Origin of the sequence: Salinimonas profundi (genome assembly GCF_014750655.1) — a bacterium.
GTDB classification, from domain to species: Bacteria; Pseudomonadota; Gammaproteobacteria; order Enterobacterales; family Alteromonadaceae; genus Alteromonas; species Alteromonas profundi_A.
The window spans coordinates 57,672-115,342 of the sequence record NZ_JABBXD010000007.1 but is presented as its reverse complement, the minus strand read 5'-3'; the positions used below and the strand labels follow the sequence as shown (position 1 = coordinate 115,342).

The window sequence follows — 57,671 nt, the reverse complement described above, 5'->3', positions numbered from 1 at the left end:
TGACGGAAACTGTCCAAATCCGGACCATCTCCACACAGCAGATAGCCAATATCCGAAAACTGATGTTCGTGAACGAGCTTTGCGATGACCTCAAGGGCAAAATCTATCCCTTTATACTTGTTTGCACGGGCTGCAGTCACAATAATTTTGTTGGTATTCCCGGAAAACAAACGGTTAAGTCTGCCATCTGTGGCGGGCGCGCAATCAAAGGGTAAAATCCCATTTTGCACGGTAAAACAGCGCTTTTCACTGAAACAGGCGGTTTCCGTCAGCCGTCGCGTAACAAAGCTGGTTGCGCCAAATGCTGCATCTGCACGCAGTAGCGGGAAGTTGGCTTTGACCGTTTTAAGGTGTTTCTTCAGGCCAGATGCCTTTGTTCGCAGGCCGGGAGTGTGATCGTGCACAATAATTTTATCGACGCCGGCAGCGCGATACATGGCGTAAGCCAGAGAGGACACACCGTAGTCAGATAAGTACAATACCCGGATATTATATTTTTTAATAATCGCAATATTGTGACGGATATCACTGAATGTTTCCGGTCGAAAAGTATGCTGGAAATACCGAATTTCGCTCTCTTCGATGTGCTGGGGAATGGCGTTTATCTCTGGATAAGCGAGAAATGTGATATGTGAATCGCTAAACATTTCACTGATTTTTACCCAGTAACTTTCCATCAGCCACCAGGCGTAGCCCACATCAGACTTCCAGTTTGCTACACACAGGATCCCTGGCTGTTGCTGCTTACTCACTGACAAAAGACTCCCCGTCTACACGCTTCCGGGAAAATCCGTCGAAACGGTAACCGAAATTATTGATATCTCTGGCGTATAGCAAGGCGACTTTTTGTCTGGCTTCTTCGCTGTAAACCTCTTTATATCCTTTGCGTTTTGACGCATTGGTATGCTGCAGTGATTCTTTGCAATCTATTTGTTTCGCGATGCGCTCAAAATCGTCGCCAATGGTTTCGAAATAGGCCAGATAATCAATCATCGCCCGGTTTTTGCCATCGCAAATAAAATCACTTTGTGGCCAGAAATGGATATAAGCATACAATCTTTCCGGCGTAAGCCAGTTGATGACAAAATCATTGAAATCATCAATACCAGCGAGGTTTTCTTCAGCCCAACGCTTGTCGTTATCGTCCCAGCCGCCGCCTTTCAGAAATGAAAAGGCAGAATATAAGCGGTCCCAGGGATTGCGAACAAACGCAAATTTAAAATAATCGTTGAAGTCCTTTTTACCGAAAATAACCCGGTATTCCCATGCCCTGTAATGGTAAGGCAATGCGCCGAACAGCGTCAGTGCGACAGAGGTCCCCGCCGTTTTGGTGATGTGAACGAAAATGGCTTTTTTCTGGTCATATGGCGCCAGTGAAAAGTCGCCTTTTGGAGAAGGGTTGACCCGTTTTCGCAAATTTGCCATATGTACTGGATTGCGTTTCTTGTATAGCCAGAATCTGAATTCGGCAGGCACAGCGCTTTTATAAATACTTCTTATCAAGGGCAACATCAAAAATTCTTAAATTAAGTTATGGTACAACAGGGTTTTTGTATATGCTATGCACCAAATATTACAGAACAATAGAGTATGTTTGTATCTGAGTCACTTGTTTTTACAGAGTTACACAAAACTGCAGGAAGCCATCTTTTAAAATTGTTGTCGACCTACGTAGGTGGACAACAGATCGGCAAACATAATCGAATCCCAGAAGATCTTCGTAAAAGATTCGTTTTAGGATCAATAAGAAATCCCTGGGATTGGTATGTCAGCCTGTGGGGTTACGGATGTGATCGTCAGGGCAGCGTCTACTTGCAAACCACACGCAAAAGCAGCCTGCGCTATTGTGTGCAACAGTTGCCACGGGAAATGGGCAGGCAGCGACCATCTGTGGGCCATATCGCACGGCAAATGAAAAGTGACCTGAGCAAAGACAATCAGGCGTGGCAGGCTGTTTATGCAGACTCTGCCGATGTCGATGGGTTTCGTCAGTGGGTCAGAATGATGTTTGACCCAGCCAGAGCCATGGATATAGGTGAAGGTTACGGTTTCAGCCCGTTCAGCCAGCATGCAGGTTTGCTGAGCTACCGTTTTTTCAAATTATTTACAGCCCTTGACGAACGCGTTTACGATAAATCGCTGGATACCTCGTTTGAAAAACTAAAATTGATCTGGAATGAACAAGGCTTTGTAAATGCCTTTATCCGACAGGAAAATTTAGAAGATGATTTTATATCTTCAGTCGCAAAAGCGGGTATTTCTCTGTCCGATTCAGACAAAGCATCCATCCTTGATGGAAAAAATAAAAAAACCAATACATCTTCCCGCAAGGCTGTTTCACATTATTACGATGAAGAAACGGCGAATATTATTTTGCAGCGCGAAAAGTTTATTATTGAGCGTTTTGGTTACGATGTTAATGCAGTATTGAGGTAAGCATGGCTGGAACCCGATTCAGACAAGTCACCCGCGAAGCGCTGGGTAATATTTTACGTGAAGTTAAAATCGCTGCTAAGCCAACGCCGAAACCTGAGAAATGGGTATTTCTGGTTGGCTGTTATAATTCAGGCACTACCCTGCTCTCTGAGTTGATGGGACGACACCCCAGCATTTCTGCTTTGCCTACAGAAGGCCACTTCATTACAGACCAGTTTCTGAAAGACTACGATCTGGGTATACCGCGCATGTGGGTAGACCGGGAAGACATATTTTGTCTGAATGAGAATGACGAAGGCCCGGACGTTGTCCGCATCAAGAAAGAATGGGGAATGCGACTGGATTTGAAAAAGCCTGTCCTGGTGGAAAAATCGCCGCCTAACGCTGCCCGAACACGGTGGTTTCAGAAGCACTTCGAGAACGCCCACTTTATCGGTATTGTCCGTAATGGGTATGCGGTGGCTGAAGGTATTTCGAGAAAGGGCGATCCGAAATCTATTAAGGATGGATGGCCGATCGAAAAATCAGCCTGGCAGTGGGCACGCAGCAATCAAATCATGCTGGACGATGCGCAAAAACTAAACAATTTTCATTTGTTGCGCTACGAAGATCTGGCAGGCTCTCCGCAGGATGAGCTTAATAAGGTTGCCAGTTTCTTGGGGCTCGAAGCCTTTCCTGATTTAAGCACGCAGAACTTCGCAATACATGAGCGTAATGACAGCGTGAAAGACATGAATGCGTCAAGCATCAAAAAGTTATCAGAAGCGGATATTGCGCAGATTAATGAAACGGCCGGTTTCATGCTCGACCGCCTCGGTTACAGCCGTCTACCCGGTTAAAGCACTTTCATACAGCGCCGTAATCTCACTGGCATTACGCGCTGCTGTATACGCATCAGGAAGCGCCACTTTCGGTGGCGCGTTTAATAACGCTTCCACCCGCTCAGCGTAACCTTCAGCACAATGTTTTTCTACCAGCCCATTACAAGCTGCAGCGTTGAGCAGTGGAATAAGTCCGCCCGTGGCATGGGTGACCATGGGTACCCCAAGCGCCAGGCTTTCAAGGGCAGTCATAGGCAATCCTTCGTGATCTGATGGCATCACCAACAAGTTCATTCTCGCAATCCAGCTTCGGATAATATTGGTATGCCCGTGAAATGTGACAAAGCCATTAAGATTATGGCTGGCCGCCCAGCCTATGTGCTCTTCAAGTAAGCTACCACCGCCAAACAGATGAAAATGCACCGGATGTTTGGTGCGCGCATTGTGATGGACCAACTCTGCCATTTTAAGAAACAAATCAACGCGCTTCACCGACTCCATACGACCAACAAAACCGACATGATATTGTGTGGTTTCATCATTGATCGCCACATCGTTATCGTGTGCCTCTGCATCCCTGCGCACTGACTCTGCATCAATCCCGTTGGCAATAGTATGAATTTTATTAGCGGGAAACTGCCCGGTTAACTTTTCCGTTAAGTCATCTGAGACGCTGATGATGCCGTGCTGAAGCCTTTTTCCGGTGAAGCGGTCAGCGCCTATTTGGAGGCGCTGCTTAAGACTCGGCGTAAACTCGGGGGCGCCGTGAACGGTTCTGAAAGCCGGTACGCTAATGGTCATTTTATTGGCCAGCGAGCCCAGGATATTCTCTTTCTGCCGATGGGTATGAATCACGTCCGGCTGATACCGGTGCAGCTCAAGTTTGATTTTTTCAAGCAGCTTTCCAAAGCCGAAGCGGCGTTCATCCAACACAGTAACGGTAACCCCCGATTCCGCCAGCATTTCGGCCAGTCTGCCAGGATTTAAAATGATCGCATGAACGGTATGCCCTTGTTTGACCAGCTCGGTACACAATGTCCAGACCTGTACTTCTGCGCCCGCCCAGGTGTCGCCGGAGGCAATATGAAGTATTTTCATCAGTTTACCTTTGTGCTGTAGAGTGCTTCAATTTGCGGCGTCAATGCCCGGGCCACTTCCTCAGGGTCGCCACACTTACCGCGGCAGTCCACCTGTAGTATAACGGCGCTGGCTATCGGCGAACTGAATATTTGCTTTAACTGCGCCAGTTTTCCATCCAGTTCGGAGGTAACCACCTCATCGCCAATTCTGTACACCCAGAAGACCACTTGCCCGCGCCGCGTCAGGGCCGCATTGACCGGATTATCGCCGACAGTTATTTTAACTTTACCAGCCACCCCCGCCGCGGGCTGATTCGCATAATAGATAAGCTCTTTGCCCTGCGCTTGCTTGACATAAGACGCAATGACCAGCGTCATTCGGTAATTGGTTTGACGCCCGTTGAACACCTGACTGAAATCATGCCCCTCATATTTCACGCCGATGCGGGATAAATCATTCTTTGCTGCGCTCATCGTTGCCAGTGATGGCGGCAACTTGACAGTGAGGTTACCCTGATTTTCCTGATTATTACTTTGATTCCACCAGACCGGTAGCGCAGCGAACGCGACCATCGTAGCAATGAGTGCGCCTGCCATTTTACCGGTTATCTTCAGGTCGGGTTTGGTTCCGCTACCGGTAAACTCCCCATCTTTTTTCTCCAGCCGCTTAGCATAGAAGAAGAAAAACACAGCCAGAATGGCAAAAATGACCCAGCCAAAGAAACCATGCTCGTAAACCAGCTCGCTTTGCATTTTTGATTCATAACCAATCAGAATCAGTAAAAATACCCGAATCCAGTTGCCGACCAGCGAGAGCAGTACAATGAGCGCCACGGCACGCAGCTGCAGAGACAACTTTTGCAGGTTCAGGTAGGCATAAAATACTCCAAGACACACGCCCGCCAGCAGATAATTGAGTCCGGCGCAGCCATGGGCAATGCGCATCACACCATAGGGCATATGAATATCATAGCCATCAATAAACGCGGTTATTCCCACGGCATGAATGAGTTTGGTATTGACCCAGGTGGTCAGATTCTGAAGCGGTACAATCAGTACGTCCATGATGGGTAACGCCAGATACAGCGACAGTACCGGTACCAGTGTCTTAAAACTATTTTTAATACCCACCATAGCGGCCAGCGCGCACCACAACACGCCCGGTAACACCAGCGTTTGTAGCAACATGACCTGAACAGCATTGGCCGCAAGCCAGACTAAACCGGCTCCCAGTGCCAGTGGCACCGGCCAGAATGATGGCGAAAATTTCTGCCAGCGAAAATCTGTCACCAAAACGTAAATCACGAACATCAGCAAAATATAGCCGTGGGAATACGTTTCGTTATTTTTACTCCAGAGAGTGTGTAAGGTCAGGTAGGTATCAGGGACGGCCAAACCAGTAATGACCAGTACCGCAATGATAATCGCCAGCGCTTTCAAGCTGACAGACGAGAAAAAACCAGATGTGTCCATATTTACTTCAGATCCTGTAACAACCGCGGCACGATTTGTTTAAACTTTATTTGCGTAACTGTTATCGCTGGTGCTGATGATTCAGCACAACATCACTTATTTTTGTATCCGGCTTTTTCAAAAACCCTTGTTGCGCAGTGATTTTTCAGAACAATTTAACGCATGATTGAGCCTTATCTTACTCGTTACGTATATTAGTGCAACACGTGCCGCCTGTGCGCATTTTTTAGCAGTAACCAGCCACTTTGTTTTGCGTGTACTTCACTGAATTTTATCGGTAAAGTAGAGCATCAATGGGCTGTCAAATAAGACATAATGGATATGACGTTTTTATTCTGGATACTTCTACTACTTTCCGTATTTAGCTACTTTATTTACCCTTTTACCTTGCTTTTACTAAACAAGTTCAAAGCAGATGAAGCAGCCATCAATCCACCTGATGAACCGGCCAGCTATCCGGATGTCACATTGATCGTGACCGCTTACAATGAAGAGAAGCGAATCAGAGAGAAAATTAAAAATTCGCTGGAGCTGGAATATCCGGACGGTAAGCTGGCGCTGGTAGTGGCATCAGACAGCTCTACCGATGAAACAGACAGCATCGTTGAATCCTATGCAGATCAGAATGTTCGCCTGGTTCGGGCACAGGAGCGTTTGGGTAAAGAGAATGCGCAGCTGGCGGCCATTAAGACCGTTGAGCACGGCATTATTGTCTTTTCTGATGTAGCAACCCGCATTGAGCCTGATGGCATCATGAAACTGGTACGTTACTTCGATAACCCGACAGTGGGTGCAATAAGCAGTGAAGATCGCTTTGTCAGTAAAGATGGCAGTGTTGCAGGCGAAGGCGCCTATGTGAAATACGAAATGTGGTTGCGCAAGCAGGAATCCAAGCTGGCTGGCCTGGTTGGGTTAAGCGGCTCATTTTTCGCAGCCCGTGTTGAGGTGTGTGAACAATGGGATATTCACTCCCCCAGCGATTTTAATACTGCGTTGAATTGTGCTCAGGCAGGTTATAAAGCGGTGACTGCGCCGGATGTGTTGGGTTTTTATACCGACCTGGCTGATCCCAGCAAAGAATACGCCCGCAAGATACGTACGGTTATTCGTGGCATGACTGCATTGGAGCGCCACCCTGAAGTGATGAATCCAGGCAAATTTGGTTTATTCTCTTTTCAGGTATTGTCGCACAAACTCCTGCGCTGGTCCGTGCCATGGACATTGCTTGGTTTGTTCATCGTCACGCCCTTCTGTATGGACGAAAGCGGGTTCTACGTATTGGCCTATGTGGCGCAACTGGCATTTTACGGTATCGCACTTGCCGCCCATTGGTCTGATTCTCTGAGACAAAAATCATGGGCAAAGATTATTTACTTTTTCGTTCAGGTGAATATTGCACTGTTGGATGCCGGTATACAGTTTCTGTCCGGTAAGCGTATGACTGTGTGGCAGCCGTCGGCACGATGAAATGGTCGCAACTTGCCCCGGTCGGCACTCGTGTTCTTCCCCGCTCTCGTGATTATCTGCCAAGCCCGCTGACATTCAGCGGGTTTGATTATAGCCTGGTAAATTCTGGCACGGCCGCGCTGGGAGCGATACTTGCCTGGTACCGCAAACAACATGACGCCGGGCAAGCATTAACAGCGGTTATCCCTGGTTATACTTGTCCTGACCTTGTGGCCGCATGCGTTTACGCTGGTGTTACGCCAGTCATCGTAGATCTCACTGCTGACCGGTATCAGCTTAACAATGAGCATATTGCGCAGCTGGATAAAAAGCCTGATATCATCATTTGTCCGGCGCTGTTCGGTATGAGCATGGATCTTGCGCAAATTCGCGCCCTAGTGGGTGATGAAACGTTGATTATTGAGGATAACGCGCAGTGGTTTCCCGAAGTGTCAGTGACGTCCAGTCTGGTCTCATTGAAACAGTACGCCCTGCCCGCCCACACGCATCAGGCAGATTTTTTTATTACCTCATTCGGACGAGGAAAACCGGTCAACTTGATGGGCGGCGGTTTAGTCGCCTGGAACACCGCCCGGGTTTCATCATTCGAGCCTGATATTGCTCCGGCACCGCAAAGCTCGTCTATGTTCGATATAAAACGCAGATTGTTTAATACTGTTTGCCGACCGGGATTCTACGGGGCAATCTCGCGTTTCCCCGGATTGAACCTTGGTGCGACTGTTTATCATCCACTACATGAAGTCCATGCCATGGACGCCATCCGACAGGAACGTCTGACCGCGAGTATACTGGCTTATTTACGACAACCTGTTCACATCCAGACCATGTTGCAACAGGCCGTAACTCCATTATGGGCACCTCAGTCAACCCAATGCCGATTGCTGCGCTTTCCGATTCTGACCCAAAGTAAGCAAGCCCGCAATCACCTGCTCAGGATATTTAATGAGGCCGGACTGGGCGCGTCGGCCATGTACGGCGAACCACTTTATGACATTGATGGCGTTGCCAGTGATTGTCAGGCACCTTTTTCCACGCCGGTGAGTAAACTGATAGCCGAGCGATTATTAACACTACCGCTGCATCATCACGTAAAAAAACATCACGTGCATCGAATGGTCACGATTTTGGACGATAATCGACAGTGGCTGGCGGACGCCCCGCCTAATCAAGATTAAGATAAGTATGGATATCAAAGCAGTAAAAAAACAACTTAAAGCCTTGAAAGCGGAAAAAGGTAAAATTGCGCGTCAGTTCAAAGATGTAGAATCAGGCTCTGCAGAACATCAGGCACTTGTCGCAAAGATGCAGGAAATCAGCACGTCGGTCAAAGCACTTGAAGCTGAGCAAAAAGCACTGTTAAAGGCGCAAAATACGGAGCAGGAAGACGTTTCTGAGGTGCCCCTTCCCGGTCAGTTTGAACAGCCTGAAACGACATTTAATGGTGATTTCTCTGTTTCACGTGTTCCGCAAACAGGTGATCTCATGCCATGGTGGGAGTTTGTATCCAGTCACAAGCAAGCATCGGTATATCACAAAAAAGACGTTTGGCAGTTTCTGACCAGCCAGCCCTATACAACGGGTGAAGTGCTGCTGGCGCGCGACGACAAAGGTAATGTCATAGGCGGTTTGCCCCTCATTTTTTTAACCACTCCTCTGTTAGGTAATTTTGGCGTATCGCTTCCTTTCTTCAACTATGGCGGACCGGTGACCCGGTTTGAAAATGTGTTCACTGCCCTGCTTGACGTATGTCAGCAAGATGCACGGTCTGGGGATGCTAAGTATACGGAAATCAGGACAACCACGAAGAGTCAGTTTGAGGCGTCGACCAAAAAGGTATCAATGCTACGTGCGCTTCCAGGCTCGGCATCCGTTTTTGATGACGAGATTGGCGCTAAAGTCAGAGCTCAGGTAAAAAAGGCAGAGCCCTACCGTCCTAAATTTAAAGTGGGTAAGCAAGAGTTACTGGATGACTTTTATGATGTTTTCGCTCGCAACATGCGCGACCTGGGGACGCCGGTTAATGATAAGCGGTTTTTCTCAGCACTCATGGACGCACTGCCGGAACAGACATTCATTGCCGTTGCATACGTCGACGATCAACCGGTAGCCACAGGTTTTCTACTGGTAAATGGTCGCATGATGGAAATCCCCTGGGCCTCTACGGTTCGCGATGCCAATAAGATGAATATGAATATGTGGCTCTATCATCAAATATTACATTTCGCCATCAAGAAAAAAATGAAGTGGTTCGATTTTGGCCGCTCTACACAGGATGCCGGGACTTATCGCTTTAAAAAGCAATGGGGTGCAGAACCGTTGCAACATTACTGGTATAACTTTAGCGCCGAGCCCTCAGGAGAGTCTTTAAATCCGGATAATCCTAAATTCAAACTTGCGATAGCAGTCTGGCAACGGTTGCCAGTCTGGCTGACGCGGCGTATCGGACCATTTCTTTCAAGGCAGCTTCCCTGATGGAAGTAAGGCTGGATACCGGTCACGCTGGACTGACAGCGATAAGAACGCACTGGCAGGCACTGGAGGAGCGTGTTAAACCATCGGTATTTATTCGCTACGATTGGTGCCACACTCAGGCCTTAATGGGTTCAGATGCCGTGTTGCTTAGCGTGTGGGACGGGGAGCGATGCATGGCTATTCTTCCCCTGGCACTGCGCCAGTTATCCGCTAAAGTCAGAACCAGGGTGTTAACACATCTGTGTCAGCGCTTTACGGATTATCAGACGTTACTTATTGATAAAGACGCCGATAGTGAAAGTGTATTCGATGCCATGCTGCACAAGCTTGCCAGCTCTCCATTTGGTAAATATTCGCTGTACTTTCCTTACCCGGACAATCAACTCAGTAGCGTATTGCAAAACCAGCCAGGATGCCGGCACTGTCAGTCATGGACCCATACACAATTCAGAAGCCTGGGAGCGCCAGTTAAAGCCAAGGTGGCCAGAGAAGCCCGGCGACGTCTTCGAAAGCTTAGAGAAACGGGCAACATCAGTGTAAGTATTAATACCGCCTTCAACCGCGACATGGTTTCTCAAATACTGGACATGTCTGCCCAGCGCCATGGTGAAAACGCCCTTACGTGCAATGCAAACCGGCAGCGTATACTTGACCTGCTAGAAGCGCTGCAGTCCGCTGTTCACCTAAACTACATTACCAAAGAGGGTAAGTTGATTGCCGCTCACCTGGGTTTTATCCATGAAGAAACACTGCTTTATTATGTGCCGGTCACCGATGAGAACGAACGCCGATTTTCCCCGGGTATCATTTTATTAAGTGAAATCATTCAGCATCTGAATGACCATGGGCTTTCGCGGATAGATTATCTGCGTGGCGAAGAGGACTATAAGCAGGATTGGGGGAATGTTCATGAGACGCGAAGCGGACTATTTTTACCGGCGCGCTTTGGTCTGAATATTAAACAAAGATTGCTGACACATATCTGGCTGAAACGAAATCCTTAGCGATTCAGCCAAACGCCCGATAACCGACAATAACGGTTTATCAGGCTACGCTTTTTACTATTATCCTGTTAGCTGGCTTTTTCACTATACTTGCCACTGGCGACGCTTAACCAATCACCCAATGTAGGGTGCTCTTTAGACAAATACGCGTTCTCCATCGTGGTCCAATCATATTTTTCACACAATTTAGTCAGCTTTTTCATCGCCGTCTTCTGATTCACATGATGTCGAAATTGCGACTTAAAATTACTTTCTATACGCGGCTGGTCAGGATCAAACTCCCACGGATGCGTGTAAAAGTTCGCCGTACGATCTTTCTGCCCTTTTCCAAAAAGAAAATCGAACACCCAGAAGGGTAAAAGACGAAAATACCCACCCCCACCGGCAGGAAATACCCGGTCGCGCCATATGGTTGTGGTCACCGGTATTTCTAACAGGCCGTTTGATAAGCGATACGCATCACGGGGCGCAAGCGGTACGCCGTATAAGTCGTGCTTAATCGGGTAACTGCTTGAACTGTATTGATAGCCGGCCTCTGCAATAAGATCGTGCGCCCAATCATTGTCAGCACTGATAGAGAAACAGGGTGCCCGATAGCCTTTAACCTCGACCCCGGTAGTATCCTCTATCAGCTTTTTCGCTTTACTGATATCTTCAGAAAATATGTCAGCGTTCTGTTTGGACAAATGCTGATGCATAAAGCCGTGACTGGCGATCTCGTGCCCTTCGGCAACGATACGCTTGAGAATTTCAGGGTGCGCCTCTGCAATCCAGCCGAGAGTAAAAAAGGTCGCTTTAACATTGGTGTCAGCAAACGTGCCCAGCAGTTTGTCCATTTGAATAGCCAGACGGGATTCGTACTTAGACCATTCGTTAACAGGAATATCACTGGCGAAAGCTTCGACCTGGAAATATTCTTCCACATCGACTGTCATCGCATTCACATTTGCCATACTTTTTTAATACCTTTACACCTGCTCTTTTTGAGCATGATTACTAATAACAATTTATAGTAATTAATTACTACAACAGATCGTTTCGCGATAAAGTAATTTGTTTACAGTTTACGTGTAAGTGAACGAAAAAGGAAATATAGGCTTAACAATCTGATTGTGTTAATTTCATTTTATTGCAATAGCAGGGTTAATGGCATGGTTACTTCTGCTATGCAGCCTTTTGGGATAAGTGCTCGCAAGAGCTATTTACGCAGTCAGCGTATAAGCATGGGACGATATCCTGTTGTAAATTTATGCAATCAGATTTTCTGAATGCTGCTTTTTCTGTTCTGGCACGTATAAGGTGCTCTGCTGGCAAATGCAGGAGCGTTGCCATTTGGCACGTAAAGGTAATTGAGAAGTTGGACTAGTAGTTTGATACATTCGTTGTTTCTAAGCAAAGGACTGAACTGGCTGTTAAACAAAGCGTTGAGCCAGCATGTTTGCATTTTTACTTTACACCGCCCGGTTGGTCCGCACGGACTAAATGGTGTGGATCTGACCATGCTTGAAGGCTTTTTACGTCTTTTGCGCAGGCACGGTTGCGAATTTATCAGCATTGATACGCTTTTTTCAAAGCGTCATCACCTGAACCCTTCAAAAAACTATGTGTGTTTTACTGTTGACGATGGTTATCGCGATCAGGCTGAAACACTGATCCCAATTTTGCTTAAATATGATGCGCACCCAACGCTGTTTGTGATTACTGATCTCATCGATAAGCAGATTCTTCCATGGGACGCTCAAATAGCAACGACGATACGCGCCACTGATCACGACAGTCTGGATGCCGGTGCACTGGGCGTACCGGGCGAACGCATTTTGTCCTTAAAAGACAAGCGTCACGCTCGCAGGTATCTATCCTTACATGCCAAGCGCCTGGAAAGAAATGCGCGGCTGGCTTTTGTAAGCACGCTTAAAGAGACATTGTGCGGCGAGCAAGACATCGATACCCGACACTTCGAGCCTACTGACTGGGAACGGCTCAGAGAGCTTCAGAAGCAAGGACTCACAGTAGGCTCCCACACATGCAGCCATAGTCCGCTATCGACATTATCCAGAGAAGATATTCAACAGGAACTTACCGATAGCCTCAGTGTGCTGCAAAAGAATATTGATTCCCCGTCACAACTTTTCTGTTATCCGGTCGGTATGCAGGAAGATTTTGACGAACGCGCAACCGAAATCGTCAAGGACAACGGGTTTATTGGCGCTCTGACCTCTGAGCCTGGGTATTTTGTTCTGGATGCTGTAAATAAAAGCCCATTCACCGTTCCTCGCCTTAGCTTGCCCGCCACCACGAATACTGCGGTACGTTACGCGTCATGGATCGAAAAATTGCGAGCAGGACAATAAGCTTCACGCGCAAACAGCCTATCTGTTTTATAGTACTCTGAGGAATTGAAGTTACCAGTTGGCACTGGTATCTGTGCCTGTCACCTATAGCAACGACGAAAACCCGGTCAGCATTAACTGACTGATCATTAATTAGTGATTCTTATTTTCTCGCAGGCATAAAAAAACCAGCATATGCTGGCTTTTTTTAAGATAAGTATCTATCTGAAGGTATAGGTTGCACCTATCTGGAAACGATGTTCTTTGTAATCGCTACCAAATGCGTTTAACGAAACGTCACCGGTTTGGTCGGTATAAGTGTAGCCGGCATTTAAATTCAAATGCGGCGAAAACGTATGATTCACGCCTAAATTAAATACCATATTTTCCCCTGTCCCAGTCCGAAAAACATCACTTTCACGTTCGATGTCTGCAAAACTTAATGAGCTATTTACTCTTGTAAAAGCGCCCACTCTGTATGAAATGTTCGCGCCCGCTGACTCTGTTTTACGCCGTCTGTTTTGCCCAAGGTACTCATCATCGTTATATCTTGCAAAAATCCCAACTGTGAATACTCGAGATTGATAACTCATCTCGAATGTTGCACCTTTACGAAGAACGATACTATCATCCAGCGCATTATTATCTTCACCCAACTGAATAAATTGCTGACCGTCAGTAAGTTCATACGCCAGTGAATCAGGTTGAAAACAGTTTGGTGAGAAGCCTGCCCCAGGACAAACAAGTACGCCGTCGGTATTATTAGCAGATAAGAACTGAGAAAATGTTCTTACTTCCTCTTCATAACTTATCGATGTTCTGATTTTGCGTGTGGCATGACGCAAGTTAAAGTTAGCCGCATCGCCATAAAAGCGTTTCCCATACGACGCATTTATACTTGTACGGTTTGTAAATGACCATTTCAAGTCAACGCCAGGATAAACGTCACCGTCATTGTCAGGATTACTTGAGTCCGCTTTATTTATCGTTAGGGCGATATAACGAGAATCAGCCTGATAGTAGGTTATACCAGCGCCGACACTGTTAAAGTCACGGTCATTTTGAATGAAGTTGCCCTGACTAATAAATGAATACGATTCAGACATTCCGGTAAGTCGCAGCGCCCAACGATTAAATAGCAAACGGTCCAAGAATCCATTAGCTTCGTGGCTCTCAAAGGTACCAAGATTCACTTCTGAACGATCGGTGTCGCTGTACTCACCATCGAATTCCCATTTAAAGCCTTTTATACCCTCACCTTCCCTAAGAGATGCAGTCGCAGCAAAAGTATCATTATTCAGGCGCTGCGTATTTACCTGCTGATTTTCTTCAGTCTGCACTTTACTGTATGACACAGAAGCCGTGGTTTCTATAAATGGATTTCGGGTAAGGTTGGTCGAGGCTGAAACAGAATCGGTCTGCGTTCGAGCAAGGTCTCCTGAATTAGTCAGTTTGTCTGAAATAAGGAAATTATTGGTATTCGCATTCAGATATCGAGACTGACCTTGCGCACCAATTGTCAATAAACGTTCAATTACATTTAAGGAGCCTTGATAGCGATATTCCAGATAATCTTCTTTGCTGTCAAAGACATCATTATTGCGTTCAAGATGTGTCGCAGATGCATTGACCGAGGCTTCTGCACGCTTAGCTTTATAAACGGCATCTAGAGACGGAACAATCCGTAGCGTCGTGATATCTCTGTCGCCGCGCCTGTCAGAATCAATTTGTTGAAAAATCGCATCTGATGATACTGTCGGCTTTAACTGTAGATCTCCAGCACTAGCGCTACCTGCCGCTAATGCCGTACAAGTGAACAATGCTAATTTAGACGCAGTAAATTTATGCGCCATTAGCCGTTTCTTGTTCTTGTCCATAATAATATCCATAGTAACCCGGGTCGTTGGCATCCTTATTGACTACTTTATTGACTACAAAACCAATAGCCATATCAGGATTGAGCCGTTCTACACTCAGGCGAATATCTGACAGTTTAGAGCGACCTTCTTCAGTCACCACTACAGCCTGGCCAGCAAAATTCGCGAGTATCGCACTCTCAGTAATCCCGATGAGCGGTGGTGTATCAATAATGACAATGCGGTCTGGGTAACGGTTTGCAAATTCATCTACCGTTTCATGCATTTTCTGACTGGCAAGAAGCTCGGTTGATAAGTGATGTGTTTTTCCGGCCGGAATGATTTTCAGCTTATCAATATTTGTTGGATACAGAACATCCGCAATATCATTCACTTCACCTGTCAGGTATTCCATTAAACCACTGCGACGTTCAACGCCAAATGTGTTGAGTACATTAGGCTTCAATACATCAGCATCAACCAGCAATACTGTTTTATCCTGTTCAGAAGCAATACTCAGTGCCAGGTTTGTGGCAGTAAATGTCTTACCTTCTGATGGACGGCCACTGGTTACCATGATGATGTTACTATTTTTAATGGTCGAGGACAGAGGCCCGAAAGCGTTAGCCAGCAACTTACGCTTAATTTCTCTGTACTCTTCATTGATACCTTTACGAACACCCGATAGCGAAACATGTCCGTTTCGCTCAAGTCTGTCCAAATCAATATTAAAAGGTTCTAGTTGCGAAGTTGGCCCCTGCGGTCTGGCAGCAGGTACGTGGCTACGTTTGGCAGCAGGCGCCTGCGGCGCTGCCTGCTGCTCAGCGCTGTCAGCGCTCTGATTTTTTGCTTTCTCTGCCGCCATGGCTTCACGGCGGCGTTGAAGGGCTTTTTCTATCGTACTGCTCATGACAACACACCTTGCAGGTTAAGGTTCATTAATTCTGCGGCCATCAGCGCCCCGTAAATAAATACCAGTGCCAGAGAGCTTGCCGCAAAAACAACATAACGACGCTTGTTATCCTTGCCAATAGACTCTATTTCCAGATGCGTAACCGTTCCCCAAATTGGATAATCTGTCAGCTCGCGTAATTGGCGGGCTCTGACCAATACTGGTGATAATTGATTTAACAGGAACGCGATACCAATTCCGACACCAAATCCAATTAACAGTACCAAAGAGTAAAGCATCAAACGTTGTGGACCAGATGGCTCTGACGGCACCAAAGGTGGCTCAATAATTCTGAACTGGAATTCTTCAGCAGAAACATCCGCACGACGACTGATATCTGCAGACTCACGACGCGTAAGCAATTCCTCGTAGCGCTTTTTAGTAATACCATAATCACGGTTAAGTGACGCTTGCTCCGCTTCAATTTGCGGAATCAGGTCAATCTTCGATTCAAGGTCGGTAATCTTACTCTTCAGATCCTCTTCCTGAACCTGAAGCGAAGCAATTTCACTTTGTAAACGACTCACTTCCAAAGAGATTTGGCTATTATAATTGCCTACAGGTTGACCGTCACCGACATCCTGTTCACTTAAAAACTGATCGATCTCTTCCTGACGCGCTTCCTCCAGACTGCTCAAAAGTTGCTTTGTTTCAATGACATCAGGATGTTGATCGGTGTATCTAAGCATTAAACTATCTAACTGATCTTCCAGAGATTTAATGCGCTGATCGTATCGTGTTTGTAATGCAGATGACCCTTCGTTGCGCACACCAAAGCTATCTGACATTTTAGATGTAGAAATCTGCGCCTTCATTGCATCGATTTGTTGTCTCGCCTGTCGGATTTGAAGCTGTGTATTTTCAAGCTGTGATTTTAGCTGTCTGATAGAATCATAGAATGAGCCAGACATTGGAAGAATTTCATTATACTTTCGCTTAAACCCTGCAAGACGCTGTTCGGCCTCTGCAAGACGCGTTTCATAGTCAGCGATCTGCTCATCTAGAAATCGTCCGGCAGTGTCAGTATCCCGGCGATTGTTTCCTAATGAGCCTTCAACAAATAATGATAACGTTTCCTGCACGACGCGTTGAGCAACAGCCGGGCTTTTGTTTTCATAAGTGATGTCGTAGATATTGTCCTTACCGGTATCAATAAGTTTAATTTCTTTACTTAACTCATTAATAAGGCTGCTAAACTCTTCGTCCGATGTGGTAGTGATATCCAAATCGCTTTCCCTGGCAATCGTTTCCAGATTTGAGCGACTAAGCAGTGTCTGAGCCATCATACGAATCTCTTCTTTTGGATTCGATTGAATAGCGATACCTGTTAATACCGGTCGTAAAGGTGAACCGGTGTCGACATACACCTTAGCTGCTGACTCATATTGATTAGGTAAGGTTGCTACGTAGAAAAAGCCTATAGGGCATATAATCCACGAGCAAATAATAATAATGCGCTTTTTTATCCATATTCCTTTGAGCAAGTCAAAGAACTGCGCAATAGATGGCTGTAAATCCTGCATGTAAATTTGTTCCGCTACTACTAGAACCAAGCCTCAGGGATAATTACGATATCACCAGGCAAAATATCAACATTCTGTGAAATGTCGCCGTCACGAATCAACTCATCGATGTTGATGTTATACGTTTGTTGCTTGCCATCTTCAACGCGCACTAGTTTGGCACTGTTTCCATCAGCAAATTCTGTCAGACCACCTACTGCAATCATCAAATCAAGCAGTGTCATATTCTGTGAATAACTGATTGCTCTTGGATTAGTCGCCTCGCCTATTACACGAACCTGCTCGCTCAACGGGCCAGAGAAGTTGTTTACGCTTACTGTGACACGGGGATTATTAATGAACGTGGAGAGCTTTTCTTCAATTTCCCGGGCTAGCGTAGAAGGCGTTCGACCTGCAACGTCTATATCTTCGACCAGAGAAGTTGTCACTTTACCGTCGGGTCTGACCGTATACTGACCGGAGATCTCTGGATTTCGCCACACGAAAATACTTAAGGTATCGCCAGGACCAATTAGGTATTGATAATCATCAACACTGGTAGTCAAGGATGCACGCGTTTTCGCTTCAGGTAGTTCGGAAGTACTGGTACAGCCGCATAGTAACGATACTGCTGCTCCTAAAACAACCGGAATGATGCTTTTAGAATTATACATAAGAGATCTTCCTAAACTCGTTATGGTGAAATTTTTTTGTTTATACAATTTACCCTACGGTAAATACCACTATAATGCCAACATCATTTATAGTCTATTACATTGAATAGCTTTACGATGTACTTCGACTTTGCAGTATCAGGGGGCCAGGAGTGGCGTTAAACAGGCATAATCAAAGTAAACGTTCCAACATATTAGTTGCAACGGAAGCATTACTTATTGCGTATATGGGGTACATTACGCATTTCATTTTGGTTCAGTTAGCACTGACAAATTCTGTAACTATCGAAAAACTCGTAGTAAATGTTGGATTATTGACCGTTTGTATTCTGCTTTGCTCATTATCAGTTGGGTTATATGAAGCCAAGTTACGAGAAACATTCCGCGGTATCATCCGGCGTATCTTTGTCAGTGTAGGGCTGAGTTACTTTTTCGTAGAAATAATCAGCAGGGCATTTTTCGATGATCTGATTATGCACCCCTACTACTTACCTGCCGCTGTTGCTTCAATCATTATTACGCTGGTTATCTTCCGCTATTTCACTAACAGACTCGGTCTGCTGGGTCTGGGTAAGGTCAGGATTGTGGTGTTGGGCGCCGGCGAACGCGCGTCAATCATTGAAAAGCGGATGCGCAGAGATGTGGATCGTATCGCTTTTGACCTTGTAGGCTTTATCCCTATTCCTGGCGATAACCGTGAAGAAGGTATTCGTAAGGAAGAAATCATTCATGTGAAGGTGGATGAAAACTTCCAGCAGTTTATTGCCGATAACGATATTGAAGAAATTGTCATTGCCTGCGACCAGCGTCGGGGCACCCTGCCTATCGAGGTATTGTTTGAGTGCCGTCTGCGCGGTATTGAGGTGACTGACCTGCTTGACTTTATGGAACGGGAAACCGGTCAGATTGTGGTTAATCTGATGTACCCGAGCTGGGTCATTTACTCTAACGGATTCCATAGTCAGAATTATCTGCGCGATGCGCTGGATTACACGATAAATGCATTCCTTGCCGGCTTCATCTTTTTGTTCACCTGGCCATTTATGTTACTTACGGCCATGATTATCTGGCTTGACGATGGACGCCGAACAGGCACATCGGTCTTCTACAAACAAGAGCGTGTAGGACTGAACGGCAAGCTGTTTAAGATTATCAAGTTTCGTAGCATGCGCCCTGATGCTGAAAAAGATGGTGCGAAGTGGGCCAGCAAGAATGATGACCGGGTCACCCGTATCGGCCACTTCATTCGCAAATACCGTATCGATGAGCTGCCACAGCTTTTCAACGTATTTAAAGGTGAGATGTCTTTCATCGGACCGCGGCCTGAGCGTCCTGAGTTTGTTGAGAAGCTGGTACGCGAAGTTCCTTACTACAACCAACGCCACAACGTAAAACCGGGCCTGGCAGGTTGGGCACAGCTAAACTACCCTTACGGTGCGAGTGTGGAAGATTCGATGGAGAAACTGAAGTTCGATCTTTACTATGTAAAGCATCAGAGCATGTTACTGGACATTCTGATACTGATTCGTACGGTAGAGATTGTATTATTTGGTAAGGGTCGCTAAGCCCGCTCCTCAATAGCATAAGTACTGATAAAACCGGACTATTGCCGCCTAACGGTCAAAGCAATGTCCGGTTTTTTTATTGCCATTTTGCAGCACCAGACACACACCCTGCCCTTTCAACCAGCCATTCCCTGTCTGGCATTTTCAAATAAGCGCGACCAGGCAGAAGGCGTCTGGACCAATAACAACAATTGTCACTACAAGGCTATTGCTTTGGTATGGGTCTGGAGAATGAGGATGTCAATAACGTGTGAAAATCGCAATACCGGCGCATAGTGGTTCAAGTTTCAGTAAATCCTCTATTCTTGCACAATCAAACGATTTACTTTTTGTGACCAGACGTTTACGTAGTGTGTTGTGTATCGGCCAAACAACAGGCGCTTGAGTGCTTGTCAGAGCACGACGCGCATAATGATAAATGACTAAGAGCTTAAACGTCGTGTTGAAGCTGAATAGAAATGCACAGTAACGTGGGATTTGCTTAGCAGGTTGAACATGTCGGTATTTAGCAACAAATTCTTTTTACACGTGATGATTACATATCAGCGGTGACCGTTTTGCAATGTAACTTTTACAGACCCTTGCAGCTTTTGCAGTACACCATTTATACATCATGCTTTATTGATAAGGAAATACTACATTCGGCGTGTTGAAGTAAACCTATTTTCAATGACTTACCGTTATACCTCGCAATTTCTAATAATTTTAAAAACTGGCCTTCATATTGCATTAGTTAGACTGGAATATGGGATTATGTTACATTCTGGTTAATTACGGACGATTAGCCAGATGTTTCTCCAGACAAAAAAAAAGCGAGCTAATTGCCCGCTATGAATGTTTGGAATATGGAATTTTATAATTATTAAAGCCTCTCTCCAGAGGCTTTTTTTATTACTCGACGCTATTATTGCATGAATCGTCTACGAATTACTAGTGCTAACCCAAATAAAACTAGCACTAAAGTTGTAGGTGCCGGTACATCAACGATTGCAGCCGGGTCACGAGCCCACACAGTCACATTAGACAGCCCCTGAGAAACGGTTTTGTCATTCTTGTTAGTCTTCACCAACGTTTGACTTACATCCCAGGTCCCCTTAAACGCATAGTTAGGGTCACCGTCATACACCGGATTTAAACCAAGCTCTTTCAAATCAAACTCGTAAATAACGAACTGTGTAGCAGCTTTAAATACGATGCCCACTTTGTCAAAAAACTCACCGCCCAGCAGCTCCATGAGCGCGTCAGGGTTAGTAGCAGGAGGCGTCCAGCTGAAGGTACCACTTGATGCGTCGTCACAGATTCCATCTTCCTGTGTTGGGCAGCTAATGGTCAGCAGCGAGTCAAGAAAGGTATAAGACGTGTCGCCGTTATCCATGGTAGCGCCATTGAAACTAAAACCACTGTCGGCTTCAGCTTTACCCACATAAATCCAACCTGGGTCGATTTCACCTTTGCCCTGAAGGTTTTGCAGCGCGTCATCTTCTACGAAAACGCCAGGCGTATCCCACCATCCGTTATAGCTATCAACGTTGAACCAGCCATCATCTTTATAGCCTAAATTATCTACAGGCTTTGTGAACGAGCTATTGTTTCCTGTAAACGAACCAACACATTCAGTTGCATTTAACGGCGTAGCAAGTTGCTCAGCAGCACTTCCGTCCAAAACTTGTATTTCGGTGATTTGTACATCACTGACACCGCACATTGCAGCCTGCGACGTCCATGCTGCCCCTACTAACATTGATCCTAAAACTACCTTGCTCAGTACATTCATCAGTGACCTCTCACTACAATTGATACTACAACTACTTCTGGTTAATCGCTGAGCAATTTATAGGCCAATTTTTAACCTGTTAATTTTTAAGCTTTTATTTCTGAATTTTACAGACCGTGTAAAATTTTCAGACATTAGTCATCTTCTTTCAATCGAACATACGTTTTATATTTTTTCTTTAAAAGTTTGTCGATATATTGCGTCAGCTTGATCTTATGACTAATAGCATCGTCCAACGCATCAACCAATTCACTTAGCATAGCCTTATAATATTCCGCATCCTGTATTTCATTGCCATTAGGTGTCATAAGTTTCTTCTTCGGCTTATGCGGCACACCAGTGCCCACAGATGCTTCATATTGCTCTTCGTCAACAGCCTCCTGCTCTTCTGGAGTGGGTGTCTCAGGCAAAAACATCTCTTCACTAACCTCGTTGATGACAGAATCAACGGCATCGCCATCTAGCGTTTCCAGCTCTTCCAGGAAGCCGAACAAAAGAATTCGATCCATCAATGTATTGATTTTACGGGGAACACCACGAGTAAATTTGTAAATACGACCGTAGGCATCGTCGCTGAATAATGCGCTACCATTCCAACCTGCATGATGCAGTCGGAACTCAATATATTCCTTCGTTTCTTCCAGGGTAAGCGGTGCAAGGTGACATGATGCGACGATGCGCTGACGAAATTGCTCCATATTGGGTGCACGCAGAATAGGCTGCAACTCTTCCTGACCTAACAGGAAGCTTTGAAGAAGCGGCTTTCCAAACTCCTGAAAGTTAGACAACATGCGCAATTCTTCAATCGTTTCAAGCGGCAGGTTTTGTGCCTCATCCACAAGCAACAATGCACGGCGGCCTGTTTTGCTCAGGTCGTATAAGAAAACTTCGAGAATTTTCAGAATGTCGGCTTTGGTTTTTCCGGCAACATCCAACTCAAATTTCGATGCGACCATTTTGACCAGTTCATCCGGGGTCAACTTTGGCGTTACGATGTGCGCCACGACAATATCGTCTTCAATTTCAGCAACTAAAGAGTTGGCTATTGTTGTTTTGCCCGTTCCGATATCGCCGGTAATGACAATGAACCCCTCGGCCTGCGAAAGCCCGTACTGTAAGTACGACATAGCACGTTTGTGCCAGCGACTGGCAAAGAAAAAATCTGGATCCGGTGTTAGCTGGAAAGGTTTTGAATCCAGCCCATAATAACTTTCATACATGGAATTACCGCTATACTTCTGCCTGAGTGCCCGAACGAATCTTAGCCTAATACCAGCTTTACGACTATACGTGACACATAACTAATTATTTGATGTCCGGGGTTATTCACCTTTATGACCGACAATTTGTTCAATGATTGCGGTCGTTGAGACACCCTCTTCAAAATGTAACACTTTAACACTACCGCCATTCGCAATAACCTCCTGGCCACCGGCGATGTCTTCAACCTTGTAATCTCCGCCTTTTACCAGTGTATCGGGTAAAAGTCTGCCGATAATACGCTGTGGCGTATCCTCGCTAAAAGGAACGACCCAGTCTACCGAAGCCAAACCTGCCAACACTGCCATTCTGCGCTGAACATTGTTGACCGGACGCCCCTGCCCCTTCAACCGTGTCACAGACGCATCATCATTGACAGCCACAATAAGACGGTCACCCAATTGCGCTGCAGCCTGTAAGTAAGACACATGACCTGCATGCAGAATATCAAAACAACCATTTGTCATCACAACGTGCTCGCCACGTTTTTTTGCCTGGTCGATTGCGATAGCCAACTGATCTTCGCTCATCACGCCAGTGTCGTTATTTTTATGCTGTTCCTGCAATGCTACCGCAAGCTCGGTGGCTGTGACCGTTGATGTGCCCAGTTTGCCAACGACAATACTCGCGGCAACGTTTGCCAGCATACAAGCATCCTGAATAGTGGCACCGGCGGCATAAGCAACAGCCAGTGTTGATATGACGGTATCCCCCGCCCCTGTGACGTCAAACACTTCTTTGGCTTTTGCCGGCAAGTGAAACGCTTCAGCCTCACCATGAAATAACGTCATCCCTTCCTCAGATCGGGTGACCAGTAGGCCTTCCAATGCCAGGTCCTGCTTCATTGTCACCGCTTTTTCCATCAGATTTTGCTCGTTCTCAGGATGGCCGGCAACAGCGCTGAATTCTGTCATATTAGGCGTAATAAGTGATGCGCCTCTATACTTCGCAAAATCCGTACCTTTTGGATCAACAATCACAATTTTGTGCGCTTCTCTGGCAGCACTGATAAGCGGCTGCGGTGTCGATAGCGCGCCTTTGGCATAATCAGAAAGAATCACAATGTCTGCGCTGGGTAACAGTTCCATGTAGCGACTGATCATGGAAGATTTATCACTATCGGCGAATGACTTTTCAAAATCCAGACGCAATAGCTGCTGATTACGACTCATTACCCTGAGTTTAGTAATGGTGTCGCGACCGGCCACCGGCGTGAAATGACAGTCAACATCAAAAGAAGAAAGTCTGTTTTTCAGTATTTCTGCATTTTCATCATGGCCGCACAAGCCCAGCAGACTTACCCGGGCCCCCAGCATCGCGGCATTAATCGCCACGTTAGCCGCGCCACCGGGTCGATCCTCACTGCTATTTACGTTTACCACCGGCACAGGCGCCTCCGGACTGATTCGACCGGTACTCCCTCCCCAATAGCGGTCAAGCATCAGGTCGCCGACAATCAGTACGTTCGCATTTTTGAAATCTGGTAGAATCATGTTCAGTCGTTTAGCAGTAAGATATGAAAATTGACAGCAAGTATATCAGTCTTAACGGAAAATGAGGACAGCACTGACCGGTGGTATGTTTACATCATTGAGAACCGGATGGGTCAGTTTTACACCGGCGTTACAACCAATCCGGGACGGCGACTCCGCCAGCATAGTGGCGAGCTCAAAGGTGGCGCGCGCGCACTTAAAGGAAAAGGCCCACTGCAGTTTCGCCTGGTGCTCAATGTCGCCGACAGGTCCGGGGCGTTAAAGATAGAATATGCGATTAAACAACTGTCAAAGCGCCAGAAACAGGCACTGATCAAAGAAGACCTGCGCGCCCTTGCAACGCATCAGGTCAACATCGTAACTCCCCAATTTTGTTAGGATAAAAACTCCAGAATACCGTTTACTATAAGCGCGATACCCAGCGTCAGGCAAAACTCCAGGCATGCCACGCCGATATTATGCTGTTTATCCACTTCCTGGCGATAATCCAGTCCCCACAAAATCAGTTTTTTACTGGCATTAACCAGAATATACAGCGACAGGGACAGCACGACACTGACAATCAGCCAGCCGGTGACATTACTGACATACCCATCCGGATGATAGTTCAGCAAATGTCGGGCAGAAGCGACGATTAGCGCTGTACCAAGCAGGTTTCCGGCATGCTCAACAGCCAGTGCCAGTTGCCCTTTTTGCAGCGCGCCCTGAAATGAATCATTCTGATTATCTCTGGCATAACGTACTTCATAAATGCGCGTCATAAACAGCAGGATTGTCAGAACTACCGTAAATCCTGTGGAGATAGCGATCATGGCATTCATGTCACTGCCATCGACCCACAACACCATGCTTCTTAAAATAATGGCGCTGGCGATAAGGCTCGCTGCATCGACCATGGCGATACTGACACTTCGGTCACCAATCAGTGCGCGGGTGTCGACCCGGTTGAGTACCAGCTTGTCGTGGGCAAAGCGCCCAAAATTAACCAGGACAATACCGATTAGTCCAAAGCTTACCATCCCTGCTGCGGCTGACTCGAACCCCTGCCCAACATGGCGGCCAACCACTGAGCCGAGCACAATGCACAAAGAGAGCATGCCGCCGGCAATACTGATACCAAATGCGAAGTTATCTTTTACCGCCAGTTCATCGGTTACCGAGCCTTTTCTGAATAATCCGGCCAGCCATTTGAGCAGTACCAGTAACAACAAAGCCAGCGCCAGGTCGATAACAAGGTAGACCCACAAGTCGCGGGGCAGCGGTACTAATTTGACCAGCGTTTCCATCTCAGTTCCCTTCATACGGTGTATTATTATTCGTTGCTGGAGCCTGACAACAGGATGTGACAGACTCTGCGTCATTATTCATGCAATCAGCCTGCAATCCAAATTCAGGCGGTGACGATGAGGTCGTGTATTATGCCTACGCAAGAGCAGATGAACAGGATTATCAGGGAAAAAGCCCAGACTTTCTGGCAACATCATCAGGACGCCCCGCACTTGCAAGATGCCGTTCCGTCACACGACCACGCAAACTACAGTCTCCCGGGCTTAAGCCGGTTTCTCGGACGAGTTCTTGAGCAGCAGAACACGGAACAGCTGGATAGCGCAGCGCTATCCTCTGAGCACTACAGTGACGCTCTGCATGATGCACTGGCACCGGTGAAAACCGAAGAGCAACTGATGCGCGTGCTGCGGGAATTTCGTAATACCCAGATGGCTGCCATCGCACATTGCGACTTATTGAATAACCAGGATATTGAAGCCTCTGTAGAGCGTGTCTCAGCCCTGGCTGATGCCTTAATTCTGGGCGCCTGCGACTGGCTTTATAATCACCTGAGTGAGCGCTATGGCAAACCTGCCGGTCCACACGGCCCGCAACCAATGATTATCCTGGGAATGGGGAAGCTTGGCGGCAGGGAGCTCAATTTCTCATCAGATATCGATTTAATTTTTTGCTATCCCTACAAAGGCGAAACCGAAGGCGGACGCAAACAGGTCGAGAACCAGCAGTTTTTTAACCGCCTGGCGCAAAAGCTCATTAGCGCCTTAAATACGGTAACCGCACAAGGGCAAGTGTTCCGGGTAGATATGCGACTGCGTCCGTTCGGGGACAGCGGCCCGCTGGTCACGCATTTTGCCGCCCTTGAAGATTATTATCAGGAACAGGGAAGAAACTGGGAACGGTTTGCCATGATAAAGGCACGTGCAATAACCCCTGACTCACCCTATGTGGATGAACTGCTTGATATTCTGCGCCCTTTTACCTTCAGACGCTATCTCGACTTCACCACGATCGATGCACTTCGGCATATGAAAGGACTGATTAACCGTGAGATTCGGCGGCGTGGCTTAAAAGACAACATCAAACTGGGCGCCGGTGGCATCCGCGAAATTGAGTTTTTTGCGCAAAGTTTTCAGCTGATTCATGGCGGACGCGAGCCTGATCTGCAGCGGCGCAGCCTTAAGCGCACATTACATACCTTGTCCGAGCTGGATATTGTAGAACCGGATACTATTCGTCAGCTCTACGGTCATTATTGTTTTTTACGTAAAGTTGAACACACGCTACAGCAGTTTGATGATCAACAAACCCAGACTCTGCCTGATGAAGACTGGCCTAAAGCCGTGCTTTGCAAGGTTATGGGATTTATTGATTATGAGACCTTTTACGAAGAGCTGACACAGCGAATGAAGGAAGTGCATGCGCAGTTCAACGCATTGGTAAGCGAACATCATGAGGCTCACTCCCATGAAGATTCGTTGTTTCAGGTGTGCAACGATGTCTGGCAGGTAGATATGGACAGACAGGAGCTGTGTGCATTGCTTACTCCCTACATGGACGATGACAACGCCGATGCGGTTTACGAGCAGCTCATGGAATTTCGCGCCAACCTGCGGCAATTTCGCATGGGCGAACGGGGTCTGCGTACCCTTGATGCGCTCATGCCGGAATTACTGCATACGCTCATCGAAACTTCGCCCAACCGGATTCATCGGGTTATGCCCCGCTTGCTGGATGTGATCCGGTCTATTACAGGCCGAACCACCTATCTGACTTTGCTGTTAGAAAACCTGGATGTGCTGAACCAGTTGGTCAAACTTTGTGAACGCAGTGAGTGGATAGCCAAGCAAATCCAGCGCTTTCCATTATTGTTAGATGAGCTACTGACCCCGCTTTATTTAGAACAGCAAAATACCGGCTTAGAGGAAAGTCGCAGGGAGTATGAGGACGAATTACGTCAACAGTTGCTGCGTGTCGACCCCGACGATGTTGAACTGTCGATGGATGCATGCCGGCAGTTCAAGCTGTGTCAGCAACTGCGCATTGCGGCCTCTGATATAAGCGGCTCGCTACCAGTGGTCAGAGTCAGTGATAAACTTACCGTGCTGGCAGAAGTGCTGCTGGATACCGTCATTTATCAGGCATGGGAACAGGTTGCAGCTCGCTATGGTACGCCTGAACACCTGGAAGGTAACCACCGCGGATTTGCCGTTATTGGCTATGGCAAGCTGGGTGGCTATGAACTGGGTTATGGCTCCGATTTAGATTTGGTGTTTATTCATAACGCACCAACAGATGCATCAACCAACGGAAAAAAATCAGTGGGGGCGCAGCAGTTTTATATCAAACTGGCGCAGCGCATCATGCATTTACTAAATACCAATACGATATTCGGTCAGCTTTATGAAACTGACCTGAGACTGCGGCCATCAGGCTCAGCCGGCCTGCTCTGTTGTCACATTGACGGGTTTGAAAGTTATCAGCAACAGCAAGCCTGGACATGGGAGCATCAGGCATTGGTCCGCGCGCGCGGCGTGGCGGGTGACAGCAGCTTGCTGGCATCATTTGATAAAGTCCGCCATGCAGTGTTAACCAAAGCCAGGGATACAGACTCCCTTCGTGATGACGTGGTGTCGATGCGTAAAAAAATGCGTGACCATTTAAATTCAGGGACGCAATCTGATATTGATTTGAAACAATGCGAAGGGGGAATTGCTGACATAGAGTTTCTGACCCAGTTCTGGGTCCTGGCCTGGTCAGATAAACATGAATCGCTCACCCGATATACGGATAATACGCGGATCCTGAATATGGCAATGACCCTTGGCATTATCGATAATAAGGTTTGTGATAATCTGGTTGGTGCGTATCAGTCGCTGCGTGACCAGTATCATCAGCTAACGCTGGCAGATGATAAGCTGGCAAAACACTCTGAACAGTTAGAGGCATTGCTGAACAATGTTAAACGTATCTGGCAGCAAGTGCTGGGCAGTGAATAGATGTTATCAGCGGCTGCAGAGTCAGCGCTTTCTGCAGTTGTTGTCCAGATATTCTGACGGTTTGGCCGTGACCACCAATGTTCGCTGTCCCGGACAGACAAAAGTTTCGACATCACCACTGAAGTTGCTGTCTACGGCAGCAGCGATTTTGTCCAGAGAGCCAACAAGCGTATCATCCATCTGAAAGTGATGCTTGATGACAAAGTCCTGATCAAGATCCCAGATAACCTGCATGCCTTCTTTCTCAGCGTAGGCAGAAATTGCCTCGCGCAGTGTTCTGCCCGCTTTAAAGGAGCGATGCTTATGCTCACCGACCCAGTTTTTTCTGACCGGCCTTAATTCACTGGACATCGTCTGTAGCCGGGTTTCTAAAGTGCCGTTATCACGGCTAATGTCTATAACGAAATCGTCTTCTGAGACTTCGTCCTGCTGGTCAGGTCCCATTCTGAACTGACTGTAAAAGTCGCTCAGACCTTTAGACACGCTGCGCTTTTCTTCGCTATCGCCGGAAGATTGTTGCCAGAAGATGACGGCTGCAGCAATCACAATCAGCGCCAGGGCAATAACACATTGTCTTATCCAGAACCGCTTACCTGAATAATTTTTCGTCGTCATTCTCAGCCATCTTCCTGTAATTGTATCCGTCTGATTGTAGAAAAAAGCTCGTGCTTTTTGCAATTAGCTAATCGTATAACGACGGGTCGTCCTTATCGGGTCTTGTTTTAAAACGTTTGTGCATCCACAAATAACTTTCTGGTTGCTCGGCAACGACCTCAGCCACCTTTTCATTCAGTTTGGTTAGCGCCGCTTCGTCATCCAGTGATGCCAGTTCAGGCATAGGTGGATATATCTTTACCTTATAACCATTTGCTGTGTACTGCGAGGTAAAAATCATCGGCATACAATCTGCCCGCCGCGCAAACATTAATGTGGCAGTAGATGTCGCGGTCTGTGAAACACCACCAAAAGGAACAAAAATACTCTGCGAACGCCCATAATCCTGATCGGGCAAATACAGACACAGTTCCTGGTTATCCAGCGCCGCAATGAGCGCGCGGGCATTACGTTTGTGGATCATGTATTTATTGGAGCGGGCCCGGCCATGATACTGCAGGTAATCGATCAGCGGGTTATTGTGCTTACGATAAAAGGCAATTGCCGGATGGGTATAGCCCAGACCACGGCAGGCAAATTCCAGATTCATATTGTGCAGCGCCAGTCCGAACACACCTTTATTTTGAGCCAACGCGGCCTCGACATGCTCATAACCTTCGATGGTAAAGTGACGTTTGATACGCCATCCGGGCCACCACCATCCCATGGCGGTTTCAAACAACGCCATCCCGGCTCTGCGCAGATTTTCACGTGTTAACCTTTCCACTTCAGCTTCGCTGAGATGCGGCCAGGTAAGACTGATATTTCGCCGGGCGATTTTCACGCGCTTGGGGACAATACGTCCAATCAATCTGCCGGCACCACTTCCAATCGCGCGGATCCATGAGAACGGCAACCAGGTGAGCACATATAAAATAACCACGCCTAACCAGACTAACCAGTATCTGGGGCCTAAAAATGCCAGTTTAAATGAAGGGGGTGTGATTGCTGACAACGAAAAACTACCTGAAAAATTTTTCGGTTATTGTACCTGTACTTGCTACGGATACCAATGGCGGGCCAAAATAGCCACCCGGAATTCAGCGCATAAAAAAGCCCGCCTTGAGGCGGGCTTAGCGAGATAACTGGCGTTGTGAACGCCGTTAATACTCTTCGTCTATCTCTTTAAGCTTTTTAGTGAACTGTTTTACATGCTCATCACTTTCATAATCATAATGATACTGATTATGGAAGCCATATTGCAGTTTCACCTTTGGATCCTCTACAAATAATGTATAGCCGTCCATATCGGTGAATGCAGTAATGCCGTTAAGCAGATAACGGTCATCCTGTTTGGTGCCAAACTGACGAATCTTATCAAACACGCGAAGTATGAAAGTATTGTCCAACTCATTCTTCATGAATATCAGTACCCCTTAACTGGTTTACCTATTCATACCGCCTGACTGAAGGGAAAGTTTACTTCGACCCTAAGATTTAGCAGCTAGTTAAAGTTGTATCTGTATGCCACATTGAACAGATTCGCCGTCAGGTCATCTTCACCATAAATATATTCATACTCCAGACGAATCATGCTGTTAAGACCGACATGAAAATCAAAGCCTAATCCGGCCATCCCGGCAAACACACCTTCGTCGAACGCACACTGTCCGGCCTGACTTGCAGGACCGTCACAGGCTGTTTCCAGCGTGCGATAACCGCTGACATCTGCCCGCATGACACCCAGCTTATAATACAGCTCCCCCTGGCGGCCGCCAGCCTTGCCTAAAACAGCAAGATACAGCGCGTCGGCTTTCATATCCGCCTGGTCGGTTTCTTCGTCGAATAATCGCTTGTAGCCAGCTTCAAAATACCATTTGGGCGCAAACTCATGTCCTAATGCCAGATTCAGATTTTCGCTGCTGGCTTCGGCATTTTCAAAGTCGGCATCGGTGTAGCCCGCCCCGATAACGCCATATAATTTATCCGTAGCCTGTGCACTCACGCTGGCCAACGCCATAAGTGCAGCTATCCATTTCATTTTCATGACTCTGTTACCGCTAATTTTTTTAAGAGTTAGAAGAAGTATTCAAGTGTGACCTGAAGGTGGTCATCACGACGCATATAATAGAAGGTGTCAGTTTCATCATCGGAAGAAAACAAATAGGCATCAACTTTCCAGCGCCAGTTATCAGTGATACGGCTGGACGCTTCAACAAATGCGTTATAAGTATCAGACTCATCTAAATCCTGTACAAATCCCGCCAGCACCTCAGTACCGTCAATATCATTGAATGACCAGCGTACCCCGGCCATCAGATCATTCTGACCGGTAGCAAAAAAATTGTTGTCACGCTCGTCGTATTGATATTCCATCAAAAAGCCAAGGTCATGCGTGGTCCCAAGCACACCCACTGTGGTGCGCTCAAAACCGGCAACAGCAGCCAGAAAATCCTCACTCTGCCCTTCGCGATATATACCTTCCAATTTCAACAGCCAGGAACCCTGAACTTTTAACAGATCCAGACCGAATTGCTGAATCTGTGCATAGTAGGGAAAGATATACGGGTCAGTAATTTCTTCCTGCGCGACGCTCAACTCGGGCTCTCGGGTTGTCCCGTTAAAGTAAGATAAACCCACTTCATAGTCGCCAAAGCTGTTCTGATACCGAAGGGCAAAATCGATATGATTTTGCTCTGCATCAGATTCATACTGCGCGCGGTCTGAAACAATAGGAAGAGGCGGTCTTAAACGGCCATCCACCCCGGGGAAAGTACGTTCACGAAAGTATGGCAGGATATATGCTGACGCTGTCCCCCAGTCGCCGTAGGTAGTAAAGTTAACCATGGGCTGGCCCAGCTTATCCTCGCCGTCAACCTGTTCAACCATATCTGTCTGGTTGATAATATCCACCAGGTGCAGTGACTCAGTCTGGCCCCAGAATACTTTGCCTATTCCAACCCGGGTTTCCCACTCATCAGCCACATGCAACCACTGAAGCTCTCTGATATCCCAGTGCGTTCTTTCATCATCCTGATTATCAAGCCGTGCAAAGGGTTTGAAAAGCAGACTGTCCTGACCGTCGTTCCACTCAGTATAAGCTTCTGGTTCGATAGCTACTGATGCCTGAGTGCGGGGCTGACCAGGATAGGCAGCATCCTGCAAAAAGTAGCGTCCCTCAAACGAGGTACTCCCACCAAGCTCAACCTCGGCTTGCGATGAAAAAGAGGCAGCGACCAGCGCTGCCATAACGGAAAGTTTTGGTTTAATCATGCGATTAACGTGCTCTGCGCAAACTGTTTTTATCAAAATCTGACTCATCAAGATCCTGTTTAAATTTCAGGTTTTCTGTAACCAGTTCAGTTGATTTACCGGTTTGATGATTATACATGTAGCTTCGTTGAGGACGCCAGAATGTGGTGCCATCAACTTTATGACTTTGGTAATCCTCAAATTCCAGCGTTTTAAGCTCATCACCTTTCTTATCAAAGAAATCAACTTTGCGTACACGGTAATGTTTCTGGTCTATCCACACGATTTGTTTTGAATAGCCTGAAAATTCATCCTGTGGAATCTGCTCGATGACAAAAACTTTGTCGCCCTGATAAGTATCTTCACGTAAAAAGTCATACTTAAACTTTTCCACTTCGAAAGACGTCATATCTTCAAAGGCAAATTCGCTGCTCATGAACGGGCCTGATTTATTTCTGGAGGCGATGCGTTTTACCCGCTTAATTGCTGGCAAATAAATCCACTGCTCATCAGGTTCCATTGCGTGAGAGAAACTTAAAAACGCCGTACCGCTAACATCGCGGGGGGAGTCAAACACCGTCAGGGCTTTATCGCCGTCTTCTTCCATTTCAAGGGTGTCTACCCGCATCTCGCGAGTCGCTTCCTGACCGCTGGCATTACGCAGAATCATGGTAATTTCCGCGACACTGTTCTGCCAGCCGCGATCACGATCCTTACGCTCTTTGGCGATTTTCAATCCCTGCTTTTCCGATTTCTCATCAGCAAACGCTGGCATCGCCAGCGCGACGGCTACCAATAAAAACCAGGTATTAATTCGTTTCAGATTTTGCATCTTGCTCACCTCTGGACTGCTTTTTTTCGCGATCTAACCACATTAAAAATGCTGGAAGGAACAACAGATCTACCAGTAATGCGGCGACAATTATTATTACCGTAAGCGTACCCATATCAGAGTTCAGTCTGAAACTGGATAGCATCAATATTCCAAATCCTGCAGCCAGTACCAGTGTCGTCGTCACCAACGCCTGGCCAACTGTTGCAAATGTATATCCGATCGCATCGCGGACACGTTGCCCTTTATCACGCGCGATCTGATATTTAGACAAAAAGTGAACGGTGTCGTCCACGATTATCCCCATGGTCATACTCAGTACTACTGACAATGCCATGTTGATTTGCCCGGAAACCATTCCCCAGACACCGAACCCGATACCAGCGGGAATCAGATTCGTCATTAAACTGACCAGCCCCAGTCGCCAGGAACGTAGCGCAATAAAAATAAGGCCTGAGATAAGAACCAGTGCCAACAGGGTTCCCCACACCATACTTTTCATATTGCGGGCGCCAATATGGGCAAACATTAACGGCGGGCTAGCCGCTTCTACTCGCAAGTTTGGTGCCAGCTCACCAAAATAAGCTTTAGCGCGACGCTCAAACTCGGTAAATTCGTTGCTCCCAAGGTTATCTAATACGGCGATAACCCGCACGGCAGATTTGTTTATATCGATTTGATTATTCAGATCAAGGCCATAAGGCAGCGACATTTCGTACAATAAAAGGTATTGCGAGGCTTCTTCCTGCGTTTCTGGCAAGCGATAAGCGTCTGGATTATCGTCGTTCATGTTCATGTTCAGTCGCTTCATGGTATCACTGAAACTGGTAACATGATTGACTTCGGGCTGTTCGCCGAGCCAAGTTGAAAACGCGTCTACTTTTTGCAACACATCCGGATTAGTCACGCCGTATTCTTCGTCGGTATAGACAACAAAATCAATGTTCGACATACCGCCCATTGTTTCTTCCTGTACATTCACGGCCTGTCTGAACGTACTTGAATCGCCAAAGTATTTGACTGCAATGTCATTGAGCACATTGTTGGTAGAAAATACCAGTGCTACTACGACAACAAAGACCGAAATGGGTAATACCCGGCGATGATGCTGGCAAATCCATTCACTGGCCTGAACGTAGCGCGAGTGACTCTGCGAATGCTTTGAAGCAACCCGTAACGGCGCCAGATTCAATATCGCTGGCAGTACAGTCAAGGAGAACAGACAGGCAAACATCACCCCGACAGCTGTCATGTTTCCTAAATCGGAAAGAATAGGTACGGCTGAGAAATTAAGCATCAAAAAGCCTATCGCCGTGGTCGCACTGGTGATGAAAACCGGCTTGGTGTTCACTTTCAGACTTTCTGCCAGGGCTTCATGCTTAGCCATCCCCTGACCGGCGAACTGCCTGAAACTGACAATCACATGAATACAGTCAGCAACAGCCAGTGTCATCACCATCGTGGGTACGTTCACCGTAGCCGTGCTCAGGAAGATACCCGCCCAGCCGGCCAGCCCCATGGTTACCACAATACAGGACCCGACAATTAACAGGGTCGCCAGGGCAGAAACCACAGACCGGGTGAGTAGCGCTATCATCACGGTAATCACCACAAACATTAGCGGTATTAATGTTTGCGCATCATCTTGCGCAGCCACGGCAAACGCATCATTCATGATCACCATACCGGTCAGATAGATATCGTGTTCCGGATACGCCTGCTCATATTTGGTTTGCAGCTCGCGGGCATAGTCCGCGATTTCGATCACTTCTTTGGTCTGATCCCCATCCGGAAGCTGAATAGTGGCATTTATTACCGCCACATCGCCGCCATCAGATACCAGCCGACCATCAATTTCAGGCACTTGCTGTACAACATTTCTGACCCAGTCAACGTGATCGTTATCGTACTGGCCTTGCCGGATGAGGTCAGTAACAACCAAATCATCCTGTTCTGCATAGGTGTGCTGATAGTTTGAAATGGACTCTACCCGGGTAGACAGCGGCAGCTGCCAGGCATCCTCAGTAAGCTGATAAATCAGCTCAAAGGTATCTGACTGATAAACGGTTTCATTTTTCGGCACAATAAGAAACGACACATTTTCGCTTTTATTGAAAATGTTCTGCATATCTTCAAATGCTTTGCGCTGAGGGTTATCAGGCTCGAAGAACACCTTGTAATCGCCGCGAAAATAAAGATTCTGCGCGCCCCAGCCAGTGGCAGCACAAAGAAAAACGAAGAGTAATATCGCAAGCTTAGGAGAGTGAAGACACCACTTCATCCATCCGGGCAGTTTTTGCATGAACAGGCGAATCCTTATTGGGAAATAACGTGCCACAGTGTAGCGAGATTTATCCTCAAGTATAAGCCACTAAGCGGTTTTTATTCTTATTCATAGGTATGCGGACGAATGAGAGAGTGGGTATATGCCTTCCGCGACGTCCGCTTTCAACGTTAAATTTTAGTCAGACAATTAACATTTTTCTTACCCTCATTTGATCTTTAGAAATTTTGATGTAAACTTCACTCAAACAACTGGTCAGATGAGCGGATGAGTTATTATGAGTATTAGAAAAAGCCTGAAAAAAGTCCTTCCTCCAATTTCTGTTACCGAGCAGGAAGCACTGGACGCTGGTGACATTTGGATTGAGTCATCAATCTATCAGGGTAAGCCTGATATGGACGCGCTGCGAGCAGTCCCTAAAGCTCAGTTAAGCGCTGACGAACAAGCCTTTATGGACGGTCCGGTACATGAACTGCTGGGCATGATTGATGATTTCGAGCTGGCGAACAGCACGCATATTCCTAAAGAAATTCTGGATTTTCTGGGCAAGAATCGTTTCTTTTCAATGATCATTCCAAAGAAATTTGGTGGTCTTGAATTCAGCCCCTATGCTAACTCTACAATTGTTGCCACCATCGCAGCGCGTAGCGGTGCGATTGCCGTTACGGTAATGGTGCCTAACTCTTTAGGCCCGGGCGAACTGTTAATGCATTATGGCACGACAGAACAGCAGGATTATTGGCTGCCGCGTCTGGCGGTTGGTCAGGATATTCCGTGTTTTGCACTGACCAGCCCGGAAGCAGGTTCAGACGCCGGCGGTATCCCTGATGCTGCAATCGTAACCAAAGGTCAGTGGAACGGCGAGGAAGTCGTTGGATTATCCGTTACCTGGGACAAGCGTTATATCACGCTGGCACCTATTGCCACGGTACTGGGTCTGGCGTTTAAAGTGTACGATCCAAACGGGTTGCTGGGTGGCAAAGAAGAGCTTGGTATTACTTGTGCCCTTCTGCCTAAGACACATCCGGGTGTAGAGCTGGGTAATCGTCACGACCCTATGGGCCAACGTTTTTATAACGGTACAACCCGTGGTAAAGATGTATTTATTCCTATGGAATTTATCATCGGTGGACAAAAGAATATCGGTCGTGGCTGGCAAATGCTGGTCAGCTGTCTGGGTGCCGGTCGCGGTATTTCACTGCCGGCGATGGGCGTAGCCACTGCACAGTCTTCATTCAAGGCCGCGGCAGAATACAGCTTTGTACGTGAACAGTTCGGTTTACCTATTGGCCGTTTTGAAGGTATTCAGGGCAAAATGGCAGATATTGCCGGAAAAACATTCCTGCTTGAGTCTATGCGTGTTTTGACCACTGAAGGTCTGGGCATGGGGCTGAAGCCGTCTGTTGTGACTGCCATTGCCAAATATCATATGACTGAGCTGGGCCGTGATGTGCTTAATTCAGCCATGGATATTCAGGCAGGTAAGGCCATTCAGCGTGGTCCACAAAATACGTTGGCCGGTGCATACAGTGCCGTACCTATTGCGATTACGGTAGAAGGTGCGAATATCCTGACCCGTAACCTGATGATTTTTGGTCAGGGCGCAATGCGTTGTCACCCGTACCTGAAAGAAATGGTTGATCTGATCCACAGCGATGACAGCAGTGCTGATGGTGAGTTTAATAAGGTATTACGTAAAACCATCAGCTTCAGTGTGAAAAATTCGCTGCGCAGTATTGCGCAAAGCTACGCCCCTTTTGCCCGTAACGCTAAGTCGGCATTGCCTGAAGTACGCAAATATGAAAAGCGTATGAACAGCATCGCAGCGAAACTCGCACCACTGGCAGACTTATCGCTGGCAGTGTTGGGTGGTGATCTGAAAAAAGCCGAACTGCTTTCAGCGCGTTTGGGTGATGTGATGAGCTACCTGTATGGTGCCATGGCGTCAGTTCGTTTTTACGAGCAGCGCATTGAGGATCGTCAGCAGGCGCGTCCGTTCTTTGACTATGCGATGCAGTGGAGTCTGATGCAGGCAGAGCAGGCAATTGTTGATTTCATCAATAATTTCCCGAATACGCCTACCCGCGGTCTGATGCGTGTTCTGACTAATACTTACAGCAACAGTGTAAGTGGTATTTCAGACAAGCTGGTAAATGAACTGGCGGCAGCGTCAATGCAGGACAGCAGTGTGAAAGCACAGCTTACCCACCTGGTGCGCGTAATGCCTGGCGACGGTAATGATATTAACGAGCAGGCGTTCAAAGCCAAGCACGCGGTTGCCCACCTGCTGAGCAAAGTGCAAAAAGCTTTGCGCAAAGAACCTGTGGTGCCATTTGTATCATTTGAAAATGCACTGAATAAGCTTCAGGAGAAAGGCGTTATTAATGCCTCTGAAGCCGAACAGCTGCATGATTACAATGAGAAGCGCAAGCTGGCGGTTCGGGTTGACGAGTTTACGTTTGACCTGGAGCTGCTTTCGCCGGAAGAAACAATGCCGGATGTCACACCAGAGTCTGACAGCGATAAAACTGAAGCTGCTTAACAGGCGTTCAGTAATATCGGAATAGTAAACAGGAGCCTCAGGCTCCTGTTTTTATTTCAGGCCCTGCAAATGCTCGCATCCGAAGCACGACATATTTTTCACACATCCGGCTGCCCGTTAGTTACAATAGCGATTTGTTCACCTGGGCTGGCGATGTTATCACTGCCCTGTCCTTCCCCGATAATAATAACGAAACGACTATGGCACAGCTTTATTTCTATTATTCGGCAATGAATGCCGGCAAATCTACCGCACTTTTACAGTCTGCCTATAACTATAAAGAGCGCGGCATGCACACCATCATATTTACGGCAGCATTAGATGATCGGTATGGCGTAGGCAAAGTCGCCTCCCGCATTGGCTTACAGGCCGATGCACTGCTATTTACAGATACTGATGACTTATTTGAGAATGTCAGGACACAACAGGCCGAACAAAAACTGGATTGTGTATTTATTGACGAGGCGCAGTTTCTGACCCGCGATCAAGTTCGTCAGTTGGTAGAGGTGGTTGATGAGTTGAATATTCCGGTACTCGCGTACGGGCTTCGTACCGACTTTCTGGGCGAAACGTTTCAGGGCAGTCATTATCTTCTGGCCTGGGCTGATAAATTAGCAGAGCTCAAGACGGTCTGCCATTGCGGCCGCAAAGCCAGCTTTGTAGTTCGTCTTGATGATAATGGTCAGGCAGTGACCTGCGGTGACCAGGTGCAGATAGGCGGAAACGATCGGTACGAGTCTATGTGCCGTAAGCACTTCAAACAACTCGTCTGGGATAAACCGTAATCAATGCGACGAAATATTTTAATCACCGGCGCCAGTTCCGGGCTTGGCCGGGGTATGGCTATTGAATTTGCCAGAAAAGGCCATAATCTGGCGCTGTGCGCTCGGCGCAAGGACCATCTCGAATCGCTTCGAAATGAATGCCTTTCAATTAACCGCAGTCTCAAAGTTCGTATACAGGTTCTTGATGTAAATGATCATGATGCTGTCTTTGAGGTTTTTCATGGCTTTGCCAAAGAGCTGGGCAAGCTTGACAGAATTATTGTCAATGCGGGTATGGGGAAAGGTGCGTCGATCGGCACCGGTCATTTTGCGGCCAATAAGGAAACCGCGACGACTAATTTTGTCTCGGCACTGGCACAGTGCGAAGCTGCAATGGAAATATTTCGAAAGCAGAATCACGGTCATCTGGTCACGGTGTCATCCGTCAGCGGCATTCGGGGTTTCAGGCGCGCTCTGACGGTTTATGCAGCAACTAAAGCTGCCTTGTCGTCATTGTCAGAAGGGATCCGGGTCGACGTCATGAACACGCCTATAAAGGTTACAACGGTTCATCCAGGCTTTATTCGTTCTGCCATCAATGAAAAAGTGAAAAATGTGCCCTTTATTGTGGATACGGAAACTGGCTGTAAAGCATTGGTCAAAGCTATTAATAAAGAGCCTGCTAATGCATTTGTTCCGGTTTGGCCATGGGCGTTTGTGCGTTATTTTCTTCGTGTCGCCCCGTTATCAGTGTTGTCCAGAATGAGTTAGATTCAAAAAATACTATTGCATTAATAGGTTTTAATCTTTTTACTATATCTACATTTACGTGCATCCTGCTTCATTACTCATTACAAGGGATACACACTCATGCATTTATTAAAAAAACTTTTCAATTCGCAATCAAAGTCGGTCGCCGGAAAATCTTCACAGGTTATTTGCAACTATCGGGATAACTACTACGGCGATCAGGTTTGCACAGGAAAACTGCCTGGTTAAGATAGCAGTAAAAAGCCTGCTTAATATAGCAGGCTTAAACGGTTTCACCGCTGATAATATCGTAAGACATTACCGTATTTTCTGAGGCGTTCTCCAGCAATTTTGTCGCCGCTAACTCGCCTTTTGCAATGCTTGACTGACACACCGTGGACAGATTTGGACGGGTACGTGCCGCCTCATCAATACCATCAAAGCCGGTTATTTTCAGCGATGCAGGCACCTCAATACCTTTGGCCATGGCGCATTGCAATAACTCCAGCGCAATAATATCGCTCATACACAATATTGTTGTAGGTCTTGGTTCGCAGTTAAGCACTTCACTGGCGGCCTGTCTTGCATAAGCGCTCTGGCTTTCCGGAATATGCCAGATCCAGTCGTTTGTAATGTGATTACCCGTCTGCTCAATCGCTTTTAAATACCCTTGCAATCGACGCTGTGCAATAGATGATTCGGCGCCAAACAACGGGCTGTCATAAATGCGGCACGTTGTTGGCGAGTCAATGAGTTTCAGACCAAGAATCGCCACCCGCTCATCGTAGCCCAGTGCTTTAGAGGCAATGTCAAAGGCGGCCTGCTCGTTATCAATATTAACCGACGGCAATCCCTCAATATCGAAATCCACGGTAACCACGGGCTTGACGGCACTTTTCAGCTCCTGTGCCAGAGCCGTGTTTTGTGGCGCGCCGTAGCATATAAAGCCGTCCACAAAATCACTGACATCGCGGATGCTGCCCTCATTACCGCTGAACAGTAGTAAGTGTTTGTTTTGTTTTTGCAGTACTCGTGAGACGCCTTTAATAAACGTACTGGCCACCGGATCACTGACCATATACTCAATGTTATCTGCCAGTATCAGTGCAACAATGCCTGACTCGCCTTTACGTAGTATCTGGGCCGCTTTGTTGGGGCCGTGATAACCGATCTTTTCACATTTTTTCAGGATCTCTTCGCGCTTTTTTGCAGAGAGCTGGTCCGGACGGTTAAAGGCGTTTGAAATCGTCGCAGTGGAGACACCAATAATATCGGCAACACCTTTCAGGGTCAGTTTATTCTTTTTCATACATCTTCAACATGAAAACAAAACGTGTGCACTACAGGCTCGCGCTTTTTTTATTTTAAGCAATCCCTTGCGTATCATCACCTTTCACGGCGCTTATAAAAGTTGTAACTTAATCGATTAAATTTCGCCAGTTTTGTCTGGCATTTATCACATCGATGTAACGGACCTTAACGCGTTCCGAAGATACGGTCCCCGGCATCACCCAGTCCGGGTAAAATATACCCTTGCTCGTTAAGTTTCTCATCAACAGAAGCGGTAAAGATGTCTACATCAGGGTGCGCATTTTGCACCGCGTCAATACCTTCCGGCGCAGCGACCAGAAACAGTCCCATAATGTGGCTGCAACCACGCTGTTTAAGCAAATCAATCGTAGCGACTAAGGTGCCACCGGTTGCCAGCATTGGGTCGACAATCAGTGCGGTACGCTGGTCAATGTCTTTAACCACTTTGTCGAAGTAAGCAACAGGTTCCAACGATTCTTCATCCCGGTATAAGCCGACAACGCTGATCTTGGCGTTGGGAATGAGCTCCATCACCCCATCCAGCATACCCAGACCGGCGCGAAGAATTGGCACAACAGTAATCTTTTTACCTTTAATTTTTTCAACGCTGATTTCATCGCCAGACCAACTTTCAATCGTTGCCTGCTCGGTTTGAAGGTCGCGGGTGGCTTCATAGGTCAGTAGATTCCCTACCTCACTGGCAAGCTGGCGAAAGTCTTTACTGCTCAAGTTAGCTTCCCGCATAACGCCCAGCTTGTGCTGAACCAGCGGGTGTTTAATTTCATACACGGCCATGATTGTCTCCGGTGTGATTGTGGGCATTCGTCAAAATGAATCCCCTCGTACAAATAAATTGGGCGTATTATCCTGATTTGGGCATGGCATTTCGACCTTTGTTATCACTAATTGATAAGAATAGTCTGTAATAGGATGATTTTGGCTGGCATCGGCGCAAACTGCTATTGCGTCTCATCGTTCCGGCTTGATGATTTCTCAATGATGTAGATTAGATCGTTGTAGTGCCAGGCAAGTTTTCCAAATGAAAACAGGTTGACCAACCTGACAAAAATTCTGATGATTCTGTCACGCACAGAACGCTTTCGCAGATAGTTGTTTTTTCCCAACATTGCCTTTATCGTCAAACCTTCCTGTTCACAATAGGTCAGCATACGCTTTCTGGCGAGAGCCTTGTCATAGACGGTCGGGTACGGCAGGTAACCGGGTTTTCCGGCGTTTTTATTGCCTTTAATAAACCGGTAATAGTAAACGTGCAGCCAGTGCGGGGTGTTTCGTGCGATAAAACCATAAACTGAATCCCGGTCAGGTACTTTGATAATCATCAGTCCGCCTGGTTTGAGCCACCGGTTAAAATTTGCCAGCACCAGCGGCACATTGCTGACATGTTCCAACACATACGCAGTATAGATGACGTCATATTGCGCCCTGGGCAACGATACCGTGCGCAGGTCCCCGACAATGACCTCATCCAGATCCCTGAAACGAGCCTGGCGTAGCTGCAGCGCATCTTCATCCAAATCGATACCCGCCAACGTGTATTGCAGTCCCTTCAGGGAAAGCTGCCACTTATTACCACAACCGGCTTCAAGAATCTGCAGCGCGGTATCAGGCCTTGCTTTTTCCCTGATACAACCTTCCAGGATGGTTTTCTCGTGGGATGAGTCAGTCACAACTTGCAAGTTCACCTTTGCTCTCCGTTAAGCCGCTGAACATGCGGTTTTTCGATGACATGAACTGACTTTTACGATGGCGATCTCAGCAAAGATTAATTTTTTACTTCAGGCTACAGCGACGTGCACGCAGGTAAGCATCTCAGGCACACCCCTGCACCTGAGAAACACAACAGACTCAATATTCGACAACAATCTTACCAAAGTGCTCACCTGACTCCTCATAGCGAAATGCGTCAGCAAGCTTATCCAGGGCGAACGCCCGGTCAATTTCCGGCGTAAAGTTCATTTGGTCCAGGGCGTTTACAAACTCAACCTGATGCTGATGGCTGCCAACAATAACGCCGGTCAGGCGAATCTGTTTTCTCATTAACAGCGCGGTAGGCACCTCTCCACCAATGCCGGTTAAGACACCTATCAGCACGATACTTCCACCTACCCGTGTTGCTTTTATGGATTGCCCCAGCGTGGCCGGCCCGCCAACTTCAACAACGTGGTCGACACCGTGACCACCCGTCCACTCGCTCACCGTTTTACCCCAGTTTTCGTCCTTTTTGTAGTTAACGGTAAAGTCAGCACCCAACGCTTTCGCTTTTTCGAGCTTTTCATCGCTGGAGGATGTAATCGCCACGCGTGCGCCCATCGCTTTCGCAATTTGGAGCCCGTAAATCGATACGCCACCGGTTCCCAGCAATAGCACCGTATCGCCGGGTTTCAGGTTACCTTCAACAACCAGCGCGCGCCATGCTGTCATACCCGCAGTGGTGATAGTTGCAGCCTGACTATGCGACCAGTCTTTGGGTGCCCGGGTAAACCAACTCGCTGGGACTGTTACAAACTCACGGGCATAGCCATCGATACCATCGCCTGGCGTGCGACTGAAATCGCCGATTGTTGGTGCGCCTGTCTGCCAGTCCGGGAAAAAGACCGATACCACATTGTCGCCTTCTTTAAAGGTAGTGACTTCGCTGCCTACTGCCTTGACCACGCCAGCGCCATCTGACATTAATATTCTGCCGGCAGGCGCTTTCATCGTGCCGCTGGCTACTCCGTAGTCATGATAATTCAGGCTTGAAGCGTGCAGCTCAACCATAATTTCATGAGCTTTAGGCTCTGGCGGCGGTGCCACGTCGTTAACGTTCAGGCCATCAAGACCTTGCTCAGGGTTGCCGATTTCAACTTGTTTCATTTGCACCTCGTTTGCTGTGGGCGAAGAGTGATTATGGAGTTTTTACATCGACATCGGGTTTTTTGTTTATTCAACACCATAGAAGTTCGACCAAGTTTAGGTAGTAAACGCTAAATAACCCTAATAACCACTTAAAGGTTTGTTAATATATGGTTAATGACGCCATGTGCACGATGGCGATAAAGACGATAACAACATGTATACAGAGGCATTATGAACTGGAAGGGATATTTACTTGCCGTTACGGTCGGCCTGTCAGCAGGCACATCGGGGTATGTGCAAGCAGAAGATGGCGCGAAGCAAAACCACAACCGGCAAATTGATACCGAACTGTCGATAGACACAAAGCACCGGACCACGATCGCCGGCGAACGCGTCGAATATCGCGCTCAGGCGGGGATGCAACCCGTTTGGGATGAAGAAGGCGACGCCATTGCCACATTACAGTACACCTACTATACCCGTACCGACACTAAGAATAACGAGACGCGGCCACTGCTAATCAGTTTCAACGGCGGCCCGGGTTCTGCATCGGTATGGATGCATATTGCATACACCGGGCCGAAAATTCTGAATGTGGATGATGAAGGCTATCCGGTGCAGCCCTATGGCCTGAAGTCTAATCCCTACTCAGTGTTAGATGTGGCTGACATCGTTTATGTTAACCCGGTCAATACCGGCTACAGTCGCATTCTTCCCAATGAAGAGGGCGAAATGCCCTCCAAAGAAGAACAGAAAAAAATGTTCTTCGGTGTTAATGCCGATGTTGAATATCTTGCTGAATGGATAAACACGTTTGTCTCGCGTCATAATCGCTGGCGCTCACCCAAATACCTGATTGGCGAAAGTTACGGCACAACCCGCGTATCCGGTCTGGCGCTGGCACTGCAGAATCAGCAGTGGATGTATTTAAACGGCGTAATCCTGGTGTCACCTACTGAACTAGGCATTTCTCGAGATGGCGTCGTTGAGGCTGCTAACCGCCTGCCCTATTTTGCGGCAGCGGCCTGGCATCATAAAAAGTTGCCTGAGCAATACCAGAATATGGAGCTGGAAGCGTTTCTGGAGCAGGTAGAGACCTTCACGCTGGAAAAGCTGACACCAGCGCTCAGTCGTGGCGGCTTTATCAGTAAGAAGGAAAAACAGAATGTGATTCGCCAGATGGCGCGTTATTCAGGCATCAGTGAAACGGCAATTGCCAGAAATAACCTGGATGTCAGTACCTGGTTTTTCTGGAAAGAACTGTTGCGGGATGAAGGCAAAACGATCGGCAGACTGGACAGCCGTTATCTCGGTATTGATAAACAGGATACCGGCGACCGACCTGATTACAATGCAGAGCTCTCATCCTGGCTGCATTCGTTTACGCCAGCTATTAATTATTACCTGAAGAACGAGCTTAAGTTTGATACCGACGTAAAATACAACATGTTTGGTCCGGTTCACCCGTGGGATCGCTCTGATAACAGTACCGGTGAGAACCTGCGTGCCGCGATGGCTGCCAACCCGTACCTGAATGTAATGATTCAATCAGGCTATTACGACGGCGCCACAAATTACTTTGATGCCAAATACACCATGTGGCAATTAGATCCCAGTGGTAAGATGAAAGACCGCCTGAGCTTTAAAGGCTATCGCAGCGGCCACATGATGTATCTGCGTAAAGAGGACCTGAAAACAGCCAATGAACATATCCGCGAGTTCATCAGTGCTACCACCCCTAAAGAAGGTCAGCCTGCCCGTTATCAGCGTTAGCAGGCATAAATTACAGATATAAAAAAAGCGCTTCACTGAAGCGCTTTTTATTTACCCGACTACCATTATTCCGGCAACGTAATATTAAGCTCCAGTACACTGCAATCGTCACTATCTTCCAGCTGCACAGACACCTGATCATCTGCAATCTGTACGTATTTACGAATAACCTCGACGATCTCTTTTTGCATCATCGGAAGGTAATCCGGTTCAGTGCGTTTCCGGCGCTCATGCGCAACAATTATCTGCAGACGCTCTTTCGCCACGGCTGCAGAATTCGACTTACCCTTTTTTAACAGATAGTCAAAAATTCCCATTATTTTCCTCCGAGCAGCCGCTTAAAGAAACCTTTCTTTTCAGCTTCCAAAAAGCGATGTTCTACCTTTTCACCCACTAACCGGCGTACTGCATCTGAATACGCCTGACCGGCTGTAGATTGCTGATCAAGAATAACAGGCGCCCCCTGGTTAGATGCGGCAAGTACAGCCTCAGATTCAGGAATCACGCCAAGTAAGGGAACAGCGAGAATTTCTTCAACATCGACAACACTTAACATTTCTGCGGTTGCTACGCGATGCGGGTTGTAACGGGTCAACAACAGATGCTCTTTAACACTTTTACCCTGCTCAGCACGCATTGATTTGCTTTGAAGGATACCCAGAATACGATCAGAGTCGCGTACCGACGACACTTCCGGGTTGGTTACCACGATGGCCTCATCTGCAAAGTACAGCGCCATTTGGGCCCCCTGCTCGATACCCGCGGGTGAGTCACAGATAATGAACTCGAAATCTTTGCTCAGGTCATTCAGGACGGTCTGAACACCATCCATTGTCAGTGCATCCTTATCCCGGGTTTGCGAGGCAGGCAGAATGTATAACCCATCAGTACGCTTATCTTTAATCAGCGCCTGATTAAGGGATGCTTCTTTATTGATAACATTAACGAAATCGTAGACGACTCGTCGTTCACAGCCCATGATCAAATCAAGGTTACGCAAGCCCACATCAAAATCGACAACGACAGTTTTGTGTCCCTGAAGCGCCAGGCCGGTTGCAATAGCCGCACTGGATGTTGTTTTTCCAACCCCTCCTTTTCCGGAGGTTACAACGATAATTTTTGCCATCTACTTTTTCCTCGACGAAAACGTACGGTCTTAACCCAGTTCGGTGACCAGTAACGCATCCTCTTCTAAATATGCCTGTGCCGGTTTCTTCCAGCACTGTGTTTGTATAGTTTCCTGCATGACGAATCTGCCGGCAATGGAAATCAGCTCAGCCTCCATCTGCTGACAGAAAATCCGTGCCTCTGTGTCGCCTTTGACTCCTGCAAGAGCCCGGCCGCGCATCGTGCCGTAAACATGGATATTGCCGTCTGCCAGAATTTCAGCACCCTCACTTACTGGCGCTAAAATGATTAGGTCGCCGCCCTGAGCATAAACCTGTTGTCCTGAGCGTACAGGTCGAGACACTACCCGGGTTTTATTCACCTCAGGCGTCGCGCCAGCTGGCTTTTTCTCAGTGGTTTCTGACGTACTGCCAGCGGGTAACTCACTGTCAGTGGATTTGCTCTGACTTATGTCAGACAGTCCGAGGTCATTAATCGTATCGCGTAAATCATTCACCTGCCCTTTTACTGCCATTGGCTGAAGCTGGTGTTTACGACACAGTGTGACTAATAACTCAAACGCGGTTTCATCAATGTTACAACTTAACTGAATAATAAGGGAAGAACGTGTGAAAAACTGCGGTGCACTGGCAATCTTTGCTGCCAGCTGCGTATCAAATTCATCAGGGTCAAACGTTATTATATCTAGCACAATGCTGGTTAGCGTTGTGCCTTTCATCCGAAAGCATTGCTCTGCCATTCGTGTATCCTGAACGTTGCTGACAAGGCCACATGCCAGCGAACATGGTTAATCTATAGACTAAGGCCGTCAACTCTATCAAATTCCAGCCCTACAGCAATAGGCAGAGGGCCGGGATTGAAGCAACTGCTCAATAAATCAACGTTTATAGGAAAATAAAAATATTTTATTCTTTTTGCTGGAAGGGCGACGCTTCCCGGGCGTTCATATCACGCAGATCGTCAGGGGTATTGTCCGCCACAAACGCGCCGCGATCCCCCTTGGGTTTGTCGTCTCCTACGGTGCTATCAGCAGAGGTCTGCAGCTCTATGGCAGCATTCACCTCCGCGCCGAGCAGTATGATATAAGCGGTCAGATATAACCACATTAATAAAATGATTATTCCACCTACCGAACCGTACGTTTTGTTATAGCTGGCAAATTCGCTCAGGTAAATGGAAAATCCGTATGAGGCAAGTATCCATAGTACCGTCGCCAAAATGGACCCGGTCGTCACCCACCGCCATTTAGCAGGTCTTCGGTGTGGCCCGTACCGATATAGCGCTGACAAACTGGCATTAAATAGTAAAAGCATAATCGGCAGGGTGATAAAATTGGCCTGAGCTGACGAAATAAAGCCTGCTGTCGCCCAACTTATCCATTTGGGCACGACCGTTATCAGTGCTAGCGCCAGAATAATGGTAAGGATAATACTGGTGGTGCCTGTCATCCTGGCCAGTAAACCTTTAAAAAAATTCCGGCCCTTGGACTCATTATAAGTAATATTACACGCCGTTATTAATGCATTTGCGCCTTTGCTACTACTCCACAGTGACAGCACAATGGACAGAATCAGACCCCAGCTGAGCGTTGAACTCGGCTTTTCAGTCAGGTTTTTTAATTGCTCTTCCAGAATATAGCGGCTTTGGGATGGCACCACATCGACCAGCAGTGCCATATGTTCTCTGAGCTCTTCAGGCGACACCATCAGCCCGTAGAGTGAGATTAGCGCCCCTAATAACGGGAATATCGCCAGCAAAAAATAAAACGCCACGCCCGCAGCGACGATGGGTAAATTGTGCTCCTGAGTTTTTTTAACCACTCTTTTGCAGATATGCCACCAGCTTTTAAGCGGAAGATGCAATACAGAGTGTGCCAACGGCGATAATTTTGAGCTCATGATTTTTACGTTTTTATTCATCCTGCTATGTTGTACATCGCGAAGTGTGATTAAAGTTTACTTAGTACAAAAGAAAGTCAGAAACGAAAGGAGGAATAAGAATCTCACCGAAAACGGCCGCCAAAACGGCCTTGATATCGGGCGTGTTTAGCGGACACCGGGAATCGCCGAGGCGGTAATTTGGGGGTACGCCACTTCATTTAGTACCCCGCGCAGCGCTTCCAGCTTGACCGGCTTTGTTAAAAACGCATCCATGCCGGCTTTCAGGCAGGCTTGTCGGTTGCTGTCGGAAGTATCAGCCGTCATCGCAACAATAAACATTTTGCCGTCACTGGTATACGTATCTTTAATGACTCTGGTTGCTTCAATCCCATCCATCACCGGCATTTCGCAGTCCATAAAGACCAGCGTGTAAGGCTCGCTGGCGCGTTCAATGCACGTCACCGCCTCTAACCCATTCACCGCATAATCTGCACTGACCTGAAGCTGAGACAGCAACGATTCCATCACCAGACGATTTATTTCGTTATCATCCACAACCAGCAATTTTATATGTTCAAAGCTGCTGTTTTGCGGGCCGATGTAGTCTTCTTTTGCCACATCTTCCTGGTTGAGTGCATTAAATGGCAATTCGACAAAAATACGGGTGCCCTGCCCTTCCTTGCTGCTGACTTTTACCGTGCCACCAAACGCATCGCAAAGCTCCTTAACGATAGCGAAGCCCAGTCCCGAACCGCCATACTTAGAGGAGATGCCCGAGTGTCCTTGCTTAAAGGGCTGATAGAGACTTTCTATGGCCTGTTTATCCATGCCAATACCGGTATCGGTTACGGTAACAGCGATGACATCACGCCCTGCTTTCTCTTTAATACGCGCTGTCAGATTGATAATGCCCTGATCAGTAAATTTCACCGCATTATTGAGCAGATTTGAATAGATTTGTGTCATCCGCCCCGGGTCCCCGTGAGCACGCAATCCTTGAGGAAACTGTGCATCAACGTTAAGGGAAAGCCCTTTCTTCTTGGCCAGAGGCTCATAAAGGTAGAACAAATCGTCGAAAATATTGCTAACCGAAAACGGGACTTCTTCAAGCTCCAGCTGACCCGATTCAACCTTGGAGTAATCCAGTACATCATTGACCAGACGGACCAACAGATCGGCGCTGCGCATGGCAATTGCTACCCGGCTCTCAATGATGTCCTTATTATTTTCACCCTTCAGCGTTTGTAACATGCCGGCAATGCCGTTGATGGGCGTGCGCAATTCGTGGCTGATTTTACCTATCATTGCGCTTCGGGCCTTGAGCAATCGCTCGGCTTCGTTTCGTCTGTCGATCAGTTCGTGACGCAATGCCATCTGTGAATCAATGTCCTGAAAAGCGCCGAAAATTCTTACACACTGGCCATCCCTGAACTCTGGTCGCCCTTGCGTAGCAACCCACTTCACTTTTCCGGTATAGGTTCGCAGTAAGATTTCAAGGCTCCATCCCTTGCCGGTTGCCATCGCTTCGGCAAGTGCATCCGAAATGGTATCGCGGGACTCGCCCTCTGGATAAAACTCTATTGCACTGACCAGATCCGGCTCGTAATCATCAGGTACCTCATGAATTCGCCGGGTTTGTTCTGACCAGTAAATTTTATTGTTGGCCAAGTCCACTTCCCAGCCGCCTATCAGCGCCATTTTCTCCATTTGCTCTTGCAGCTCAATACGCTGCTTCAATTCCTGCTGCTCGATGTGGCGCGATATCTCTACGCCAATCCATTGTGCAAACAAATTTATGAAGTCTATGTCGTCGCTGCTGAAGGACTTATCGCGGGCAGTGGGCGAAGAAAAGTTAAGCGTCCCGTAGAGTTCGCCCATAACAACAATCCGGGCACCGATATAACTTTCCAGCCGAAAAGTTTCATAACAGGGATGTGTAGCCACAGCGGCCACTTGTGATGCATTGGAAAATGCCAGCGCCTCATTGGTCTGTAAGGTATGCCAGCAATAAGTTTGGCCCAACGAGAAAGTAAGTCCGGGTGTCAGTGTAGGATCATTGGATACAACGTACTTGACCGTGTATTCGTCACCGCTTATAAAACTGACAATAGCGTGCTGTTGCTGAAACGCTTCCAGACCCAGTTTCAAAATAGCAACAATTTTTTGCTCGAAGCTCAGCGACTCATCCGAAGTCAGTTCGTGCAACTTTTTAAGCATAACAGCGACCAGTTACGTGCAAACAAATTCTACGCTTAGTGTAGATTATGCCGCTAGCTAATGCACCGCTTTAAGGCCCATAACGAAGAAAAAAACGACAGGTTGCCCACCCGGTTACAATACTTCCCTTATATTCAAGGGTTCTTTAAAGCTCATTTTTTATACAAATATCATCCTACACATTTAGAACTTCTTACGTATATTGTTAATGAGATGTAAAGGCTTAGGCAACGTAGGAGAAGTCAATGAGCAATCATCTGTGGGGACTGTTACATCATCCAGACCGTGAATGGCGCACCATTAATGAAGAACACGAAACGGTCTCGCATTTATATATGCACCATGTTTTATGGATGGCTTTAATACCGGTTGTAAGCTCATTTATCGGTACAACACAATTTGGCTGGTCCTTGGGCGGCGAAACCGACACCATTCAGGTCGGGTTTGAAACCGGCTTACTGATTGGCGCTTGTTTTTACGCGCTGATACTACTGGCTGTTGCTGCAGTGGGCAGCATGATTCACTGGCTCGCCAGAAAATTTCCAACCCGTCCATCACGACATGAATGCATTATTTTTGCCGGCTATATTGCCACGCCAATGTTTCTTAGCGGCCTGTTCGCCATTTATCCGATCATCTGGGTTTGCGCCTTAGCCTGTATCACCGGCATTTGCTATACCGCCTATCTGCTTTATCAGGGCACACCCAATTTTCTGGGTATCAGTCATAAAGAAGGGTTTATCTTGTCCAGCACGATGATGGCCATTGGCGTTTTATTGCTAGAGGTCCTCCTGATGGCAGTTGTGTTGTTATGGAGCCTGGGCTCCGAGCACAGTATTGTCTGGAAATTCCTGCACTAAGTAGCAGTCATTTTGCCATCGTAAACGCCCATCAGGAGCAAAAAATTTAATTTGCTCCTGTTTTCTGACGCTTCTTTAAAGATTTGTCATATTGCACTTTTTACCCCACCCCTGCTAATCCTGATAGCGTTTATTCGCCGTAAGCACCTTAAGAGTTTTACATTGCGCCGGAGCATCGCGTTATCTTTATAGCTTATCCGGCGTTTATCCAAACGATGAGGAGTACTATGACTCAACCTACTTTTTCGCAAAAGTTACAGGCCGGCAGCACCTTTCCTGATATCTCTGTTACCGATCTTCATACCAAGACGCACGTTCTCGGCCAACCCGGTGAAGGTAAAGACTGGCAATTAGTGGTTGTTTATCGTGGTCAGCATTGCCCTATTTGTACGAAGTATCTGAACAAGCTGCAAAAACATAAGAACAAGCTCATGGATACCGGCGTCGATATTATTGCGGTGTCGGCTGATAGCAAGGAACAACTGGAAAGCCACTTAGATGATCTCTCTGTTGATTTCACTCTGGGATACGGGCTTACCGAAGAAAATATGAAAGCATTGGGTGTGTATATCTCCGACCCACGCTCTGAAAAAGAGACTGATCATCCGTTTGCGGAGCCAGCACTATTTGTGGTTGATCAGAGTGGCATCATCCGGATTATCGATATTTCTAATGCGCCTTTCTCAAGACCGGATGTGGATATTCTGGTAGACGGCCTGCAATGGCTCAGAAAACCGGACAATGATTATCCGGTACGTGGCACACACGCCTAAGCGCTACGACACATTTCGTAAAGCCGCTCCTCAACGGGAGGGGCTTTGTGATTGACTTGCCGCTGCATCGCGGCAGTCTTCCCCCAGTAGCTCAAACTCCACCGTAGTGTGAGCAAACTCAAACAGCGCCAGCGTATCAGCGACCTGCTGTTTAAGCGAACGGTAATCATCCAGTGACTCACATTTTACAACTGCATGTAATGTTGCAATGTGGTGTTCACCGTCCAGCGACCAGATATGCAGATGATGGATACTGGCGATCGCTGAAATTTGTTGTAGCTTGTCTGATACCTCACGGGTAATTGCTTTTTCCGGTGCTGCCTGAAAAAACAGCTTCACAGTACTTTTCAGATTACGAAACACATTAAACAGAATAAACAGTGTGAAAAGCAGCGACAACAGAGGGTCAAGGATGGGCCAGTTAACAAAATGCATTGCAATGGCTACAATCATAACGGCAACCCAACCCATAACATCTTCAATTAAATGCCAGTTCAGCACTTTTTCGTTTAAGGTCTGCCCGCCGTGAAGTTTATATGCTGCATAGCCATTCATTACTACACCCAGAACGGCCAGCCCCATCATCCCTTCAATATGGGGCATTTGTGGCTCAAGCAGCCGCGGGACGGTTTGAAACAAAATCCATACTGAACCTGCTATCAGCACCACGGCATTTAGCAATGCACCCAGCAGGCTCAGGCGTCGATAACCATAGGTAAAAGAATGATCGGCCTCTTTTCTGCTCACCCTGTCCAGTAACCAGGCACTACCAATAGAAAGCGTATCGCCTAAATCGTGCACTGCGTCAGCCATGATAGCGGTACTGTTGGTCAGTACACCGCCAATAAACTCGATAATGGTAAAAGTAAGGTTCAGAAAAAACGCCCATCCGATACGGGCCGACGTTTCATGGTGATGATGATGAGCCATTTGTCAGTGTTCCTTTACAACTTGCTGCGTAGTCTGAGTACACGGCCTTTGGCGGAAAACGCAAGAGGTATCCGATAGTTATGGCGATTTGGACAGTTTGGATTGCTTTGGGTGTGCTCAGAAACGGTAATGAGAATCAGGCGCAAAAACCATTGCGAATGATATTGATTCTCAATTGTAAACTGGTATAGTCGTGCTTCACTTAAGTTAACAAGAGAAGTAAGGAATGTTTAATAAAAAGCTCTTGGCCGTCGCCGTTGCAAGTTCTCTTTTGGTTTCTGCGTGTGGTGGAAGTTCGTCATCGGATAATGATGATCCTGCCCCGACACCACCTCCATCCAACTCTGCCCCAACTGATATTTCAGTTTCTTCAGCCAGTGTGGATGAAAATGCAGCGGGCGCAGAAATAGGAACATTATCTGCCACCGACGCCGACAGCGATGAGACATTCACATTTACAACTCAGGATGAACGCTTTGTCATTGATGGCACTACGCTTTCACTGGCCGACGGTGTTGCACTGGATTATGAAATGCAGACCACGGTAGATGTTGATGTCAGCGTCACTGACAGCAACGATGAATCGTTCACCAAAACGCTGACTATCGATATTAACGATGCGCTGGACTTTTACGACTTTGAAAGCGCCTTTGTAAATGGCGAATCAGCTGTGTCTTACAGCGGTCAGGTTGCGCGTCATTTGTTAATCAATGATTTAAATATCCTGATTGACTCGCAATTAGGTGATACCGCCGCATTTGATACCGATGGTAATTTCACAACGCGTGACGACGTGGTTGCTGCGCTCAATTCGTACTTTGACGTCAGCGATTATGATGCACTATCACAGCGCGCCCTGCTTACCACTACCGACCCTGCAGCCGTGCAGCAAACACTGGCTGACGTATCATCATCCAGTAAAAACCTGGTTGGTAAAATTGCAGGGAATGATGAGGTTGGTCAGCATAAAGACTGGAACAATGGTGAATTTGTTGGCTGGGGTGACGCCGGCAGCACGACGCCTGAAGGACTGGTACGCATGTTTTTCAGCGAACTGGCTGATAACGCCGATGCACAGTTAGGCGGAACATTGCGCCAGGACCCCTTTGGCAACGATATCAATAAAATTTATCTGACCAGCGACGGTCGCGATCTGAAGCAACTGATTCAGAAGTTTTTGCTGATGTCTGTGGCATATAGTCAGGCCGCGGATGATTATCTTGACAGTGATACTGCTGATAAGGGCCTGCTGTCTGATCATACCGGTACTGAAGAAAGCTTTACGACGCTGGAACATCAGTTTGATGAAGGGTTCGGTTATTTCGGCGCTGCCCGCGACTACCTTGAATACACAGATGAAGAAATTGCCGCTAAGGGCGGTCGTGAGGACTGGCAGGGCTATCACGATACCGATGGCGATGACGCCATCGATTTTAATGCCGAATACAATTTTGGTCAGTCTACCAATGCAGCGAAGCGTGATCTGGGTGCAACCACAGAAACGGATTATACCGCTCAGGCGATGAATGCCTTTTTGATGGGCCGTAAACTGTTAAACGATACCGCTGGTACTGCACTGACAGAGGCAGAACGTGAAGAGCTGGAAGGCTACCGGGATAGCGCGCTGGATGCATGGGAACGTGCCATTGCAGCAACGGTTGTGCATTACATCAACGATACCCACGCTGATCTGAGCGCGATTGGTACTGACGATTTTGATTACAGCGACTTAGCTAAGCACTGGTCTGAAATGAAAGGCTTTGCCCTTGGCTTGCAGTTCAACCGCTTCTCGCCGGTAACGGATGAACAGTTCGCGCAACTGCATGCATATATGGGTGACAAGCCGGTATTGACCGACAGCGACGCCGTTGCCGCTTATCAGGCTGAGTTGATGCAGGCCCGTGATATTCTTGAACAGGCATACGGCTTTGATAGCGAAAACGTTGCCAACTGGTAAACCGACATGACCAACACCGCTGCTTTTCTTAGCAGCGGTGTCTTTTTTTGGAGTCCCCTATGAAACGTTCTTTACTGGTTAACACAATCGCTGTTGCGATGGCTGGTTTGTTAGCTGGCTGCGGTGAGAGCACCAGCAGTGATTCGGGTGCGCAATATGGAAACAACAGCGCGCCGGAACAACCTGTAGAAAACAATTTCAACGAATCATTACTGCTGGCGTCAGTGGTGGACAATGTGTTGTTGCCTACCTATAGCAAATTTGCAGAAGATGCTAACGCACTTCAGACGGATATAACGGCATATTGTGCCACGCTGGCATCAGGCGATGCCTCTGATGCGCAGCAGCAGGCGCAGCAAAGCTGGAAGACAACCATGTCAACCTGGCAGTTAGCCGAGGTTATGCAAATAGGTCCGCTGGCCGACAACGGCTATGCCCTGCGCAATAAAATTTACTCCTGGCCAAATGTAAGTGCCTGTGCCATCGACCAGGATGTCGTACTGGCAGAGTCAGCTGATTATGACGTCACAACACGTACCCCAAGCAGACGCGGTCTGGATGCGTTGGAGTACACACTTTTCAATACCGAATTAAATCATCAGTGCACGGTAGCTGGTACAGCGCCGGAAGGCTGGAACAATCGTACCGAGCAGGACCGACGTCAGGCCCGCTGCGCCTATTCAGAACTACTTGCTCAGGATTTGGTGACGAATGCCAATACGCTGGTAGATGCCTTCGAGGGCGAGCAGGGATATGGCGAGGTGCTGAAAAATGCCGGTCAGCCAGACAGTCCCTTTGCGGTGTCTCTGGACGCGGTTAACGATATTACCGATGCAATGTTTTATATCACCGAGGTAACCAAAGACGCGAAAATCGCCACCCCGGTAGGTATCATCGCCAATGATTGCGGTACCTCCCCTTGCCCGCAAAACGCTGAATCGGTGTACGCAGATCATTCGTTAGAAAATATCATTGCCAATCTGCAAGCGTTGAAAGCCCTGTACCTGGGTGGTGAAGCTGAGAATGTCGGGTTTGATGATTTTCTTAATGATGTTGGTGACAATGATACTGCAACACGCTTACTTGCTGACATTGATGCGGCCATTTCTCACGCCCAAAGCCTGAATGGTTCATATTCGTCGCTGCTGACGGAGCAGACAGAAGAAGTTGAGCAACTTCACTCCGAAGTAAAAAGTGTCACCGACACGGTAAAGACTGACTTTATCCAGAGTCTGGCCCTGGAACTGCCTGCCACCTCTGCTGGCGATAATGACTAATAAGAGCAGCGATTTTATGCAAAAGCATGTATTACGTATTCTGTCGGTTGCGGTAGCTGCAGCCTGCCATTCCTTTTCAGCGTCTGCCGCGGCTGAGCCTGCGAGCAGCGGTATCGAACACATTAGTATTATAGGCAGTCAGCAACAGCTCGACACAACCGCCGGTTCAGTCACACTCATCACCGAAGATGCACTTGAAGCCTTTGAGTTTGACGATATTTCACGTGTACTGGCCACCGTGCCCGGTGTCAATATTCGTCAGGAAGATGGCTTTGGCCTGCGCCCGAACATTGGATTTCGCGGCGTCACGCCTGAGCGCAGTAAAAAAATAAATATCATGGAAGATGGTGTGCTGATTGGGCCTGCACCCTACTCTGCGCCGGCGGCTTACTATTTTCCTATGGTCAGTAAAATGACTGCTGTTGAGGTTACCAAGGGGCCTTCAACTATCGCCTATGGCCCGAATACGGTTGCCGGTGCGCTGAACCTGGTAACGCGGCAGGTACCTGCTGAACAAACCGGTCAGATTGATATTGCCGGTGGGACAGAGGGTTACTACAAAGGCCACGGTTATTACGGTAATACCATTAACAATCATGGTTTTCTGGTAGAAGGCATCGCTATCGGCAGTGACGGATTCAAGTCGCTGGATAGCGGCGCAGATACTGGTTTTGAAAAGATCGATCTCATGGCCAAGTGGCGCTACGATTTAAGCACTGCTGATTTTGATCAGTATGTTCAGGTAAAAGGCGGGTACAGCGAAGAAACGTCCAATGAGACCTACCTGGGCTTATCGGATGAAGATTTTGCTGCTGACCCGTATCGTCGCTACGCCGCATCCTCCCTGGATCAGATGGACTGGGAACACAACCAACTGCAATTGACACACTTTCTGGCCGGCGACTGGTTTGATGTAACTACCCGTGTTTACCGCAACAATTTCGAGCGCGCCTGGAATAAAATAGACGGTTTTGAAAGCTCCCTGGGCGGACAAATTCCTACCTTGCAGGAAATCCTGACCAATCCGGACAGTGAGCAAAACACCGGATATTACAGCGTTTTGACCGGACAGTCTGACAGCTCAGTACGCGAAAAAATCGTGCTGGGTAACAATGCCAGGGAGTATTATTCACAAGGTGTGCAGGTAGATATCAGCCTGGATTTGACCCTGGCTGGTCTCGCCCATCAGGTCGAGCTTGGCGCGCGTTATCATAGCGACGAAATTCAGCGTAATCATACTGCGACCA

At 47.4% G+C, this 57,671-nt stretch carries 50 protein-coding genes (2 of these 50 cut by a window edge); 20 read left to right on the top strand and 30 right to left on the bottom strand.

The genetic code is table 11. From position 1 onward, the window contains the following. Together HHX48_RS12845 and HHX48_RS12840 are read right to left on the bottom strand one after the other, a co-directional pair. Positions 1-752: the 5' portion of a glycosyltransferase family 4 protein gene (locus HHX48_RS12845; RefSeq protein ID WP_191025730.1), read on the bottom strand. 394 nt of this gene lie to the left of the window's left edge; the window shows 752 of its 1,146 coding nt (coding positions 1-752); it begins with the start codon at positions 750-752; the stop codon falls past the left edge of the window. Continuing rightward, positions 745-1,425 (bottom strand): sulfotransferase family 2 domain-containing protein, encoded by a 681-nt coding sequence (locus HHX48_RS12840; RefSeq protein ID WP_191025728.1) that lies wholly within the window; start codon positions 1,423-1,425, stop codon positions 745-747. The genes HHX48_RS12845 and HHX48_RS12840 overlap by 8 nt, the downstream gene beginning before the upstream one ends. Before the next feature lie 387 nt (positions 1,426-1,812). Here HHX48_RS12840 and HHX48_RS12835 point away from each other — a divergent pair, with 387 nt between their 5' ends. After that, positions 1,813-2,436, top strand: coding sequence for a hypothetical protein (locus HHX48_RS12835; protein WP_191025726.1), 624 nt, complete (start codon positions 1,813-1,815; stop codon positions 2,434-2,436). A 2-nt stretch (positions 2,437-2,438) separates the two neighbouring features. Further along, entirely contained in the window at positions 2,439-3,275 is an 837-nt protein-coding gene (locus tag HHX48_RS12830; RefSeq protein WP_191025724.1) for a sulfotransferase family protein, read from the top strand. Here the strand turns inward: HHX48_RS12830 and HHX48_RS12825 are convergent. After that, a complete protein-coding gene (locus HHX48_RS12825; protein ID WP_191025722.1) occupies positions 3,264-4,355 on the bottom strand; it encodes a glycosyltransferase in 1,092 nt (363 codons plus the stop codon). The genes HHX48_RS12830 and HHX48_RS12825 overlap by 12 nt on opposite strands. Then, the gene (gene xrt, locus HHX48_RS12820; protein WP_191025720.1) at positions 4,355-5,809 is read right to left on the bottom strand and encodes an exosortase; all 1,455 of its coding nucleotides are present in this window, start codon (positions 5,807-5,809) and stop codon (positions 4,355-4,357) included. The genes HHX48_RS12825 and xrt overlap by 1 nt, the downstream gene beginning before the upstream one ends. 315 nt (positions 5,810-6,124) lie before the next feature. On the opposite strand from xrt, the gene HHX48_RS12815 reads away from it, so the two are divergent. From HHX48_RS12815 to HHX48_RS12800, 4 genes are read left to right on the top strand one after another with little or no spacing between them, the layout of a single operon-like run. Further along, positions 6,125-7,276, top strand: a complete 1,152-nt coding sequence (locus HHX48_RS12815; RefSeq protein ID WP_191025718.1) for a glycosyltransferase family 2 protein — start codon at positions 6,125-6,127, stop codon at positions 7,274-7,276. Continuing rightward, the gene (locus HHX48_RS12810) at positions 7,273-8,451 is read left to right on the top strand and encodes a DegT/DnrJ/EryC1/StrS family aminotransferase (protein WP_191025716.1); all 1,179 of its coding nucleotides are present in this window, start codon (positions 7,273-7,275) and stop codon (positions 8,449-8,451) included. Before HHX48_RS12815 ends, HHX48_RS12810 begins: the two co-directional genes overlap by 4 nt. 7 nt (positions 8,452-8,458) lie before the next feature. Continuing rightward, the gene (locus tag HHX48_RS12805) at positions 8,459-9,748 is read left to right on the top strand and encodes a FemAB family XrtA/PEP-CTERM system-associated protein (protein WP_191025714.1); all 1,290 of its coding nucleotides are present in this window, start codon (positions 8,459-8,461) and stop codon (positions 9,746-9,748) included. Next, positions 9,748-10,752 (top strand): GNAT family N-acetyltransferase, encoded by a 1,005-nt coding sequence (locus tag HHX48_RS12800; RefSeq protein ID WP_191025712.1) that lies wholly within the window; start codon positions 9,748-9,750, stop codon positions 10,750-10,752. Before HHX48_RS12805 ends, HHX48_RS12800 begins: the two co-directional genes overlap by 1 nt. A 68-nt stretch (positions 10,753-10,820) precedes the next feature. Here the strand turns inward: HHX48_RS12800 and HHX48_RS12795 are convergent, their stop codons facing one another. Next, positions 10,821-11,705, bottom strand: coding sequence for an XrtA system polysaccharide deacetylase (locus HHX48_RS12795; protein WP_191025709.1), 885 nt, complete (start codon positions 11,703-11,705; stop codon positions 10,821-10,823). A gap of 396 nt (positions 11,706-12,101) precedes the next feature. Here HHX48_RS12795 and HHX48_RS12790 point away from each other — a divergent pair, with 396 nt between their 5' ends. Next, positions 12,102-13,103: a polysaccharide deacetylase family protein gene (locus HHX48_RS12790; protein ID WP_191025707.1), complete on the top strand. Its 1,002-nt coding sequence runs from the start codon at positions 12,102-12,104 to the stop codon at positions 13,101-13,103. 200 nt (positions 13,104-13,303) lie between these two features. Here HHX48_RS12790 and HHX48_RS12785 read toward each other — a convergent pair whose 3' ends face one another. Genes HHX48_RS12785 through HHX48_RS12770 form a run of 4 tightly spaced genes read right to left on the bottom strand, consistent with a single transcriptional unit; the run spans position 13,304 to position 18,066 of the window. After that, on the bottom strand, positions 13,304-14,959 hold the full coding sequence (locus tag HHX48_RS12785; RefSeq protein ID WP_191025705.1) for an outer membrane beta-barrel protein: 1,656 nt from the start codon (positions 14,957-14,959) through the stop codon (positions 13,304-13,306). After that, the gene (locus HHX48_RS12780; RefSeq protein WP_191025703.1) at positions 14,925-15,848 is read right to left on the bottom strand and encodes an XrtA-associated tyrosine autokinase; all 924 of its coding nucleotides are present in this window, start codon (positions 15,846-15,848) and stop codon (positions 14,925-14,927) included. Before HHX48_RS12780 ends, HHX48_RS12785 begins: the two co-directional genes overlap by 35 nt. Continuing rightward, positions 15,845-17,413: an XrtA system polysaccharide chain length determinant gene (locus tag HHX48_RS12775; RefSeq protein ID WP_191025701.1), complete on the bottom strand. Its 1,569-nt coding sequence runs from the start codon at positions 17,411-17,413 to the stop codon at positions 15,845-15,847. Before HHX48_RS12775 ends, HHX48_RS12780 begins: the two co-directional genes overlap by 4 nt. Positions 17,414-17,433: 20 nt before the next feature. Then, positions 17,434-18,066, bottom strand: coding sequence for an XrtA/PEP-CTERM system exopolysaccharide export protein (locus tag HHX48_RS12770; RefSeq protein WP_191025699.1), 633 nt, complete (start codon positions 18,064-18,066; stop codon positions 17,434-17,436). Positions 18,067-18,218: 152 nt separating this feature from the next. Here HHX48_RS12770 and HHX48_RS12765 point away from each other — a divergent pair, with 152 nt between their 5' ends. Together HHX48_RS12765 and HHX48_RS12760 are read left to right on the top strand one after the other, a co-directional pair. Beyond that, positions 18,219-19,631: a TIGR03013 family XrtA/PEP-CTERM system glycosyltransferase gene (locus tag HHX48_RS12765; protein WP_191025697.1), complete on the top strand. Its 1,413-nt coding sequence runs from the start codon at positions 18,219-18,221 to the stop codon at positions 19,629-19,631. A gap of 63 nt (positions 19,632-19,694) precedes the next feature. Beyond that, complete coding sequence (locus HHX48_RS12760) at positions 19,695-19,907, top strand: hypothetical protein (protein ID WP_191025695.1); 213 nt, start codon at positions 19,695-19,697, stop codon at positions 19,905-19,907. A 628-nt stretch (positions 19,908-20,535) separates the two neighbouring features. Here the strand turns inward: HHX48_RS12760 and HHX48_RS12755 are convergent. From HHX48_RS12755 to hldE, 3 genes are all read right to left on the bottom strand, one after another. Then, the gene (locus HHX48_RS12755; protein ID WP_191025693.1) at positions 20,536-21,372 is read right to left on the bottom strand and encodes a hypothetical protein; all 837 of its coding nucleotides are present in this window, start codon (positions 21,370-21,372) and stop codon (positions 20,536-20,538) included. Positions 21,373-21,539: 167 nt separating this feature from the next. Further along, on the bottom strand, positions 21,540-22,625 hold the full coding sequence (locus HHX48_RS12750) for an XrtA/PEP-CTERM system-associated ATPase (protein ID WP_191025691.1): 1,086 nt from the start codon (positions 22,623-22,625) through the stop codon (positions 21,540-21,542). A 102-nt stretch (positions 22,626-22,727) separates the two neighbouring features. Then, on the bottom strand, positions 22,728-24,164 hold the full coding sequence (hldE, locus tag HHX48_RS12745) for a bifunctional D-glycero-beta-D-manno-heptose-7-phosphate kinase/D-glycero-beta-D-manno-heptose 1-phosphate adenylyltransferase HldE (RefSeq protein WP_191025870.1): 1,437 nt from the start codon (positions 24,162-24,164) through the stop codon (positions 22,728-22,730). 24 nt (positions 24,165-24,188) lie between these two features. On the opposite strand from hldE, the gene HHX48_RS12740 reads away from it, so the two are divergent. Beyond that, complete coding sequence (locus tag HHX48_RS12740) at positions 24,189-24,536, top strand: GIY-YIG nuclease family protein (protein WP_191025689.1); 348 nt, start codon at positions 24,189-24,191, stop codon at positions 24,534-24,536. Here HHX48_RS12740 and HHX48_RS12735 read toward each other — a convergent pair. Next, positions 24,533-25,444, bottom strand: coding sequence for a DUF350 domain-containing protein (locus HHX48_RS12735; protein WP_191025687.1), 912 nt, complete (start codon positions 25,442-25,444; stop codon positions 24,533-24,535). The two genes, HHX48_RS12740 and HHX48_RS12735, sit on opposite strands and share 4 nt — an antisense overlap. Positions 25,445-25,576: 132 nt before the next feature. On the opposite strand from HHX48_RS12735, the gene glnE reads away from it, so the two are divergent. Further along, positions 25,577-28,441: a bifunctional [glutamate--ammonia ligase]-adenylyl-L-tyrosine phosphorylase/[glutamate--ammonia-ligase] adenylyltransferase gene (gene glnE, locus HHX48_RS12730; RefSeq protein WP_191025685.1), complete on the top strand. Its 2,865-nt coding sequence runs from the start codon at positions 25,577-25,579 to the stop codon at positions 28,439-28,441. Positions 28,442-28,462: 21 nt separating this feature from the next. Here the strand turns inward: glnE and HHX48_RS12725 are convergent, their stop codons facing one another. The 7 genes from HHX48_RS12725 to HHX48_RS12695 all read right to left on the bottom strand — a co-directional run bounded on the left by HHX48_RS12725 (position 28,463) and on the right by HHX48_RS12695 (position 35,421). After that, positions 28,463-29,056 (bottom strand): TcpQ domain-containing protein, encoded by a 594-nt coding sequence (locus HHX48_RS12725; RefSeq protein ID WP_191025684.1) that lies wholly within the window; start codon positions 29,054-29,056, stop codon positions 28,463-28,465. 67 nt (positions 29,057-29,123) lie between these two features. Then, positions 29,124-30,050 carry an LpxL/LpxP family Kdo(2)-lipid IV(A) lauroyl/palmitoleoyl acyltransferase gene (lpxL, locus tag HHX48_RS12720; RefSeq protein WP_191025683.1) on the bottom strand — a complete coding sequence of 309 codons (927 nt, stop codon included), beginning with the start codon at positions 30,048-30,050 and terminating at the stop codon, positions 29,124-29,126. 148 nt (positions 30,051-30,198) lie between these two features. Beyond that, a complete protein-coding gene (locus tag HHX48_RS12715) occupies positions 30,199-30,456 on the bottom strand; it encodes a DUF3081 family protein (protein WP_191025681.1) in 258 nt (85 codons plus the stop codon). Positions 30,457-30,539: 83 nt separating this feature from the next. Beyond that, positions 30,540-31,076, bottom strand: a complete 537-nt coding sequence (locus tag HHX48_RS12710; RefSeq protein ID WP_191025679.1) for an outer membrane beta-barrel protein — start codon at positions 31,074-31,076, stop codon at positions 30,540-30,542. Between the two features lie 35 nt (positions 31,077-31,111). Continuing rightward, positions 31,112-32,308, bottom strand: a complete 1,197-nt coding sequence (locus HHX48_RS12705; RefSeq protein WP_191025677.1) for a hypothetical protein — start codon at positions 32,306-32,308, stop codon at positions 31,112-31,114. A 4-nt stretch (positions 32,309-32,312) separates the two neighbouring features. Next, complete coding sequence (locus HHX48_RS12700; protein WP_191025676.1) at positions 32,313-33,119, bottom strand: outer membrane lipoprotein-sorting protein; 807 nt, start codon at positions 33,117-33,119, stop codon at positions 32,313-32,315. Then, the gene (locus HHX48_RS12695; RefSeq protein ID WP_191025674.1) at positions 33,097-35,421 is read right to left on the bottom strand and encodes an efflux RND transporter permease subunit; all 2,325 of its coding nucleotides are present in this window, start codon (positions 35,419-35,421) and stop codon (positions 33,097-33,099) included. The genes HHX48_RS12700 and HHX48_RS12695 overlap by 23 nt, the downstream gene beginning before the upstream one ends. A 259-nt stretch (positions 35,422-35,680) precedes the next feature. On the opposite strand from HHX48_RS12695, the gene HHX48_RS12690 reads away from it, so the two are divergent. The 3 genes from HHX48_RS12690 to HHX48_RS12680 all read left to right on the top strand — a co-directional run bounded on the left by HHX48_RS12690 (position 35,681) and on the right by HHX48_RS12680 (position 39,480). Beyond that, positions 35,681-37,945, top strand: coding sequence for an acyl-CoA dehydrogenase (locus HHX48_RS12690; protein ID WP_191025672.1), 2,265 nt, complete (start codon positions 35,681-35,683; stop codon positions 37,943-37,945). A gap of 200 nt (positions 37,946-38,145) precedes the next feature. Continuing rightward, complete coding sequence (locus tag HHX48_RS12685) at positions 38,146-38,730, top strand: thymidine kinase (RefSeq protein WP_191025868.1); 585 nt, start codon at positions 38,146-38,148, stop codon at positions 38,728-38,730. 3 nt (positions 38,731-38,733) lie between these two features. Beyond that, positions 38,734-39,480: an SDR family oxidoreductase gene (locus HHX48_RS12680; protein WP_191025670.1), complete on the top strand. Its 747-nt coding sequence runs from the start codon at positions 38,734-38,736 to the stop codon at positions 39,478-39,480. Between the two features lie 262 nt (positions 39,481-39,742). On the opposite strand, the gene HHX48_RS12675 is transcribed toward HHX48_RS12680, so the two are convergent. From HHX48_RS12675 to HHX48_RS12660, 4 genes are all read right to left on the bottom strand, one after another. Then, on the bottom strand, positions 39,743-40,768 hold the full coding sequence (locus tag HHX48_RS12675) for a LacI family DNA-binding transcriptional regulator (RefSeq protein WP_191025668.1): 1,026 nt from the start codon (positions 40,766-40,768) through the stop codon (positions 39,743-39,745). A gap of 167 nt (positions 40,769-40,935) precedes the next feature. Then, entirely contained in the window at positions 40,936-41,565 is a 630-nt protein-coding gene (upp, locus tag HHX48_RS12670; RefSeq protein WP_191025866.1) for a uracil phosphoribosyltransferase, read from the bottom strand. A gap of 164 nt (positions 41,566-41,729) precedes the next feature. Next, positions 41,730-42,473 (bottom strand): class I SAM-dependent methyltransferase, encoded by a 744-nt coding sequence (locus HHX48_RS12665; protein WP_191025666.1) that lies wholly within the window; start codon positions 42,471-42,473, stop codon positions 41,730-41,732. Positions 42,474-42,636: 163 nt separating this feature from the next. Continuing rightward, positions 42,637-43,647: a zinc-dependent alcohol dehydrogenase family protein gene (locus tag HHX48_RS12660; RefSeq protein ID WP_191025664.1), complete on the bottom strand. Its 1,011-nt coding sequence runs from the start codon at positions 43,645-43,647 to the stop codon at positions 42,637-42,639. Positions 43,648-43,860: 213 nt separating this feature from the next. Here HHX48_RS12660 and HHX48_RS12655 point away from each other — a divergent pair, with 213 nt between their 5' ends. After that, a complete protein-coding gene (locus HHX48_RS12655) occupies positions 43,861-45,402 on the top strand; it encodes a S10 family peptidase (RefSeq protein WP_191025662.1) in 1,542 nt (513 codons plus the stop codon). Positions 45,403-45,467: 65 nt separating this feature from the next. Here HHX48_RS12655 and minE read toward each other — a convergent pair whose 3' ends face one another. The 5 genes from minE to HHX48_RS12630 all read right to left on the bottom strand — a co-directional run bounded on the left by minE (position 45,468) and on the right by HHX48_RS12630 (position 50,627). After that, on the bottom strand, positions 45,468-45,719 hold the full coding sequence (gene minE, locus HHX48_RS12650) for a cell division topological specificity factor MinE (RefSeq protein WP_191025660.1): 252 nt from the start codon (positions 45,717-45,719) through the stop codon (positions 45,468-45,470). Then, entirely contained in the window at positions 45,719-46,528 is an 810-nt protein-coding gene (minD, locus tag HHX48_RS12645; RefSeq protein WP_191025658.1) for a septum site-determining protein MinD, read from the bottom strand. Before minD ends, minE begins: the two co-directional genes overlap by 1 nt. A 30-nt stretch (positions 46,529-46,558) precedes the next feature. After that, complete coding sequence (gene minC, locus HHX48_RS12640) at positions 46,559-47,269, bottom strand: septum site-determining protein MinC (protein WP_191025656.1); 711 nt, start codon at positions 47,267-47,269, stop codon at positions 46,559-46,561. A gap of 166 nt (positions 47,270-47,435) precedes the next feature. Next, the gene (locus HHX48_RS12635) at positions 47,436-48,428 is read right to left on the bottom strand and encodes a YihY/virulence factor BrkB family protein (RefSeq protein ID WP_191025653.1); all 993 of its coding nucleotides are present in this window, start codon (positions 48,426-48,428) and stop codon (positions 47,436-47,438) included. Between the two features lie 147 nt (positions 48,429-48,575). Continuing rightward, positions 48,576-50,627 (bottom strand): hybrid sensor histidine kinase/response regulator, encoded by a 2,052-nt coding sequence (locus HHX48_RS12630; RefSeq protein ID WP_191025651.1) that lies wholly within the window; start codon positions 50,625-50,627, stop codon positions 48,576-48,578. Between the two features lie 245 nt (positions 50,628-50,872). On the opposite strand from HHX48_RS12630, the gene HHX48_RS12625 reads away from it, so the two are divergent. Together HHX48_RS12625 and HHX48_RS12620 are read left to right on the top strand one after the other, a co-directional pair. After that, the gene (locus HHX48_RS12625) at positions 50,873-51,487 is read left to right on the top strand and encodes a Yip1 family protein (RefSeq protein ID WP_191025649.1); all 615 of its coding nucleotides are present in this window, start codon (positions 50,873-50,875) and stop codon (positions 51,485-51,487) included. Between the two features lie 227 nt (positions 51,488-51,714). Beyond that, positions 51,715-52,260 carry a redoxin domain-containing protein gene (locus HHX48_RS12620; protein ID WP_191025647.1) on the top strand — a complete coding sequence of 182 codons (546 nt, stop codon included), beginning with the start codon at positions 51,715-51,717 and terminating at the stop codon, positions 52,258-52,260. 30 nt (positions 52,261-52,290) lie between these two features. Here HHX48_RS12620 and HHX48_RS12615 read toward each other — a convergent pair whose 3' ends face one another. Next, on the bottom strand, positions 52,291-53,190 hold the full coding sequence (locus tag HHX48_RS12615) for a cation diffusion facilitator family transporter (RefSeq protein WP_191025645.1): 900 nt from the start codon (positions 53,188-53,190) through the stop codon (positions 52,291-52,293). Positions 53,191-53,416: 226 nt separating this feature from the next. Here HHX48_RS12615 and HHX48_RS12610 point away from each other — a divergent pair, with 226 nt between their 5' ends. The 3 genes in view from HHX48_RS12610 to HHX48_RS12600 are tightly spaced (at most 59 nt apart) and all read left to right on the top strand, a layout consistent with a single transcriptional unit that may run on beyond the window. Continuing rightward, a complete protein-coding gene (locus tag HHX48_RS12610) occupies positions 53,417-55,147 on the top strand; it encodes a DUF4856 domain-containing protein (protein ID WP_191025643.1) in 1,731 nt (576 codons plus the stop codon). A gap of 59 nt (positions 55,148-55,206) precedes the next feature. Further along, on the top strand, positions 55,207-56,424 hold the full coding sequence (locus HHX48_RS12605; RefSeq protein ID WP_191025641.1) for an imelysin family protein: 1,218 nt from the start codon (positions 55,207-55,209) through the stop codon (positions 56,422-56,424). A gap of 16 nt (positions 56,425-56,440) precedes the next feature. Further along, positions 56,441-57,671, top strand: the 5' portion of a protein-coding gene (locus HHX48_RS12600) for a TonB-dependent receptor family protein (protein ID WP_191025639.1). 989 nt of this gene lie beyond the right edge of the window; the window shows 1,231 of its 2,220 coding nt (coding positions 1-1,231); the start codon lies at positions 56,441-56,443; the stop codon falls past the right edge of the window.

Excerpts from the sequence above, each read along its gene's own strand:
- upp (WP_191025866.1), bottom strand. The coding sequence starts at position 41,565 with ATGGCCGTGTATGAAATTAAACACCCGCTGGTTCAGCACAAGCTGGGC.
- minC (WP_191025656.1), bottom strand. The coding sequence starts at position 47,269 with ATGGCAGAGCAATGCTTTCGGATGAAAGGCACAACGCTAACCAGCATT.
- HHX48_RS12775 (WP_191025701.1), bottom strand. The coding sequence starts at position 17,413 with ATGCAGGATTTACAGCCATCTATTGCGCAGTTCTTTGACTTGCTCAAA.
- glnE (WP_191025685.1), top strand. The coding sequence starts at position 25,577 with ATGCCTACGCAAGAGCAGATGAACAGGATTATCAGGGAAAAAGCCCAG.
- HHX48_RS12680 (WP_191025670.1), top strand. The coding sequence starts at position 38,734 with ATGCGACGAAATATTTTAATCACCGGCGCCAGTTCCGGGCTTGGCCGG.
- HHX48_RS12795 (WP_191025709.1), bottom strand. The coding sequence starts at position 11,705 with ATGGCAAATGTGAATGCGATGACAGTCGATGTGGAAGAATATTTCCAG.
- HHX48_RS12825 (WP_191025722.1), bottom strand. The coding sequence starts at position 4,355 with ATGAAAATACTTCATATTGCCTCCGGCGACACCTGGGCGGGCGCAGAA.
- HHX48_RS12625 (WP_191025649.1), top strand. The coding sequence starts at position 50,873 with ATGAGCAATCATCTGTGGGGACTGTTACATCATCCAGACCGTGAATGG.
- HHX48_RS12840 (WP_191025728.1), bottom strand. The coding sequence starts at position 1,425 with ATGGCAAATTTGCGAAAACGGGTCAACCCTTCTCCAAAAGGCGACTTT.
- HHX48_RS12755 (WP_191025693.1), bottom strand. The coding sequence starts at position 21,372 with ATGTTAGTAGGGGCAGCATGGACGTCGCAGGCTGCAATGTGCGGTGTC.
- HHX48_RS12690 (WP_191025672.1), top strand. The coding sequence starts at position 35,681 with ATGAGTATTAGAAAAAGCCTGAAAAAAGTCCTTCCTCCAATTTCTGTT.
- minE (WP_191025660.1), bottom strand. The coding sequence starts at position 45,719 with ATGGGAATTTTTGACTATCTGTTAAAAAAGGGTAAGTCGAATTCTGCA.
- HHX48_RS12800 (WP_191025712.1), top strand. The coding sequence starts at position 9,748 with ATGGAAGTAAGGCTGGATACCGGTCACGCTGGACTGACAGCGATAAGA.
- HHX48_RS12635 (WP_191025653.1), bottom strand. The coding sequence starts at position 48,428 with ATGAGCTCAAAATTATCGCCGTTGGCACACTCTGTATTGCATCTTCCG.
- HHX48_RS12735 (WP_191025687.1), bottom strand. The coding sequence starts at position 25,444 with ATGGAAACGCTGGTCAAATTAGTACCGCTGCCCCGCGACTTGTGGGTC.
- HHX48_RS12705 (WP_191025677.1), bottom strand. The coding sequence starts at position 32,308 with ATGATTAAACCAAAACTTTCCGTTATGGCAGCGCTGGTCGCTGCCTCT.
- HHX48_RS12630 (WP_191025651.1), bottom strand. The coding sequence starts at position 50,627 with ATGCTTAAAAAGTTGCACGAACTGACTTCGGATGAGTCGCTGAGCTTC.
- HHX48_RS12780 (WP_191025703.1), bottom strand. The coding sequence starts at position 15,848 with ATGAGCAGTACGATAGAAAAAGCCCTTCAACGCCGCCGTGAAGCCATG.
- HHX48_RS12655 (WP_191025662.1), top strand. The coding sequence starts at position 43,861 with ATGAACTGGAAGGGATATTTACTTGCCGTTACGGTCGGCCTGTCAGCA.
- HHX48_RS12695 (WP_191025674.1), bottom strand. The coding sequence starts at position 35,421 with ATGCAAAAACTGCCCGGATGGATGAAGTGGTGTCTTCACTCTCCTAAG.
- HHX48_RS12815 (WP_191025718.1), top strand. The coding sequence starts at position 6,125 with ATGGATATGACGTTTTTATTCTGGATACTTCTACTACTTTCCGTATTT.
- HHX48_RS12700 (WP_191025676.1), bottom strand. The coding sequence starts at position 33,119 with ATGCAAAATCTGAAACGAATTAATACCTGGTTTTTATTGGTAGCCGTC.
- HHX48_RS12615 (WP_191025645.1), bottom strand. The coding sequence starts at position 53,190 with ATGGCTCATCATCATCACCATGAAACGTCGGCCCGTATCGGATGGGCG.
- HHX48_RS12610 (WP_191025643.1), top strand. The coding sequence starts at position 53,417 with ATGTTTAATAAAAAGCTCTTGGCCGTCGCCGTTGCAAGTTCTCTTTTG.
- HHX48_RS12805 (WP_191025714.1), top strand. The coding sequence starts at position 8,459 with ATGGATATCAAAGCAGTAAAAAAACAACTTAAAGCCTTGAAAGCGGAA.
- HHX48_RS12605 (WP_191025641.1), top strand. The coding sequence starts at position 55,207 with ATGAAACGTTCTTTACTGGTTAACACAATCGCTGTTGCGATGGCTGGT.
- HHX48_RS12675 (WP_191025668.1), bottom strand. The coding sequence starts at position 40,768 with ATGAAAAAGAATAAACTGACCCTGAAAGGTGTTGCCGATATTATTGGT.
- minD (WP_191025658.1), bottom strand. The coding sequence starts at position 46,528 with ATGGCAAAAATTATCGTTGTAACCTCCGGAAAAGGAGGGGTTGGAAAA.
- HHX48_RS12710 (WP_191025679.1), bottom strand. The coding sequence starts at position 31,076 with ATGAAATGGATAGCTGCACTTATGGCGTTGGCCAGCGTGAGTGCACAG.
- HHX48_RS12810 (WP_191025716.1), top strand. The coding sequence starts at position 7,273 with ATGAAATGGTCGCAACTTGCCCCGGTCGGCACTCGTGTTCTTCCCCGC.
- HHX48_RS12760 (WP_191025695.1), top strand. The coding sequence starts at position 19,695 with ATGTCCGGTTTTTTTATTGCCATTTTGCAGCACCAGACACACACCCTG.
- xrt (WP_191025720.1), bottom strand. The coding sequence starts at position 5,809 with ATGGACACATCTGGTTTTTTCTCGTCTGTCAGCTTGAAAGCGCTGGCG.
- HHX48_RS12830 (WP_191025724.1), top strand. The coding sequence starts at position 2,439 with ATGGCTGGAACCCGATTCAGACAAGTCACCCGCGAAGCGCTGGGTAAT.
- HHX48_RS12785 (WP_191025705.1), bottom strand. The coding sequence starts at position 14,959 with ATGGACAAGAACAAGAAACGGCTAATGGCGCATAAATTTACTGCGTCT.
- HHX48_RS12715 (WP_191025681.1), bottom strand. The coding sequence starts at position 30,456 with ATGAAGAATGAGTTGGACAATACTTTCATACTTCGCGTGTTTGATAAG.
- HHX48_RS12725 (WP_191025684.1), bottom strand. The coding sequence starts at position 29,056 with ATGACGACGAAAAATTATTCAGGTAAGCGGTTCTGGATAAGACAATGT.
- HHX48_RS12660 (WP_191025664.1), bottom strand. The coding sequence starts at position 43,647 with ATGAAACAAGTTGAAATCGGCAACCCTGAGCAAGGTCTTGATGGCCTG.
- HHX48_RS12685 (WP_191025868.1), top strand. The coding sequence starts at position 38,146 with ATGGCACAGCTTTATTTCTATTATTCGGCAATGAATGCCGGCAAATCT.
- HHX48_RS12750 (WP_191025691.1), bottom strand. The coding sequence starts at position 22,625 with ATGTATGAAAGTTATTATGGGCTGGATTCAAAACCTTTCCAGCTAACA.
- HHX48_RS12770 (WP_191025699.1), bottom strand. The coding sequence starts at position 18,066 with ATGTATAATTCTAAAAGCATCATTCCGGTTGTTTTAGGAGCAGCAGTA.
- HHX48_RS12620 (WP_191025647.1), top strand. The coding sequence starts at position 51,715 with ATGACTCAACCTACTTTTTCGCAAAAGTTACAGGCCGGCAGCACCTTT.